At 46.5% G+C, this 57,389-nt stretch carries 50 protein-coding genes, 1 other RNA gene and 3 pseudogenes (1 of these 54 running past the window's edge); 36 read left to right on the top strand and 18 right to left on the bottom strand.

Annotation, left to right across the window (positions count from 1 at the left end; genetic code table 11):
* On the top strand, positions 1-1,212 hold the 3' portion of the coding sequence (locus tag ACIQZ3_RS01940; protein ID WP_397389896.1) for a hypothetical protein. It extends 24 nt beyond the left edge of the window; only the last 1,212 of its 1,236 coding nucleotides appear in the window; its start codon lies beyond the left edge, outside the window; the stop codon is at positions 1,210-1,212.
* Here the strand turns inward: ACIQZ3_RS01940 and queF are convergent, their stop codons facing one another.
* From queF to ilvA, 3 genes are read right to left on the bottom strand one after another with little or no spacing between them, the layout of a single operon-like run.
* Positions 1,213-2,040, bottom strand: a complete 828-nt coding sequence (gene queF, locus ACIQZ3_RS01935; RefSeq protein ID WP_397389895.1) for an NADPH-dependent 7-cyano-7-deazaguanine reductase QueF — start codon at positions 2,038-2,040, stop codon at positions 1,213-1,215.
* The gene (locus ACIQZ3_RS01930) at positions 2,040-2,948 is read right to left on the bottom strand and encodes a 5'-nucleotidase (RefSeq protein WP_215333972.1); all 909 of its coding nucleotides are present in this window, start codon (positions 2,946-2,948) and stop codon (positions 2,040-2,042) included. The genes queF and ACIQZ3_RS01930 overlap by 1 nt, the downstream gene beginning before the upstream one ends.
* A gap of 13 nt (positions 2,949-2,961) precedes the next feature.
* On the bottom strand, positions 2,962-4,482 hold the full coding sequence (gene ilvA / locus ACIQZ3_RS01925) for a threonine ammonia-lyase, biosynthetic (protein ID WP_397389894.1): 1,521 nt from the start codon (positions 4,480-4,482) through the stop codon (positions 2,962-2,964).
* Between the two features lie 135 nt (positions 4,483-4,617).
* On the opposite strand from ilvA, the gene ACIQZ3_RS01920 reads away from it, so the two are divergent.
* The 13 genes from ACIQZ3_RS01920 to rnpB all read left to right on the top strand — a co-directional run bounded on the left by ACIQZ3_RS01920 (position 4,618) and on the right by rnpB (position 20,461).
* On the top strand, positions 4,618-8,457 hold the full coding sequence (locus ACIQZ3_RS01920; RefSeq protein ID WP_397389893.1) for a DUF3683 domain-containing protein: 3,840 nt from the start codon (positions 4,618-4,620) through the stop codon (positions 8,455-8,457).
* Positions 8,457-8,846: a gamma-butyrobetaine hydroxylase-like domain-containing protein gene (locus tag ACIQZ3_RS01915; protein ID WP_397389892.1), complete on the top strand. Its 390-nt coding sequence runs from the start codon at positions 8,457-8,459 to the stop codon at positions 8,844-8,846. The genes ACIQZ3_RS01920 and ACIQZ3_RS01915 overlap by 1 nt, the downstream gene beginning before the upstream one ends.
* Before the next feature lie 26 nt (positions 8,847-8,872).
* Entirely contained in the window at positions 8,873-9,616 is a 744-nt protein-coding gene (gene ubiE, locus ACIQZ3_RS01910) for a bifunctional demethylmenaquinone methyltransferase/2-methoxy-6-polyprenyl-1,4-benzoquinol methylase UbiE (protein WP_397389891.1), read from the top strand.
* Positions 9,617-9,672: 56 nt separating this feature from the next.
* Positions 9,673-10,584 carry a Tim44 domain-containing protein gene (locus ACIQZ3_RS01905; RefSeq protein ID WP_397389890.1) on the top strand — a complete coding sequence of 304 codons (912 nt, stop codon included), beginning with the start codon at positions 9,673-9,675 and terminating at the stop codon, positions 10,582-10,584.
* 52 nt (positions 10,585-10,636) lie between these two features.
* Positions 10,637-11,254, top strand: a complete 618-nt coding sequence (locus ACIQZ3_RS01900) for an SCP2 domain-containing protein (RefSeq protein WP_397389889.1) — start codon at positions 10,637-10,639, stop codon at positions 11,252-11,254.
* Positions 11,255-11,260: 6 nt separating this feature from the next.
* The gene (gene ubiB, locus ACIQZ3_RS01895; RefSeq protein WP_397389888.1) at positions 11,261-12,847 is read left to right on the top strand and encodes a ubiquinone biosynthesis regulatory protein kinase UbiB; all 1,587 of its coding nucleotides are present in this window, start codon (positions 11,261-11,263) and stop codon (positions 12,845-12,847) included.
* Between the two features lie 64 nt (positions 12,848-12,911).
* The gene (locus ACIQZ3_RS01890) at positions 12,912-13,565 is read left to right on the top strand and encodes a DUF502 domain-containing protein (RefSeq protein WP_397389887.1); all 654 of its coding nucleotides are present in this window, start codon (positions 12,912-12,914) and stop codon (positions 13,563-13,565) included.
* A gap of 16 nt (positions 13,566-13,581) precedes the next feature.
* Complete coding sequence (gene aspS, locus ACIQZ3_RS01885) at positions 13,582-15,381, top strand: aspartate--tRNA ligase (RefSeq protein WP_397389886.1); 1,800 nt, start codon at positions 13,582-13,584, stop codon at positions 15,379-15,381.
* A 21-nt stretch (positions 15,382-15,402) separates the two neighbouring features.
* The gene (gene nudB / locus ACIQZ3_RS01880; RefSeq protein WP_397389885.1) at positions 15,403-15,846 is read left to right on the top strand and encodes a dihydroneopterin triphosphate diphosphatase; all 444 of its coding nucleotides are present in this window, start codon (positions 15,403-15,405) and stop codon (positions 15,844-15,846) included.
* A 24-nt stretch (positions 15,847-15,870) separates the two neighbouring features.
* On the top strand, positions 15,871-17,694 hold the full coding sequence (locus ACIQZ3_RS01875; RefSeq protein WP_397389884.1) for an ABCB family ABC transporter ATP-binding protein/permease: 1,824 nt from the start codon (positions 15,871-15,873) through the stop codon (positions 17,692-17,694).
* Between the two features lie 9 nt (positions 17,695-17,703).
* Positions 17,704-19,026, top strand: a complete 1,323-nt coding sequence (locus ACIQZ3_RS01870) for a glycerate kinase (RefSeq protein WP_397389883.1) — start codon at positions 17,704-17,706, stop codon at positions 19,024-19,026.
* Positions 19,027-19,028: 2 nt separating this feature from the next.
* Positions 19,029-20,087, top strand: coding sequence for a dihydroorotase (pyrC, locus tag ACIQZ3_RS01865; protein ID WP_397389882.1), 1,059 nt, complete (start codon positions 19,029-19,031; stop codon positions 20,085-20,087).
* Positions 20,088-20,154: 67 nt separating this feature from the next.
* An RNA gene (gene rnpB / locus ACIQZ3_RS01860) (RNase P RNA component class A) lies at positions 20,155-20,461 on the top strand.
* A gap of 11 nt (positions 20,462-20,472) precedes the next feature.
* Here rnpB and ACIQZ3_RS01855 read toward each other — a convergent pair.
* Positions 20,473-20,898 (bottom strand): OsmC family protein, encoded by a 426-nt coding sequence (locus tag ACIQZ3_RS01855; protein WP_397389881.1) that lies wholly within the window; start codon positions 20,896-20,898, stop codon positions 20,473-20,475.
* Positions 20,899-21,316: 418 nt separating this feature from the next.
* Here ACIQZ3_RS01855 and rplM point away from each other — a divergent pair, with 418 nt between their 5' ends.
* The 4 genes from rplM to erpA all read left to right on the top strand — a co-directional run bounded on the left by rplM (position 21,317) and on the right by erpA (position 23,798).
* A complete protein-coding gene (gene rplM, locus ACIQZ3_RS01850; RefSeq protein ID WP_216174225.1) occupies positions 21,317-21,745 on the top strand; it encodes a 50S ribosomal protein L13 in 429 nt (142 codons plus the stop codon).
* Between the two features lie 9 nt (positions 21,746-21,754).
* The gene (gene rpsI, locus ACIQZ3_RS01845) at positions 21,755-22,156 is read left to right on the top strand and encodes a 30S ribosomal protein S9 (RefSeq protein WP_173961023.1); all 402 of its coding nucleotides are present in this window, start codon (positions 21,755-21,757) and stop codon (positions 22,154-22,156) included.
* Between the two features lie 113 nt (positions 22,157-22,269).
* The gene (argC, locus tag ACIQZ3_RS01840) at positions 22,270-23,328 is read left to right on the top strand and encodes an N-acetyl-gamma-glutamyl-phosphate reductase (RefSeq protein ID WP_397389880.1); all 1,059 of its coding nucleotides are present in this window, start codon (positions 22,270-22,272) and stop codon (positions 23,326-23,328) included.
* A gap of 83 nt (positions 23,329-23,411) precedes the next feature.
* Positions 23,412-23,798, top strand: a complete 387-nt coding sequence (gene erpA / locus ACIQZ3_RS01835; protein WP_397389879.1) for an iron-sulfur cluster insertion protein ErpA — start codon at positions 23,412-23,414, stop codon at positions 23,796-23,798.
* 18 nt (positions 23,799-23,816) lie between these two features.
* Here erpA and ACIQZ3_RS01830 read toward each other — a convergent pair whose 3' ends face one another.
* Positions 23,817-24,947: an anhydro-N-acetylmuramic acid kinase gene (locus tag ACIQZ3_RS01830; protein WP_397389878.1), complete on the bottom strand. Its 1,131-nt coding sequence runs from the start codon at positions 24,945-24,947 to the stop codon at positions 23,817-23,819.
* Positions 24,948-25,036: 89 nt separating this feature from the next.
* On the opposite strand from ACIQZ3_RS01830, the gene tyrS reads away from it, so the two are divergent.
* Positions 25,037-26,269: a tyrosine--tRNA ligase gene (tyrS, locus tag ACIQZ3_RS01825; protein WP_397389877.1), complete on the top strand. Its 1,233-nt coding sequence runs from the start codon at positions 25,037-25,039 to the stop codon at positions 26,267-26,269.
* A gap of 91 nt (positions 26,270-26,360) precedes the next feature.
* Here tyrS and ACIQZ3_RS01820 read toward each other — a convergent pair.
* A pseudogene (locus ACIQZ3_RS01820) lies at positions 26,361-27,582 on the bottom strand (IS3 family transposase).
* A 121-nt stretch (positions 27,583-27,703) separates the two neighbouring features.
* Between ACIQZ3_RS01820 and argJ the strand changes: the two are divergent.
* The 3 genes from argJ to ACIQZ3_RS01805 are packed head-to-tail and all read left to right on the top strand — an operon-like array spanning position 27,704 to position 30,241.
* The gene (gene argJ / locus ACIQZ3_RS01815) at positions 27,704-28,939 is read left to right on the top strand and encodes a bifunctional glutamate N-acetyltransferase/amino-acid acetyltransferase ArgJ (RefSeq protein WP_397389876.1); all 1,236 of its coding nucleotides are present in this window, start codon (positions 27,704-27,706) and stop codon (positions 28,937-28,939) included.
* 11 nt (positions 28,940-28,950) lie between these two features.
* The gene (locus ACIQZ3_RS01810) at positions 28,951-29,811 is read left to right on the top strand and encodes an ATP-binding protein (protein WP_397389875.1); all 861 of its coding nucleotides are present in this window, start codon (positions 28,951-28,953) and stop codon (positions 29,809-29,811) included.
* Between the two features lie 13 nt (positions 29,812-29,824).
* Positions 29,825-30,241 (top strand): NUDIX domain-containing protein, encoded by a 417-nt coding sequence (locus ACIQZ3_RS01805; protein ID WP_397389874.1) that lies wholly within the window; start codon positions 29,825-29,827, stop codon positions 30,239-30,241.
* Here the strand turns inward: ACIQZ3_RS01805 and zapD are convergent.
* From zapD to ACIQZ3_RS01775, 6 genes are read right to left on the bottom strand one after another with little or no spacing between them, the layout of a single operon-like run.
* Positions 30,238-30,990 (bottom strand): cell division protein ZapD, encoded by a 753-nt coding sequence (zapD, locus tag ACIQZ3_RS01800; RefSeq protein ID WP_397389873.1) that lies wholly within the window; start codon positions 30,988-30,990, stop codon positions 30,238-30,240. The genes ACIQZ3_RS01805 and zapD overlap by 4 nt on opposite strands.
* A gap of 11 nt (positions 30,991-31,001) precedes the next feature.
* Positions 31,002-31,688 carry a dephospho-CoA kinase gene (coaE, locus tag ACIQZ3_RS01795; RefSeq protein WP_397389872.1) on the bottom strand — a complete coding sequence of 229 codons (687 nt, stop codon included), beginning with the start codon at positions 31,686-31,688 and terminating at the stop codon, positions 31,002-31,004.
* Positions 31,643-32,143, bottom strand: coding sequence for a prepilin peptidase (locus ACIQZ3_RS01790; RefSeq protein ID WP_397389871.1), 501 nt, complete (start codon positions 32,141-32,143; stop codon positions 31,643-31,645). Before ACIQZ3_RS01790 ends, coaE begins: the two co-directional genes overlap by 46 nt.
* Positions 32,143-33,147: a type II secretion system F family protein gene (locus ACIQZ3_RS01785; protein WP_397389870.1), complete on the bottom strand. Its 1,005-nt coding sequence runs from the start codon at positions 33,145-33,147 to the stop codon at positions 32,143-32,145. Before ACIQZ3_RS01785 ends, ACIQZ3_RS01790 begins: the two co-directional genes overlap by 1 nt.
* A gap of 59 nt (positions 33,148-33,206) precedes the next feature.
* Positions 33,207-34,277 carry a GspE/PulE family protein gene (locus ACIQZ3_RS01780; RefSeq protein WP_397389869.1) on the bottom strand — a complete coding sequence of 357 codons (1,071 nt, stop codon included), beginning with the start codon at positions 34,275-34,277 and terminating at the stop codon, positions 33,207-33,209.
* Complete coding sequence (locus ACIQZ3_RS01775; RefSeq protein WP_397389868.1) at positions 34,274-35,563, bottom strand: HlyC/CorC family transporter; 1,290 nt, start codon at positions 35,561-35,563, stop codon at positions 34,274-34,276. The genes ACIQZ3_RS01780 and ACIQZ3_RS01775 overlap by 4 nt, the downstream gene beginning before the upstream one ends.
* A 117-nt stretch (positions 35,564-35,680) precedes the next feature.
* Between ACIQZ3_RS01775 and ACIQZ3_RS01770 the strand changes: the two genes are divergently transcribed.
* A complete protein-coding gene (locus ACIQZ3_RS01770) occupies positions 35,681-36,175 on the top strand; it encodes a methylated-DNA--[protein]-cysteine S-methyltransferase (RefSeq protein WP_397389867.1) in 495 nt (164 codons plus the stop codon).
* Here ACIQZ3_RS01770 and ACIQZ3_RS01765 read toward each other — a convergent pair.
* The gene (locus ACIQZ3_RS01765) at positions 36,172-37,161 is read right to left on the bottom strand and encodes a squalene/phytoene synthase family protein (RefSeq protein WP_397389866.1); all 990 of its coding nucleotides are present in this window, start codon (positions 37,159-37,161) and stop codon (positions 36,172-36,174) included. The two genes, ACIQZ3_RS01770 and ACIQZ3_RS01765, sit on opposite strands and share 4 nt — an antisense overlap.
* Before the next feature lie 108 nt (positions 37,162-37,269).
* Between ACIQZ3_RS01765 and ACIQZ3_RS01760 the strand changes: the two genes are divergently transcribed.
* A complete protein-coding gene (locus tag ACIQZ3_RS01760; protein ID WP_397389865.1) occupies positions 37,270-38,685 on the top strand; it encodes a sodium:solute symporter family protein in 1,416 nt (471 codons plus the stop codon).
* A gap of 114 nt (positions 38,686-38,799) precedes the next feature.
* On the top strand, positions 38,800-39,819 hold the full coding sequence (locus ACIQZ3_RS01755) for a 2-dehydropantoate 2-reductase (protein WP_397389864.1): 1,020 nt from the start codon (positions 38,800-38,802) through the stop codon (positions 39,817-39,819).
* A 123-nt stretch (positions 39,820-39,942) separates the two neighbouring features.
* On the opposite strand, the gene ACIQZ3_RS01750 is transcribed toward ACIQZ3_RS01755, so the two are convergent.
* On the bottom strand, positions 39,943-40,710 hold the full coding sequence (locus ACIQZ3_RS01750; protein ID WP_397389863.1) for a fumarylacetoacetate hydrolase family protein: 768 nt from the start codon (positions 40,708-40,710) through the stop codon (positions 39,943-39,945).
* 166 nt (positions 40,711-40,876) lie between these two features.
* On the opposite strand from ACIQZ3_RS01750, the gene ACIQZ3_RS01745 reads away from it, so the two are divergent.
* Positions 40,877-41,491, top strand: a complete 615-nt coding sequence (locus ACIQZ3_RS01745; RefSeq protein WP_397389862.1) for a hypothetical protein — start codon at positions 40,877-40,879, stop codon at positions 41,489-41,491.
* 134 nt (positions 41,492-41,625) lie between these two features.
* Here ACIQZ3_RS01745 and ACIQZ3_RS01740 read toward each other — a convergent pair whose 3' ends face one another.
* Positions 41,626-42,630 carry a polyprenyl synthetase family protein gene (locus ACIQZ3_RS01740; protein ID WP_397389861.1) on the bottom strand — a complete coding sequence of 335 codons (1,005 nt, stop codon included), beginning with the start codon at positions 42,628-42,630 and terminating at the stop codon, positions 41,626-41,628.
* A gap of 75 nt (positions 42,631-42,705) precedes the next feature.
* Here ACIQZ3_RS01740 and rplU point away from each other — a divergent pair, with 75 nt between their 5' ends.
* The 4 genes and pseudogenes from rplU to proB all read left to right on the top strand — a co-directional run.
* A complete protein-coding gene (gene rplU / locus ACIQZ3_RS01735) occupies positions 42,706-43,017 on the top strand; it encodes a 50S ribosomal protein L21 (RefSeq protein WP_041484800.1) in 312 nt (103 codons plus the stop codon).
* 33 nt (positions 43,018-43,050) lie between these two features.
* The gene (gene rpmA / locus ACIQZ3_RS01730; protein ID WP_015420374.1) at positions 43,051-43,311 is read left to right on the top strand and encodes a 50S ribosomal protein L27; all 261 of its coding nucleotides are present in this window, start codon (positions 43,051-43,053) and stop codon (positions 43,309-43,311) included.
* A gap of 87 nt (positions 43,312-43,398) precedes the next feature.
* Complete coding sequence (gene obgE, locus ACIQZ3_RS01725) at positions 43,399-44,493, top strand: GTPase ObgE (protein WP_397389860.1); 1,095 nt, start codon at positions 43,399-43,401, stop codon at positions 44,491-44,493.
* 29 nt (positions 44,494-44,522) lie between these two features.
* Positions 44,523-45,299 (top strand): annotated as a pseudogene (gene proB / locus ACIQZ3_RS01720) (glutamate 5-kinase); the annotation flags it as partial.
* 32 nt (positions 45,300-45,331) lie between these two features.
* On the opposite strand, the gene ACIQZ3_RS01715 reads toward proB, so the two are convergent.
* Entirely contained in the window at positions 45,332-45,898 is a 567-nt protein-coding gene (locus ACIQZ3_RS01715; protein ID WP_397389859.1) for a CNP1-like family protein, read from the bottom strand.
* The gene (locus ACIQZ3_RS01710) at positions 45,898-46,494 is read right to left on the bottom strand and encodes an RNA pyrophosphohydrolase (protein WP_397389858.1); all 597 of its coding nucleotides are present in this window, start codon (positions 46,492-46,494) and stop codon (positions 45,898-45,900) included. Before ACIQZ3_RS01710 ends, ACIQZ3_RS01715 begins: the two co-directional genes overlap by 1 nt.
* Before the next feature lie 50 nt (positions 46,495-46,544).
* On the opposite strand from ACIQZ3_RS01710, the gene ACIQZ3_RS01705 reads away from it, so the two are divergent.
* The gene (locus ACIQZ3_RS01705) at positions 46,545-48,287 is read left to right on the top strand and encodes a proline--tRNA ligase (protein ID WP_397389857.1); all 1,743 of its coding nucleotides are present in this window, start codon (positions 46,545-46,547) and stop codon (positions 48,285-48,287) included.
* A 19-nt stretch (positions 48,288-48,306) separates the two neighbouring features.
* On the opposite strand, the gene ffh is transcribed toward ACIQZ3_RS01705, so the two are convergent.
* Entirely contained in the window at positions 48,307-49,689 is a 1,383-nt protein-coding gene (ffh, locus tag ACIQZ3_RS01700; RefSeq protein ID WP_397389856.1) for a signal recognition particle protein, read from the bottom strand.
* Positions 49,690-49,874: 185 nt separating this feature from the next.
* On the opposite strand from ffh, the gene ACIQZ3_RS01695 reads away from it, so the two are divergent.
* The 5 genes and pseudogenes from ACIQZ3_RS01695 to ACIQZ3_RS01675 all read left to right on the top strand — a co-directional run bounded on the left by ACIQZ3_RS01695 (position 49,875) and on the right by ACIQZ3_RS01675 (position 56,619).
* On the top strand, positions 49,875-50,558 hold the full coding sequence (locus tag ACIQZ3_RS01695; RefSeq protein WP_397389855.1) for an inner membrane protein YpjD: 684 nt from the start codon (positions 49,875-49,877) through the stop codon (positions 50,556-50,558).
* The gene (ampD, locus tag ACIQZ3_RS01690; protein ID WP_397389854.1) at positions 50,512-51,381 is read left to right on the top strand and encodes a 1,6-anhydro-N-acetylmuramyl-L-alanine amidase AmpD; all 870 of its coding nucleotides are present in this window, start codon (positions 50,512-50,514) and stop codon (positions 51,379-51,381) included. The genes ACIQZ3_RS01695 and ampD overlap by 47 nt, the downstream gene beginning before the upstream one ends.
* 273 nt (positions 51,382-51,654) lie before the next feature.
* On the top strand, positions 51,655-54,621 hold the full coding sequence (locus ACIQZ3_RS01685) for a ribonucleoside-diphosphate reductase subunit alpha (protein WP_397389853.1): 2,967 nt from the start codon (positions 51,655-51,657) through the stop codon (positions 54,619-54,621).
* Positions 54,622-54,667: 46 nt separating this feature from the next.
* Positions 54,668-55,852 carry a ribonucleotide-diphosphate reductase subunit beta gene (locus ACIQZ3_RS01680; protein WP_397389852.1) on the top strand — a complete coding sequence of 395 codons (1,185 nt, stop codon included), beginning with the start codon at positions 54,668-54,670 and terminating at the stop codon, positions 55,850-55,852.
* A 333-nt stretch (positions 55,853-56,185) separates the two neighbouring features.
* Positions 56,186-56,619, top strand: a pseudogene (locus tag ACIQZ3_RS01675) (histone).
* The last annotated feature ends 770 nt before the right edge of the window (positions 56,620-57,389 follow it).

Below are 57,389 nucleotides of genomic sequence, written 5' to 3'. Positions count from 1 at the left end.
TCTCCACTTTTGGCATGTATAGCCATTTGCATTGCAGCTTTGCCTCAATCGTCCTTTGCGGCGCCATTTTTCTTTCCAGATATGAACCCCTCTTTTGTCAAAGGGGACCCTCCTGATTGGTTGCATGATGGTCGAGGCAATGATGGATACCTCACGATTAGTTCGGAAGTGATTCCTGTGAGTAGTTGTACGCAAATGGCTAGCCGTAGTTTTTGGGGATCCGATAAAACGCAGCTCGTGTTGTCAGTTGTGACTCAGGGCTTCAAGGGTAAGCTGGATAAGTTAGAAATTCCCATTGCTACCTTTGATGGCAGAGAGGGTGGCTCTGAGTGCGCCTCATTGAGCACCACTCCTTTATCCATAGTACCCATGACGGTGCTGGGAACTTATTCCCTATTCAACCCAGGAGCACTCTCTTTGGTGCTGAATGTTCGAAGTTCGAGCGACTCTAATCAGGATTTCATTGGGTCAGCCAAATTGCTGTTGGGGGCTGCTGCAATTGTGGCGACTGGGGGTTCAGCAGCTGCGATTGGCGGGATTTCAGCAACAGTAGGAAATTCGGTAGTGGGTGAGACCCAAAAGAAAGCGAATAGTCTTTTGCAGGGAATGGTTGATGCTAAGGTCCCGGTGACCTTTAACTGGTCAGAATTACGCAAAGGGATTCAAGCAGTTGAAATGCTGGTTTACAAAGCCGATCAAAGTGTTGGCAATCTTACTGACAAGCAAATTCTGCAATTACAAAAAGACCCCAAATCAGAAAAGCAATTGCTATTTACTGTGAAGCTGGAATTTCAATTTTTCCGCAGCATGTTTTACCCGACAGTCTCCCACATCGAGGGATTGGCAAGTCGAGAAAATCTCTCATCTGAATATATTTTGAATTTCCAAATGCCTGGCTCGGGCCAAAATTTTATGCAGATCTTAAATAGTTCAGCCCCTAGTTTGCTGCAACGGATTTCCAAAGCAGAAGGCTCTGATTTGGCAAAAGCTTGTTCTTCGGGATTTACAAAACTGAAGACGGCTGGGCTTGATGATGTCGATAGCGCCATCGTGATGAAATCATTTGTTGATGAAGCCAAGGGCAGTGAAGCTTGGTATGCAAGCCCAGCATTAGTTAAAAGCTGTTTCTCGCAAGTGCCGAGTATTCAAAAAAATCTTGAGCTGATTTACGGTCCCAGCTTAGCACCATCAAAACAGGTGCTCGAGCCTTAGTTATTGCCTAGCGTGGCGGGTATTGTCTGGCCAAGGCGCATTGTGATCGGTGCGGAAAGGGTTAATGTCTAATCCACCGCGTCGTGTGTAACGCGCATAGACAGAAAGTTTCTCCGGTTTGCACTGCCGCTTGATATCGCAAAAGATAGTTTCAACGCAATGCTCATGAAACTCACCTTTTTGCCTGAATCCGATCAGGTAGCGGAGTAAACCTTCTTCCAAAATTGGACGACCCTGATAGCGAATCTGCACACTTGCCCAATCTGGTTGACCGGTCACCGGGCAATTCGATTTGAGTAGATGAGAAACCAAACATTGCTCGATCGGCCCAAAAGATTCATTTACCTCTAGCAGGCTAGGATCGGCAGACAGGCTCGGATCGATCTCAATATCCAGACGGTCCATGAGAACGCCACTCATCTCCTGCATTCCTTTTTTGGCAACCGCTTCAGTTGGATTAATGCGAGTTGTAATTTTGCCGCCTGCTACTGCGGATAAATCCGTAATCAATCTTTCGCGCACTTCGGCCTCATCTTCAAAGCGGGCGCTATTCAGACTATTGAGATAGAGCTTGAATGACTTGGATTCAATCATGTTGGGCGAGTCTGCTGGAATCTGAAACTCTGCCAAAGCGATCTGGGGTTTCCCTTTTTTATTGAGCCAGCCAAGCTCAAAGGCATTCCAAATATCAACGCCTACAAAAGGCAATGCTTGATTGGGTTTGATATCGAGTTTGAGACGATTCTCGGAACGCGGAATAGGAAAGAGCAGGCTCGGATCATATTGATCGGGATATTGTGTTGCCTGGCCAAGTGGAATGGTGGACATTAGCTTTTAGGTTTATTAGAGACGCCAGATACAACGTGACCAGTAGGTGCTACTGATGCAGCGGATTGGCAGTGACCTGTTTGGTCATCAAAGAAAAAGTCTGGTTCAAACTCGCGGAGGAATTCACTCTTGGAGAGTCCACCGAGGAACATGGCTTCATCTACGTCGATACCCCAGGCCATCAAGGTGCGAATGGCACGTTCATGTGCAGGTGCAGAGCGAGCGGTAACTAAGGCGGTACGAATACGCATACCTTTTTCGCTGGTACTACGTTGCAAGCGATGCAGCGCTTCTAGCAAAGGCTTGAATGGACCTGGCGGTAAAGGGATCGCAGCTTTCTTGCTTTCATGATCCACAAAGGCTACTAAGCCTTCGCTCTGAAATACTTGCTCCGCTTCATCGGAGAAAAGAACGGCATCTCCGTCAAATGCTATACGGATTTCATTCGGGTGAGACTCTGCGGTTTTGCTGGATTCTGGATAAACGCGCGCCGCAGGAAAGCCTGCATCAATCGTTGCACGTACATCATCTTCATTGGCCGAGAGAAACAAGTTGGCATGTAGCGAGCGCAGGTAGTGATAAGGCGGACGGCCTCTAGTAAATACGCCACGCTCTAAATGCAGGCCATGGTGCTCAGCAGAGCGGAATACGCGTAAGCCGCTAACTGGGTCATTGCGGGAGAGAATGACTACTTCAACGCGCTGTTCACCTTCTTCATTAAAAGCGAGCAACTTCTTTACCAATGGAAATGCAACGCCGGTTTGAGCTGCTTTAGATAAGCGCTCTAATTGCAGTTTCATGTAAGCGCTGTCATCAGTAGATTCAAAGATACGATTCTCTTCTTCGAAATCAAACAAAGCACGCGATGAAATCGCAACGACGAGTTTTCCGGTGAGTGTGTATGACATTACGTGTTACATCTCATTTAAGGAACAGACGATAGGCTGGGTTATCAGTTTCATTCCAGTGTGGATATCCAAGTGAGGCCAAGAAAGTTTGGAATTTCTTTTGCTCATTCTTGGGAACCTGAAGACCTACCAGGATGCGACCGTAGTCTGCGCCATGATTGCGGTAATGGAAAAGACTGATATTCCAATTAGGCGCCATGCTAGTAAGAAACTTCATCAGCGCACCTGGACGCTCTGGAAATTCAAAACGGTAGAGGAGTTCATCTTGAGCGAGCGTAGAGCGACCGCCCACCATATGGCGCAAGTGGGACTTCGCTAGCTCATCATGTGTCAGATCAATAGTTGCAAACTTTGCTTTACGAAAATGCTTTGCAATAGTAGTGCTGTCAGTCGCCTTTTGTGTGCCAATACCCACAAAAATATGCGCTTCACTTTGATCGGCGATGCGATAGTTAAATTCAGTGACATTGCGATTGCCAAGTAATTCGCAGAAGCGCTTGAAGGAGCCACGCTCCTCTGGAATAGTCACAGCAAAAACAGCTTCGCGGAATTCACCAACATCGGCACGCTCAGCGACAAAGCGAAGGCGACTGAAATTCATGTTGGCACCACAAGCAATCGCTACCAATGTTTTCTTTTTCAGGCGGTGCTTTTCGACGTACTTCTTCATGCCGGCAATGGCTAAAGCACCAGCGGGCTCCAGAATGCTGCGGGTATCTGTGAAGACATCGTTGATGGCGGCGCAGATCTCATCAGTATCGACAGTGATGATGTTATCTACTACGCGTTTACAGATCCGAAAAGTTTCTTTGCCGACCAGCTTTACGGCCGTGCCGTCGGAGAAGAGGCCGACATCCTTCATCTCAATGCGCTTGTTGGCTTCGAGCGAACGTCTCATTGCATCTGAGTCTACGGATTGAACACCAATTACTTTAGTTTTTGGGCTGACTGCTTTGACGTATTCGCCAATGCCAGCAATAAGTCCACCACCACCGATAGCGACAAAAATAGCATCGATAGGCTCTTGATACTGCTGAAAAATTTCTTGGGCAATCGTTCCCTGTCCTGCGATGACATCGGGGTCATCAAATGGATGAACAAAGGTTAAACCCCGTTTTTTCTCTAAAAGCTCAGAGTATTTGAAGGCATCGCTATAGGATTCGCCATGCAAAATCACTTCTACCCAAGAGCCGCCACGCGCCTTTACAGCATCAACTTTGACGCTGGGGGTGGTGAGGGGCATCACGATGACTGCTTTGCACTTCATTTTGGCTGCCGCTAGGGCTACGCCTTGGGCGTGATTGCCTGCTGAAGCTGCAATAACCCCCCGTTTTAGGGCTTCTGGGGGTAAATGGGCCATTTTGTTATAGGCGCCACGCAATTTAAAGGAGAAAACCGGCTGGTTATCCTCCCTTTTGAGCAAAACTTGGTTACCTAAGCGCTTGGTGAGTTCGGGGGCTACTTGGAGCTCTGTTTCCCTGGCCACATCGTAGACTCGGGCCGATAAAATTTTCTTTAAATAGTTCGTTGCCATGCGATGAGCGTACCATGAATGGGCTCTAAGCCCTTAGATTTGCAAGGGTTTATCGCCTTGGGCCAACATCTTTCTTGGATTCCTGCCAATATAAAGATCCCTCAACTAAAATGCATATTTATCAAATATGACGCTATGAACGCTCCATTAGCTTTGAACCAGTTTCTAGATGCGGAAGCGGGCTCACCCCGCCTTCGCGAAATCCCCTACAACTACACCTCCTTTTCCGATCGTGAAATCGTTATTCGCTTATTGGGCGAGGAGTCTTGGCGCGTTCTGAATGATTTGCGTGGAGTTCGCCGAACTGGCCGCTCAGCTCGCATGTTGTTTGAAGTCTTGGGCGATATCTGGGTGGTGCAGCGCAACCCTTTCTTGCAAGATGATTTATTGGATAACGCCAATCGCCGTCAATTATTGGTTGACGCTCTATGGCATCGCCTTGGCGAAGTAAAGAAAAGATCTAGTGGCGAATCCGCTGAGCAAGTTCAGATTTTGTTGAAAGCCGCACATCGTGCGGTTGAAAATTTTGAGCAGGGCTTTAAGGAAGTTATAGAGATTCGTAAACGTGCCCGCAAAGAGCTTGGTCGCATTACCGCTTCTGACAATATTTGTTTTGATGGTGTCTCACGTGCAGCGCACGTAACCGATGCAACGGACTGGCGTGTTGAGTTTCCGCTGGTAGTGTTGAAGCCGGACTATGAGTCTGAAATTCCTGGCCTAGTTAAAGCTTGCGTTGAATTAGGTTTAACCATCATTCCTCGTGGAGGTGGCACTGGTTACACCGGTGGCGCTATTCCTCTCTACGCTATGTCGGCAGTGATTAACACCGAGAAGCTTGAGCAAATTGATGCAGTTAAGCTCAAACGTTTGCCAGGCGTAGATCATGAAGTGTCTACGATCTTTACTGGAGCTGGTGTAGTCACTCGCAGAGTCTCAGATGCTGCAGAGCTCGCTGGGCTTGTGTTTGCGGTCGATCCGACTTCAGCTGATGCCAGTTGCATTGGTGGCAACGTTGCTATGAATGCCGGCGGTAAGAAGGCGGTCTTGTGGGGTACTGCACTTGATAACTTAGCCAGCTGGCGCATGGTGGATCCAGAGGGTAATTGGCTTGATGTCGAACGCCTTGAACATAATCTGGGAAAAATTCACGTTGCAGAAAAAGTACGCTTTCAGCTGACATGGTCTGATGGTTCGAGTGAGCCAGGTGAACGCATTCTAAAAACAGAAATTTTAGAAGTAGAAGGTAAGCGCTTCCGTAAAGAAGGTTTAGGTAAGGATGTGACGGATAAGTTTTTATCAGGTCTGCCTGGCGTTCAAAAGGAAGGTTGCGATGGACTCATTACCAGCGCTACCTGGATTTTGCATCGCATGCCGAAGTTCATGCGCACGGTTTGCTTGGAGTTTTTTGGTCAAGCGCAAGAGGCGATTCCTAGCATCGTAGAAATCAAAGCCTATCTTGATGGCTTGAGTAAGAATGGCGGACCAATCCTTGCTGGCTTAGAGCATTTAGATGATCGCTATTTGAGGGCGGTTGGTTACTCGACTAAATCCAAGCGCAATGCTTTACCTAAGATGGTATTGATTGGCGATATTGCTGGTGATGATGAAGAGGCTGTAGCGGCAGCAACAAGTGAAGTCGTGCGTATGGCCAACAACCGCGTGGGTGAAGGCTTTGTGGCGGTAAGTGCTGAAGCACGCAAGAAGTTTTGGTTGGATCGTGCGCGCACTGCTGCGATTGCCCGTCATACCAATGCCTTTAAGATCAATGAAGATGTGGTGATTCCATTGCCGCGCATGGGCGAATACACCAACGGTATTGAGCGCATCAATATCGAGCTCTCCCTTAAAAATAAATTACAAGTTTTAGATGGCCTAGAAGCTTTTCTGAAGAAGAGTCCCTTGCCGCTTGGCAAGAACGATGAAGACTATGAAATTCCTAGCGCTGAAATCTTGGGTGATCGTGTACAGCAAGCGCTAGAGTTGATTGGTAAAGTGCGGACAAATTGGTCTGTATGGCTCAAGGAGATGGATACCTACTTCCCAGGTTTGCAGGATTACGGCCTACGCGCCTCCTGGAAGACAGAAGTTCGTGCTGAGCTCCGAATTATTTTTGGCGGCTTAGCATTTGAGCCTATCCTCAATGAGCTAGAAGCGATTCATAAAAATGTTTTGCGCAAGCGCGTGTTTGTAGCATTGCACATGCATGCTGGTGACGGTAATGTTCATACCAACATTCCGGTGAATTCAGATGACTACGAGATGTTGCAAGATGCACACCGCGCTGTTGATCGAATTATGAAATTGGCTCGCTCACTAGATGGTGTGATTTCTGGTGAGCATGGTATTGGTATTACGAAGCTCGAGTATTTGACTGAAGAAGAGCTGAAGGATTTCCGCGCTTATAAAAATCGCGTCGATCCTGAGGGTCGCTTCAACAAAGGCAAGTTGATGCCGCATGCTGATCTCAGCATTGCCTATACTCCGAGCTTTGGTTTGATGGGGCATGAGTCCATCATCATGCAGCAGAGTGATATTGGTGCGATTGCTGATAGCGTGAAAGATTGTTTACGTTGCGGTAAGTGCAAGCCGGTCTGCTCTACACATGTACCGCGTGCTAATTTGCTGTACAGCCCACGTGACAAAATTTTGGCAACTTCTTTATTGATTGAAGCTTTCTTATATGAAGAGCAAACGCGTCGTGGCGTATCGATTCGTCATTGGGAGATGTTTGATGACGTGGCGGCACATTGCACTGTATGTCATAAGTGTTTGACACCATGTCCAGTCAATATTGATTTTGGCGATGTGACAATGAATATGCGTAACTTGTTGCGCAAGATGGGTCAGCAGCGCTTTAATCCTGGGACAGCAGCATCCATGCTCTTCTTGAATGCTACTGATCCAGACACAATCAAGATGGTCCGTAAAACCATGATTGGGTGGGGTTACAAGCTTCAGCGTTTGGGCAATGATGTTTTCCGTAAATTGGCGCGTAAGCAAACTGCGCATCCGCCTGCGACGGTCACAAAGCCAAACATAAAAGAGCAGGTCATTTTCTTTGTGAATAAGAAGATGCCTGGTAACTTACCTAAGAAAACAGCTCGTGCGCTCTTGGATATTGAGGATGCGAACTACGTTCCGATTATTCGTGATCCAAAAACAACTTCTGCAGATACAGAAGCCGTGTTTTATTTTCCGGGCTGTGGTTCTGAGCGTTTGTTCTCTCAGGTAGGCTTAGCTACACAAGCCATGTTGTGGAATGTCGGTGTGCAGACTGTGTTGCCTCCGGGTTACCTCTGTTGCGGCTATCCACAGCGTGGCAATGGCGACTTTGATAAAGCGGAGAAGATGATTACGGACAATCGTGTTCTCTTCCATCGCGTAGCTAATACCCTAAATTACTTGGATATCAAGACAGTTGTGGTTTCATGCGGCACTTGTTATGACCAGTTGGCGGGCTATCAGTTTGAGCAAATCTTCCCAGGTTGCCGCATTATTGATATCCATGAGTACTTGCTTGAAAAGGGTGTCAAACTTTCGAATGTGACTGGCGTGAAGTATATGTATCACGATCCATGCCACTCGCCGATGAAATTGCAAGATCCATTGAAGACGGTGAATGAGTTGATTCAGTCAGAAGATGGCAAGGCGATTCAGAAGAATGATCGCTGTTGTGGTGAATCTGGAACGCTTGCAGTAACACGTCCCGATATTTCAACTCAAGTACGTTTCCGTAAGCAGATTGAAATGGAGAAGGGCGCCAATGAATTGCGCAAAGATGATTTCACTGGTGATGTCAAAGTGCTGACTAGCTGCCCATCTTGCCTGCAAGGCCTCACTCGCTTTGATGCAGATAGTGGTACGACAGCTGACTACATCGTCGTTGAAATGGCGCAAAAATTATTAGGCCCTGATTGGATGCAGGATTATGTTTCCAAGGTAAACCAAGGTGGTATCGAGAGGGTATTGGTTTAATGATTCCAACTAATGTTGTAGTGCATCAGCAGTCAAAAGTACTAGAGCTCAGTTATGACAATGGCAATACATATCGTCTTCCATTTGAATTCTTGAGGGTGGTATCTCCTTCAGCCGAGGTGCAGGGTCACGGCCCAGGGCAAGAAACTTTGCAAACTGGTAAGCGTGAGGTGCTCATCGCCAATATTGAGCCGGTAGGCCATTACGCTCTGAAGCCTTCATTTTCTGATGGGCATGATTCTGGTTTATATACCTGGGATTTCTTGCAATTTTTATGTGAGAACCATGAGGCACTTTGGAAAGAGCATTTGGATAAGTTAGCCGCTGCTGGTCTGGACCGCGACACTCCAATGAGTATTGCCGGTGGTAAGTCTTGCGGTAGTCATTGAGCATTTAAATAAATAGAGCGAAGAATATGAGTAAGACCCACTTTGGATACCAAAGCGTCGATGAAGCTGAAAAAGCGGGTAAGGTCGCAGAGGTATTTCATTCTGTAGCTAGCAAATACGATGTTATGAATGACTTGATGTCATTTGGCCTTCATCGCTTGTGGAAGAAGGTCACGATTGCTCGTGCTCAAGTGCGTCCCGGTCAAAAGATATTGGACATTGCAGGTGGCACTGGTGACTTGGCCGCTGCCTTTGCGCGTGCGGCAGGCTGGGGTCATAACCCAGAAGCGCAAGTGTGGTTAAGCGACATTAATGCTTCTATGTTGGGTGTTGGTCGCGATCGTCTAATAGACAAAGGTTTGGTTTTGCCTTGCGTTCAGTTTGACGCAGAGAAAATCCCTTTTCCAACTGCTCACTTTGATGTGGTGACTGTAGCCTTTGGTTTACGCAATATGACTCATAAAGATGTTGCTTTAAAAGAGATGTTGCGCGTAATTAAGCCGGGTGGCCGTGTATTGGTGCTCGAGTTTTCTAAGCCAGATGCTTTTTTGCAGCCGGTTTACGACACTTATTCGTTCAAGGTATTGCCTTGGTTGGGTGAAAAAATTGCCCAGGATTCTGAGAGCTATCGTTATTTAGCTGAATCCATTCGCATGCATCCGGATGCTGAAGCCCTTAAAGACATCATGCTGGGGGTCGGTTTTGATGAAGTTGATACCCATAGAATGACTGGGGGTATCGTTGCGCTGCATATTGGTATTAAATACTAGTGAATTTGTAGTTTTTAGCAGTCAAGAATTAAAGTAGTTTTATAGGGGATAAAAATATGAATAAGCATTTTTTCAAGGCAGTTCTATTAAGCGTCAGCTTAATATTGGCTACCGTTGGTCATGCTGATGCTGCCCGTTTAGGTGGCGGAAGAAGTATTGGTAAGGCGCCAAGTGCACCAATGCAAAAGCAAGCAGCTCCTGTGCAAAAACCAGCTCAACAAGCTCAACCAGCGGCACCAGCTGCAACCCCTCAGGCGCCAGCACCAAGCCGCTTTGGCGGTATGGGTGGAATCCTGGGCGGTCTTGCCGCAGGCCTTGGCATTGGATATCTCTTGTCTCATTTTGGTATGGGTGAGGCTGCATCTTCATTGATTACTGGATTGTTAATTGCTGTTCTAGCAGGCTTTGCCATCATGTTTGTGATGAGAAGAATGTTGCCCGCCTTATCTGGCGCAAACAAGAGTCCCCAAGTTACCTCTCAGGGGATGCAGCGCGCAAATATGGATCAAGCCCCTAGGCAAGAGCCTGCATTTACTCCCGCTGCAAATGCATTTGGTAGTGTTGCCGCCGAGCCAGCACCATTCCAATCCACCTTGCCTCCAGGATTTGATGAATACGCATTTTTAGATAATGCGAAGCAATATTTTTCAGGCTTGCAAAAGGCATGGGATCAGGGCGATCTTGCTGCCTTGCGTGAGTACACCACCCCAGAGATGTTCGCCACAATTGAGCAGGACCTAGCGGGTCGTGCTGATAGCGCCAATCAAACCGATGTCGTGACGCTCAATGCACAGCTCATCGGAATTGAGACAACCGACAATACCTATTACTGTAGCGTGCAGTTCACAGGCATGATTCGTGAGCAAGTCGGCGCACAGGCGAATAATTTTTCTGAAATTTGGAATTTAAGTAAGCCAGTAAACGGCCCTGGAGGCTGGGTACTAGCGGGTATTTCTCAGTTGGTTTAAGCTTGAGGTACTTTCCATTGAAAGCCCGCACTTGTGCGGGTTTTTTACACTTATGACCACCGCATCTCCCGCTACCCACCATATCGCAGCTTCTGCCGCTTGCCGAGGGATCAATCATGTCCTGAAGGCTGAGCCATGGGCTATGGCAGAGTTAGCGCGGCATGCTGGCAAAGTGATTTTGTTGAGTCTGCCAATTGGTAAGCTCTGTATTGAATTGACGCCCGAGGGTTTTCTAGCCCCTTTAACGAATATTGATGGCGCCTCTCTTGAATTAGAAGTCTCTCCTGAAGCGCTGAGCGCTCTGGCCGGTGGACCTGGTAATTTACGAGAACAGGCAATGAAGTCAGTCAAGATTACTGGTGATGCTGACTTAGCCCAACTATTGGGTCGCTTAGCAGGCCAAATTCGGTGGGAGTATGAGGAGGATCTAGCGCATTTCATTGGAGATGCTCCCGCTAACTTTGCTGTTCGTCAAGGTAAGAAATTCATTTCTGCCGGGAAGTCCGCTGCGACTGATCTACTTGAAAATGTAGTGGAGTACGTCAGCGAAGAAAGAAAAGTACTTTTGAATAAACGAGATTTTATGATTCGCAAGAATGAGTTAAACGCATTGCGTGATGCGGTTGATCGAGTAGAAAAGCGCATCCAACTTTTAGAGCGAAAAGGTTAATTCATTGTGCGTCGTTTAGCTCGCCTTTCTTTCATTTTCTTCACTGCATGGCGTTATGGCTTATTGCCATTGCTACGCGATATTCTGAAGCCAGGTATTCGTCGTGGCTTATTAACTATTCTTTGCTGGACTTCGCCGGGTCAGTCTCTTCCAAGAGGTGAGCGCATTCGTTTGACTTTAGAAGCGCTAGGTCCAATCTTCGTGAAGTTTGGGCAGGTGCTCTCTACTCGACGTGATTTATTGCCGGAAGATATTTCTAATGAATTGGCAAAGTTGCAAGATCAAGTCCCACCGTTTTCTAATGCTGAATCTTGTCGCTTGATTGAGCAGGCGATGGGGCAATCCATCGAAGAAGTATTTATTAGTTTTGATGCAACCCCCGTAGCTAGCGCCTCTGTAGCCCAAGTACACTTTGGCTTACTACGCGGTACCGAGAAGCATCCGGAGTGGGAAGGTCGTGCGGTAGCCGTTAAGGTTCTTCGCCCAGGTATTCTGCCAATCATTGATGGCGATCTTGCTTTGCTCTATGACTTAGCAAAAATCATTGAAAGGCTTTCTGACGATGGTCGTCGTCTAAAGCCACGCGAGAATGTTGCAGAGTTTGATACCTATTTGCATGATGAATTAGATCTCATGCGTGAGGCGGCAAATGCAAGTCAATTACGTCGCTATTTTGTTGACTCTAAAAAGTTAATGATTCCAGAGATGTATTGGGATTTATGTCATACCAATGTCATCGTGATGGAAAAGATGGATGGCATCTCGATTGGACGAACAGCAGAGTTGCGCGCTGCTAGTGTTGACTTCAAAAAACTTGCCGCTGATGGCGTAGAAATATTTTTCACGCAAGTATTTGAGCATGGTTTCTTTCATGCGGACATGCATCCTGGCAACATCATGATCAGTCTTGAGCCAGAAACATTTGGTCGATTTATTTCTCTAGATTTCGGGATTGTTGGCGCACTGAGTCAGTCTGACAAGAGTTATCTGGCATTAAATTTCTTAGCCTTCTTTAATCGCGATTACCGCCGTGTTGCTGAATTACATATTGAGTCTGGCTGGGTTCCTGCTAATACACGCGTTGAAGAGCTTGAAGGTGCAATACGCTCCGTTTGCGAACCTTACTTTGATCGCCCTTTAAAGGAAATCTCCCTAGGGATCGTGCTGATGCGTTTATTCCAGACCTCCCGCCGCTTCAAGGTAGAAATTCAGCCGCAGCTCACTTTGCTCCAGAAGACTTTGCTCAATGTTGAAGGTCTTGCTCGCCAGCTTGATCCAGATATGGACCTTTGGAAGACTGCCAAGCCAATTTTGGAAAAATGGGTCAGTCAGCAGTTGGGTTGGAGGGCTTTGGTGGATGGCATTAAGGCCGAGGCGCCTAGTTGGGCCCAAATTTTGCCAACCTTGCCACGCCTGATTGCCGAAAGTTTGGGGCAAGCGCGAATCCCTCGAAAAGATCAAAACACTGAATTAGAGGTCTTAAAAGGCCTTTTAATGCAGGAAAGACGTACTCATCGCCTCTTGGTAGGTGCTTTGCTGTTTGCGGGCGGCTTTTTGGCTGGGATTCTGATAATCGGTCTTGGTCTTTACTAGACTGTCCCCAGCCGTCGCTTAAACCGCTAAAATGCCAGGTTAGGCAAGGCGTAAGCATAGGCAAATGAAAAAATACTTTATTGCAGGCATTTTGGTGTGGGCACCGATGTCAATCACCATCTGGGTGATTGCATGGGGTCTAGGCCTGCTCGACGGTGTTTTTGGCTCTGTAATGCATGCCATTATTGCCGTATTCCCTAGTCAGTTTGCCGCTGATTTGCAGCATTTCCGTGAGTTGCCGGGCGTTGGTATTTTGATTGTTGTTTCAGTCATCATGATTACTGGATTGCTCGCCATCAGCTTTGCGGGGCAGTGGTGGATGAAGGTGTGGAATCGGTTTATGAACCGTATTCCGATCGTTAGATCCATTTATTCCAGCGTTCAACAAGTTTCTTCTACGTTATTTTCTGGCAGTGGCCAAGCTTTTAGTAAAGCATTATTAATTCGTTATCCGCATGCAGATTCTTGGGCGATTGCGTTCCAGACTGGCATGCCAGCAAAAGAAGTTGCCGCAAAGTTGGGCGAGGATTACGTCAACGTATTTCTGCCAACTACGCCAAATCCAACCTCTGGTTTTTTTATGATCGTCCCACGTGCGCACACCATTGAATTAGAGATGAGCGTCGAAGAGGCGCTCAAACATATTGTTTCAATGGGATCCGTTCCCCCCACCAGTTCATCTGGTTTGACCGCAATTGGGTCAAGCCATCATCTTTGATTTATAGGAAATTGTTATGTCGATGCGAAGCCATACCTGCGGTCAGGTAACTGAATCACTCATTGGTCAAGAAATTATTCTCTCTGGTTGGGTGAATCGTCGCCGTGACCATGGCGGCGTGATCTTTATTGATCTACGTGATCACCAAGGTTTTGTTCAGGTAGTCTGCGATCCAGATCGCCCAGAGATGTTTGCATTGGCTGAGCAGGTTCGTAATGAGTTTTGTATTCAGATCAAAGGCTTGGTACGTGCGCGTCCTGCTGGCACTGAGAATAATGATTTAGTGAGTGGAAAGATTGAAGTGCTTTGCCATAGCTTGGTCATTCTTAATGCGTCTATTACTCCTCCATTCCAATTGGAAGATGAGAATTTATCTGAGACAACTCGTTTAACCCATCGTGTACTTGATTTGCGTCGCCCGCAAATGCAGAAGAATTTGCGTTTGCGTTACAACGTTGCCATGGAATGCCGTCGCTACTTAGATGCTGCTGGTTTCATTGATATTGAAACACCGATGTTGACAAAGAGCACTCCTGAAGGTGCGCGCGATTATTTAGTTCCTTCACGTGTCCATGATGGCCAGTTCTTTGCACTGCCACAGTCTCCTCAGTTATTTAAACAATTATTGATGGTGGCTGGATTTGATCGTTACTACCAAATTACAAAATGTTTCCGTGACGAAGATTTGCGTGCTGATCGTCAGCCTGAATTTACTCAGATCGACTGTGAAACAGCCTTCTTGGATGAATTAGAAATCCGTGAGCTATTTGAAAACATGATTCGTCATATTTTCAAAACCACTATGAATGTGGAGTTGCCTAATCCATTCCCAACGATGCCTTATTCAGAAGGTATGGCGCGCTTCGGTTCAGATAAGCCAGATCTGCGTGTGAATTTTGAATTCACAGAATTGACTGACTTGATGAAAGATGTGGATTTCAAGGTCTTCTCTGGCGCAGCAAACCAAGAGGGTGGTCGCGTAGTTGGTTTGTGCGTACCTGGCGGCGCTGAAATTAGCCGTAGTGAAATTGATGACTACACTCAATTTGTAGCAATCTATGGCGCCAAAGGCTTGGCGTGGATCAAGGTGAACTCTGTTGCTGAAGGTCGAAATGGTTTGCAATCACCAATCGTGAAGAACTTGCATGATGCTGCTATTGAAGGCATCTTGAAGCGCACTGGCGCTAAAGATGGCGACATTATTTTCTTCGGTGCTGATAAAGAAAAAGTAGTCAATGACGCTATCGGTGGCTTGCGTTTGAAGATTGGTCACTCTGCTTGGGGTAAAGAGCATGGACTGTCTACTGAAGGTTGGAAACCATTGTGGGTGGTTGATTTCCCAATGTTTGAATATGATGACGACAATGCCCGCTGGGTTGCATGTCACCATCCATTCACAAGTCCTAAAGATGAGCACATGCAGTACCTCGAATCAAATCCAGGTAAGTGCTTGGCTAAAGCCTATGACATGGTTCTGAACGGCAGTGAGATTGGTGGCGGATCAGTCCGTATTCACCAAGAGGTAGTTCAAAGTCAGGTATTCCGTGCCTTGAAGATTGGTGCTGAAGAAGCGCAGGCTAAGTTTGGATTCTTGTTAGATGCCTTGCAATATGGCGCGCCTCCACATGGTGGTATTGCGTTTGGTCTGGATCGTATCGTCACTATGATGACTGGTGCTGAGTCTATTCGTGATGTGATCGCCTTCCCTAAAACGCAACGTGCCCAGTGCTTATTGACACAGGCTCCTAGCCCAGTGGATGAGCGTCAGTTAAAAGAATTGCATATTCGTTTGCGTCAAGCTACTCCGGCTGCTTAAGCAAGAAAGTCTTAAGGTATCTTGAAAATCCCCATTTCGGTTTTAGTAGTTATTTACAAATCGAATGGGGAGGTCTTGCTAATAGAGCGGGCCGATAAAGCCAATTTCTGGCAATCTGTGACTGGCAGTATCGATTCCCTCGATGAGGATCTCCGGATTGCTGCTGCACGCGAAGTGCTTGAAGAGACGGGAATTGATGTTGATGCTCTTCCGGTAGGCTCCTTGCAAGATATGCATCATCAGATCGAGTATGAGATCTACCCGCAGTGGCGTCACCGCTACGCCCCTGGGGTTACTAGAAACACTGAGCATTGGTTTTCATTGTTAGTGCCAGATGACACTCAAGTTCAATTGGCCCCTAGAGAACATGTAGCTTATCAGTGGCTAGCTTCTACAGATGCTGCTAGTAAATGTTTTTCGCGAAGTAATGGCGAAGCAATTTTGCAGCTATTCTCTGCGCGCTAGAGTGGAAGTGACTAAGATAGAGCGATGAGACATTCATCAGGGCATCACCACTCAGCAGGAAATCAAAAGCCATCATCGGGAAACGACTGGAAAGTCATCCGTGATTTACTTCCCTACTTATTGGAATACAAGTTTAGGGTTGCAATTGCACTGACTTGTTTAGTGGCGGCTAAGGTTACCAACCTTGGTATTCCGATTTTGATGAAGCAATTGATTGATGAGCTCAATATTAAAGCGGGCTCTCCCCAAGCTTTATTGGTAGTACCAGCAGGATTGATTTTGGCCTATGGTCTCTTGAGGGTTTCTGCATCTTTATTTACCGAGCTACGTGAATCCCTCTTTGCTCGCGTTACTCAAAATGCAGTTCGAAAAGTAGCTCTTCAAGTCTTTGAGCATTTGCATTCCTTGGCACTGAGTTTTCATCTAGCTCGTCAGACCGGTGGAGTCAGTCGAGATATTGAGCGGGGTACTCGCGGTATTCAGTCGCTGATTTCTTATTCGCTTTACAGCATCCTACCGACCTTGATTGAGTTTTGCTTGGTGCTGGGCTACTTAGCTTACGCGTACGATATTTGGTTTGCTGTTATCACCTTGGTTGCATTGGTGCTCTATATTGCCTTTACGGTAGTTGTTACTGAGTGGCGTACGCATTTCCGTCGCACTATGAATGACATGGATTCCAAAGCGAATCAGAAGGCAATTGATTCATTATTGAATTTTGAGACCGTGAAGTATTTTGGTAACGAAGCCTTTGAGGCCAGCCGTTATGACCAAAATCTCATCCGCTACCAAACAGCTGCTGTGAAGTCCCAAAAATCCTTAGCCGTACTCAATCTTGGACAGCAAGCAATTATTGCCATTGGATTAGTCCTCATTTTGTGGCGAGCAACGCAGGGTGTGATTGACGGGTCTATGACCTTGGGTGATTTAGTCTTGGTTAACACCTTGATGATTCAGTTGTACATTCCATTGAATTTCTTAGGGGTGATCTATCGCGAGATCAAGCAGGCTTTGACTGATATGGATCGTATGTTCTCCCTTCTTAATACAGAGAAAGAGATTGCAGATGTACCTAATGCGCAGGCTTTGCATATTAATAATCAAGGCCGTGGCCCGGATGTTCGTTTTGAGAATGTCTCTTTTCATTACGATGCCAAGCGTGAAATTCTGAAGGATGTGAGTTTTAATATTCCAGCGGGAACCATTACTGCCGTTGTAGGTCAGAGCGGTGCGGGTAAGAGTACTCTGGCTCGCTTACTGTTTCGTTTTTATGACGCTCAGTCCGGCAAGATCCTGATCGATGATCAAAATATTGTGGATGTTACTCAATCTAGCTTGCGCAAAGCGATTGGTATCGTTCCGCAAGATACCGTTTTATTTAATGACACTATTGGTTACAACATCGCCTATGGCAATCCCAATGCGTCGATTGAAGAGGTTCATGAGGCTGCCAGAGCTGCGCAGATAGATCGTTTTATTAAGCATCTTCCTGATGGTTATGACACTCAAGTAGGTGAGCGTGGCCTGAAGTTGTCTGGTGGTGAGAAGCAGCGTGTTGCGATTGCCCGCACTTTACTTAAAAAGCCGGCGATGCTTATTTTTGATGAGGCAACATCGGCCTTAGATTCCAAGACGGAGAGAGCATTTCAGGAAGAGTTGCTTGGTTTGGCTAAAAATCGTACGACTTTGATCATTGCCCACAGACTCTCTACGATTGTTCATGCTGATCAAATACTGGTAATGGATCATGGCCAGATTGTGGAGCGTGGAACGCATGCTGAGCTTTTGGCTGCCAATCGTCGATATGCTGAGATGTGGCAAATGCAAGAGCGCACTGCGCTTGATTAGAATATCTGCATGCGCCAGCAAGAAACTATTCTCAAAAATGCCTTTGCAGCAGCCTTAGCAGTTGCTGACCCCAAGAAAATCGTCCCCGAATATCTTGGGCAGATCTTCGCTCCAGGTTCGGAGCCCAAGGGAAGATGTTTGGTAGTTGGTGCAGGTAAGGCAAGTGCATCTATGGCAACGGCCCTAGAGTCTCATGCGAAGAATCATTGGCCCAATGCAATTCTTGAGGGCGTAGTGTTAACCAGATACGGGCACCACTCTCCAACTAGCCATATCCAAATTATTGAAGCAGGTCACCCTGTACCCGATCAGGCTGGCATGGATGGCGCTAAAGAAATCTACCGCCTAGTAAGCGAGTTGAATCAAGGCGATATTCTGATTGCCTTAATCTCTGGCGGCGGGTCTAGTTTGCTCACCTTGCCTCAAGCCGGTATCAGCATTGAAGATATGCGCAAAACAACGGAAGCGTTATTACGTTCTGGTGCACCTATTGAAGAAATGAACGTCGTTCGTAAACACTTGTCAGCGATTCAAGGTGGCAATTTAGCAAGACTGGCGATTGCGCGAGGCGCTCGAGTCGAGGCTTTGCTGATTTCTGATGTTACGGGAGATGCGCCTGCAGATATTGCAAGCGGACCGTGTGCTCCAGATTATTCGACCTATCAAGATGCTCTCAATATTTTGACTAAACATCACTTGGATTCAGACTCGATTCCGGAATCTGTTTTATCTCACTTGCAGCGCGGTGTTGCTGGTGAAGTGCCGGAGACCTTAAAAGAGGCTGACCTAAAAAATACTTCAGTAAGTAACCATGTGATTGCCACTGCTTATAAGAGTCTTGAGGCTGCTGCTGAGTATGTCCGAATACAAGGTTATGAGCCAGTGATTTTGGGTGACACTATTACTGGTGAGGCGCAGGATGTGGGCATAGAGCAAGCTAGCTTGGCACGTCAGCATTTGCTTGCCAAGACTAATGCGCCAATCGCCCTTATCTCGGGTGGCGAGTGCACGGTGACTATTCCCAATGGAATAAAAGGTCGCGGTGGTCGCTGTAGCGAATATTTACTCTCACTTTTTGCAGCCTCCCCGGATATGCCTAATATTTCTGCTCTAGCTGCTGATACTGATGGTATCGATGGCAGTGAGAAGAATGCCGGTGCGTGGTTTACCCCTGAGATTTGCCAGGCTGCTAATAAGCAAGACTTGATCCCTTCACAGTATCTGGATCAGCACGATTGCTATGGTTTTTTTGCGCAATTAGATGCTTTGGTGGAAACTGGCCCTACACTAACAAATGTGAATGATTTCCGCATCATCTTGCTAGATAAATAATTATGACCAATACCTCAACCCAAATTCAATTGACTCAGCCTGATGATTGGCATTTACATATTCGTGATGGCGAAGTCATGAAAGATGTTTTGGCGGATACTGCGCGCCAGTTTGCGCGTGCCATCATCATGCCGAACTTAAAGCCACCGGTGACTACGGTTGATTTAGCAAATGCCTATCGTGGTCGAATTGAAGCAAGTCTTCAATCATTGGGTGTGACGAACTTTACTCCATTAATGACCTTGTATCTCACTGATAACACTTCGGCGGATGAAGTGCGCAAGGCAAAAGCTGCTGGCATTGTTGGATTTAAGTTATACCCCGCTGGAGCCACAACCAATAGTGATGCGGGCGTTAGTGATATCAAGCGTTGCTATGCTGCACTTGAAGCGATGCAGGCTGTTGGTATGCCTTTGTTGGTGCACGGTGAGGTGACTAGCGCTGAGATTGATATCTTTGATCGCGAGGCAGTATTTATTGATCAAGTGCTCGAGCCTTTGCGCAAAGATTTTCCGGAGCTCAAGATCGTGTTTGAACACATCACCACCAAGCAGGCTGCACACTATGTCCGTGATGCGCAAACTGATGGAAAAAATAGCTTAGCTGCCACCATCACGCCACAACATTTATTAATGAATCGCAATGCAATTTTTGCTGGCGGCATTCGTCCACACAATTATTGCTTGCCAGTACTCAAGCGTGAAGAGCACCGCATTGCCTTGCTTGAAGCCGCAACGAGTGGCAGCCCCAGATTTTTCTTGGGCACTGATAGTGCGCCACACGCCAAGGGCGCTAAAGAAGCCGCTTGTGGTTGTGCTGGTTGTTACAGCGCTTTTAATGCCTTGGGTTTATATGCTGAGGCATTTGAGGGTGTTGGTAAGCTGGATAAGCTTGAGGGCTTCGCTAGTTTCTTTGGCTCTGACTTTTATTCATTACCCCGCAATACCAAGAAAATTACTTTGGTGAAGCAGGCGCAAAATATTCCAGCAGAACTTCCTTTGGGTGACTCCACCATAGTGCCGCTACGTGCTGGCGAGACTATCGCCTGGACTTTGGCTTAAGCCGCCCCATCTCCTCACAATTTATTTTTTAGGTTAAATTTCTGCGACTGCGTTAGACTGCAGGCGCAGAGTCAATTGGGCAATCGCCGCCTCTTTATTGAGGGGGAGGAAAGTCCGGACTCCATAGGGAAGGGTGATGGCTAACGGCCATCCACGGTGACGTGAGGAATAGGGCCACAGAGACGAGCGTATTTAGTTACGGTGAAACGCGGTAACCTCCACCTGGAGCAATCCCAAGTAAGCAGGCGATGAGGCTTCCCGCTGAGTCTGCGGGTAGGGAGCTTGAGCCGTCAGGTAACTGCCGGCCTAGAGGAATGATTGCCCCTAGATGCAAATCTAGGCGACAGAATCCGGCTTATCGATTGACTCTGCACCTTCCAGATGCTTATTCATCGTTCTGGATTTCAATCGAATACGTGATTTCTGCTGTTTTAGCGAGCATGGTTGTAGCTGAGCAGTATTTTTCATGGGATAGCTTCACTGCACGTTCAACCTTGGCTAAATCTAGGTTTTTACCTTTAACCGTGAAATGCAGGTTAATTTTTGTAAATATCTTGGGTTCAGTCTCTGCGCGCTCGGCTGTTAATTGGACATCGCAGGCGCTAATCTCTTGACGAGCGCGTTGTAGGATGAGAACCACATCAAAGGCAGAGCAGCCGCCTGTTCCTGCCAAAATCAGCTCCATAGGCCTTGGGGCGCTATTTTTACCCCCAGATTCAGGCGGACCATCCATAGTGACTTGGTGACCGCTACCGGTTTCTGCTGAAAAGGCCATTCCGCCATTACCCAACCAAGTTACTCGACATTCCATGCTAGTGACCCCTAAATTCAAAAATTAATCAATAATATCAATAGTTTACCAATAATGGCGAACTTCAGTTGCTGGTTCAATTTTGCAAAAAAGCATCAAAAAATTGATTTTGGTCAATTTTCTTGCGTTGCACCATATATCTTGTGTAGAATAACCATATTGGTAGTCAGTCTTATACAAGACTGCGACTTACCTCCCAGTGTCTCCTCCACTTAAACATAGGTGGATTCCAACCCAGGACTCGTTCCTGGGTTTTTTTGGGTTACAATTCAAGGCTTTACTGAATTACCGAACCAGTCAGCGGTAATTGTTGTACCAAGTGAATTACAGAATCTGCGAGCTTGCAAACATAAGCAGGGCCAAGGTGGACGTAATTTGATTGGAGTAATTTTTTTTGACTATAACAATTTGAGAAATCATGAAAACTTTTTCTGCAAAATCCCATGAGGTAGTGCATGAATGGTTCGTGATTGACGCTACGGACAAAGTCCTCGGTCGTGTCGCCAGTGAAGTGGCACACCGTCTACGCGGCAAGCACAAGCCTGAATACACCCCACACGTTGATACCGGCGACTTCATTGTTGTCATCAACTCTTCTAAGCTTCGTGTCACAGGCACAAAAGGCTTGAACAAAATTTATTACCGTCACAGCGGATACCCAGGTGGTATTAGCTCGACTAACTTCGACAAGATGCAAGATCGTTTCCCAGGTCGCGCTTTGGAGAAGGCTGTGAAAGGTATGTTGCCAAAAGGCCCACTAGGTTATGCCATGATTAAGAAATTAAAAGTCTACGGCGACGCCAGTCATCCGCATGCGGCTCAACAGCCAAAAGCGTTAGAGATTTAAGGAAACCAAATGGCTATTAATTACGGAAATTGGAATTACGGCACAGGACGTCGCAAGAGCTCTGTAGCACGTGTATTCATTAAATCTGGCAAAGGTGAGATTATCGTTAACGGTAAACCTATCGATGCTTACTTTGCTCGCGAAACATCACGCATGATCGCTCGTCAGCCTTTGGCTCTCACGGCTCACCTAACAACCTTTGATATCAAAGTAAACGTTAGTGGTGGCGGTGAAACTGGCCAAGCTGGTGCAGTTCGTCACGGTGTAACTCGTGCATTGATGGACTACGACATCACTTTGAAGCCAGCCCTGTCTAAAGCAGGTTTGGTAACTCGCGATGCTCGTGAAGTTGAGCGTAAAAAAGTTGGTCTGCATGGCGCGCGTCGTCGTAAGCAGTTCAGCAAGCGCTAATTTCTTTCAGTCGCTTTAGTTTTATCGAAAGGGTCGCGCAAGCGGCCCTTTTTGTTTCTACAATCTAGGTATTAAAGAAATAAAATTCATCAGTCGGTATTTTGGAGAATGGCATGATTAAAGTTGGCATCGTAGGCGGCACTGGATATACCGGAGTGGAATTACTGCGTTTATTGGCGCAACACCCCGAAGTCAAAATTCAGGCAATTACTTCTCGTACAGAGGCTGGCATGCCTGTAGCTGAGATGTTTCCCTCTTTACGTGGCCGCATTGATCTCAAATTCACGACACCAGATGAAGCCAAATTAAATGAATGCGACGTGGTGTTCTTTGCAACACCCCATGGCGTAGCAATGGCGCAAGCCAAAGAGTTGCTTGCTAATAATGTGAAGATCTTGGATCTCGCTGCTGACTTCCGCCTGAAGGATGTCAAAGAATTTGCTAAGTGGTATGGCATGGAGCATGGCTGCCCAGAAATTTTGGCTGAAGCAGTTTATGGTTTGGCAGAAATCAATCGTGAAGAAATTAAAAAAGCCCGTGTAGTTGGTTTAGCTGGCTGTTACCCAACTTCTGTGCAGCTTGGGCTTGCTCCATTGCTTTCGCTAAAGTCTACAGGTGGCAAGCAACTGATTGATGGCACGCATATTATTTCTGACTCAAAGTCAGGCACATCTGGTGCTGGACGTAAGGCGGAGATTGGAACCTTGTTGTCAGAGTCTAGTGATAACTTCAAGGCTTACGGCGTCAAAGGCCATCGTCATCTTCCTGAAATCGTTCAGGGCTTAAAGGCAATCGCTGGTCATGATCAGATTGGTCTAACATTTGTGCCGCATTTGACGCCAATGATTAGAGGGATTCATTCAACCTTGTATGTCCGCTTGACTGAGGCTGGCATGAAGGTGGATTTCCAAAAGCTGTATGAGGATTTCTATAATGGTGAGCCTTTTGTAGATGTGATGCCTGCTGGTAGTCACCCAGAAACACGCTCTGTACGGGGTAGTAATGGCTTACGGATCGCCATTCATCGTCCCGGTGACGGCGATACTTTAGTCATTTTGGTAGTTGAGGATAACTTGGTGAAGGGTGCCTCAGGCCAGGGCGTTCAGTGTATGAACCTGATGTTTGGCTTGCCTGAGACCACTGGATTAACGCAGATTGCTGTTTCACCATAATCAGGCGTGCTGGAAAGACCCTTCAGCACACTTGGAATTAAAAGCCTAAAATAAGTCATTGCCTTTTGAATTAGGAGTAAATCATGACCCAATTAGCTACGCAAGAAACTGTGCAACCTGCACGAGATTTAGCTGAACCACCAACCCCATTGGTGTTTACGGATAGCGCTGCTGCAAAAGTGGCTGACTTGATTGCTGAAGAAGGCAATCCTGAATTAAAACTGCGCGTGTTTGTTCAAGGCGGTGGTTGCTCAGGATTTCAGTATGGCTTCACATTTGATGATGCTGTTAATGAAGATGACACACTCTTTGAAAAGAATGGCGTAACTTTATTGGTAGATTCAATGAGCTTCCAATATTTAGTTGGCGCTGAGATTGATTACAAAGAAGATATTAATGGTTCACAGTTCGTAATCAAAAATCCAAATGCCCAAACTACTTGTGGTTGCGGATCTTCTTTCTCTGCTTAAAGAGAGAGGTTAATTTAATTACGCAGGATAGCAAGCACCTAGAATTCTAGGACCCTTCGCTCCCGTAACGGCTGGCAAATTTGCTGGCCGTTTTTCTTTGTGGGCCCAGGCAAGCCATGCGAATGCGAGGCCTTCTACGAGTTGTGGATCAATGCCAAGCGCATCACTGGTCACAATCTCCAGTGAGTTTTTAAATAAGTCTTCAGCTCTGGCATTAAATAAATCCAATAAGGCAATATTGCGCGCACCTCCACCACAGACAACTAGCGTCTGGGTTTGCGGGGCATAGCCCTCTAGGGCTTGCAATGATGAGTCCGCAGTTAATTGCAGTAGTGTGGCTTGCACATCTTCTGCATTAATGTTGTCTGAGCCAATTTGCTTATGCAACCACTCCAGATGAAAGTCATCACGCCCCGTGCTTTTGGGCGGAGCTTTTGAAAAAAATGAATCTGTCAGCATTCTTGATAACAGTGCTTGATTGACTTTGCCTTGTGATGCCCAAGTACCGTTCTCATCAAAGGCATGACCTTGCTGATCTGCAATCCAAGCGTCCATCAACATATTGCCAGGGCCGCAATCAAAGCCCTTCACTTCACCATCTTTAGGTAATAGCGTCAGGTTGGCAATCCCACCAAGGTTGAGCACAGCAATATTTTTATCTGTAGCAAATTGTTGCGCATGAAAGGCTGGGACTAGAGGTGCGCCATGACCACCAGCCGCTAAGTCACGACTTCTAAAGTCAGCAATGACATCAATCCCAGTTAATTCAGCCAGAAGCGCTGGGTTGAGGGTTTGGTGTGTATAGGCCAGATGATGGGCAAGATCGGCTTGGTGACGAATAGTCTGACCATGGGCACCAATCGCACTGATATCTGCTGGAGAAAGCTTGGCCTGAGTAAGCAATTGTTTTACTGCATCCGCATAAGCTACGGCTAAGGCGTTACCGGTCTGGTTTTCCCGATGAATCTCGTTTGGCCCAGGACTTTGTAGGTCAACAAGGGCTTTGCGTAACTCCGGACCAAAGGGGGCGCTTACGGAGTCCAAAAGGCATGACTCCCCGGAAGCTTCAATCTTTGCGAGCACGGCATCTATCCCGTCTAGGCTGGTGCCAGACATCAGGCCAATATAGAGGGATTGAGGTTTATTCATGCGGTATCAGGACTTTATTCTCAGGAATGCGACAATTATGCTTTAGCAATCCAAATACTAATTTAACCGAATCAGTTACCCAATTTCGCATGACGGCTAAACCAGAACAAAAATACCCACTAACTCCTGAAGTTTTTGCAGCCCTTGAAGTCACTAAGAGGGGTTGTGACGAGTTATTGGTCGAGACGGATTGGATTCAAAAGCTAGCTAAGAGTCAAGCTACTGGTACGCCTTTGCGTATTAAGTTGGGTTTAGATCCAACGGCGCCTGATATTCATTTGGGCCATACGGTTGTTTTGAACAAGTTACGTCAGTTGCAAGATTTGGGTCACACTGTCATTTTCTTGATTGGTGACTTCACCAGCATGATTGGTGATCCTTCAGGACGCAATGCAACACGTCCCCCACTGACTGCTGAAGAAATCGCTGTCAATGCACAGACCTACTATCGTCAAGCTAGCATGGTGCTTGATCCTGCTAAAACGGAAGTCCGTTACAACAGCGAGTGGTGCGACCCTCTAGGTGCACGCGGCATGATTCAGTTGGCGGCGCGATATACCGTTGCGCAAATGTTAGAGCGCGATGACTTTACCAAGCGCTACCGTAGTGGCGTACCGATCTCTGTGCATGAGTTTTTATATCCATTGATGCAGGGCTACGATTCTGTTGCCTTGAAGAGTGACTTAGAGCTCGGCGGTACTGATCAGAAATTTAATCTCTTAGTTGGGCGCGAACTCCAACGTGAGTATGGCCAAGAGCCACAATGTATTTTGACTATGCCTCTCCTCGTTGGTTTGGATGGCGTAGATAAGATGAGTAAGTCCAAAGGGAATTACATTGGCATCAGCGAGCCCGCTGGCGAAATGTTTGGCAAACTCTTGAGTATCTCTGATGAATTGATGTGGGATTACTTCACATTGCTGTCGTTCCGCCCTATCGCTGAAATTGATTTAATGAAGCAAGAAGTTGCTGCTGGCAGAAATCCTAAAGATTGCAAAGTGCTGCTCGCACAAGAAATCGTTGCACGCTTTCATTCGCAAGCTGCTGCAGAAAAAGGGTTAGAAGACTTTAATCATCGCGCCAGAGGTGGAATCCCAGATGACATCCCTGAAGTAACTCTCTCTGGCGCCCCCATGGGCATTGCTAGTCTTCTGAAGGCTGTAGGCCTTGCCCCATCAACATCGGAAGCCATGCGCAATATTGAGCAGAACGGCGTGAAGATTGATGGCGCAACAGTTGCTGACAAACAAGTAAAGGTCGAGGCTGGTACTTATGTAGTGCAAGTAGGCAAACGTAAATTTGCTAAGGTAACGCTAGCCTAATTTTCGTTTTTGCTTGCTGGTTAGCGCGGGGGGATTATTAACTGTGACTCGTCCTAATATAGGTTGACAGTTAAAAATCTATTTTATGATCCTAAAACGCCTGGTGCACCGCATCAGGCGTTTTGTATTCTAAGCTTAGATGCGGCCTCTTTTGGTTGTAGAGACGGATCGACTCTTTCACCATTTGTTTAGCCTGCTTTAGGTCATACGGCTTATTTAACAAAAATTCTGTTTTCAATATGCCATTCACCCGCTCTGCAAGCGCATTTTGATAACAGTCGTAGCCATCCGTCATTGAGCAGGTGAGGCCATGTTTCCGGTGCAAGTTCTGATAATAATTAGCACAATATTGCAGCCCTCGGTCTGAGTGATGGATTAATGGCAAGTCTGTTTTACGGGCTTTGAGAGCCATCTTCAAAGCTTGTGCCACTTCCTCGGTTTGTAAAGTCGGATGGACGTGGTATCCCACAATCTTCCTAGAGTAGGCATCTGTCACTAAGCTTAAGTACGCCACCTTCTGCTGTGTTGCAAATACGTGATATCAGCCACCCAAACCTCCTCTGGTCTTTTCGGCACCACTTTGGCTACTCCATTGAACAAGTTGGGGTGTTTACGGAACCGATGATGACTGTTGGTGGTCTTGTGATAAGCCCGAGCCCGTGGCACCAAGAGCTGGGCCTGACGAAGCACGGTAAACAAAGCGTCACGACCAAGCTTAATACCCTGATTGGCTAAGGGCTTATGAAGGATCGAATGTAACTTGCGCGTGCCAATCCTTGGCTGATCCATTCGCTCTTTACGCACGAGCACCTTCACGGACTCTGCTTGCTGGGCTAAGCATGACTCTCTAGACTCTCGCTTGTAATACGCTTGACGACTAATTCCGACAAAGCGGCACGCCTGAGTGATGCTTACTCCAATAACCTCTTTTTCCTTGAGGGCGCGCTTAAAGGCTTTTTTGGCAGAGTTACCCCATATTCATTTTTAATGATGTCGAGCATCGCCCCAAAGAGTTGGGCTTTTAAGTTTGCCTCTTTGAACTTCATCTCCAGCTCTTTAATTCGCTGGTCTGGGCTCTGAGGCAGTGGATTTTTGTTCATCGCACCCCCGCGTTTTATATCTGACGGTGTGAGCTTACGCCAATCGAGTTGGCCATGCTTATGGAGCCACTTTAAAACGGTGGATCTACCTTGGATACCATAGCGGTCCTGAGCCTCCCGATAGGTCATCTCCCCATGTTCGACCTGTGCTACCAGAGCCAACTTAAAGGCCATGGTGTAATCTGTTTGTGTTCGCTTAATCCCAATACCCATCTGACACTTCCCTTCTGATTAGAAAAAGTGTCAACTTATTTTAGGACGGGTCATAGATCGAGTAGGCTGAGGGAGTAATCCCTCAGCCTACTCGATAAGCCTCATCTACAATTGCCAGATCATGACAGTTAACTTACCACTCCCCCAAAAAGACCAACTACAGCCTGTTAAAGGTTTTCAGATGGGCATCGCCGAAGCTGGAATTAAAAAAGCTGATCGCAAAGATTTATTGGTGATGACTTTGGTTCCTGGATCACAAGTTGCCGGTGTTTTTACTTTAAATCGCTTCTGCGCTGCGCCGGTTCAGGTTTGCCGCGAGCATTTGGCTTTGGATGGTGCTAAGGGTGAGATTCGTGCTTTGGTAGTTAATACTGGTAATGCCAATGCAGGGACTGGTAAGCGAGGCATGCAAGATGCCTTGGCAACCTGTGCTGAGTTAGCTAAGGAGCTCAAGCTCAATCCAGAACAAATTCTGCCTTTTTCAACTGGCGTGATTCTAGAGCCGCTGCCAATTGATAAATTGATTTCTGCTTTGCCGAAAGCCGTAGCTAACTTAGGCGAGGATCATTGGTTCGATGCTGCAGAAGCCATCATGACTACGGATACGCAGCCTAAAGCGACGTCCATGACGGTAGGGACTCCAGCCGGCCCCGTGACCATTACGGGTATTTGTAAGGGCGCAGGCATGATTCATCCGAATATGGCGACCATGTTGGGATTCATTGCAACCGATGCTGGTTTTGCACCGGGCTTGCTCTCTACATTAACTCAAGAAATTGCTGACCAGTCATTTAACGCTATTACGATTGATGGCGATACCTCGACAAACGATTCATTCATCATTATGGCGACTGGTCAGTCAGCGTTGCAGATTCAATCTACTAGTGATACTAGTTATGGCCTCATTCGGACCGCATTAATTGATCTCGCGCGCAAGCTTGCGCAAATGATTGTGCGGGACGGTGAGGGGGCAACAAAATTTATTACGATTGATGTTCAAGGCGGCAAGACTGAGGAGGAGTGCCGCTTGGTTGCAGAGGCAATCGCCCATTCGCCTTTAGTAAAAACTGCTTTCTTTGCTAGCGACCCCAACTTAGGCCGCATCCTAGCTGCGATTGGCTATGCTGGCATTACCGATCTTGATGTTAATCAAGTGCAAATGTGGCTTGGGGACGTGTGGGTTGCTAAGAATGGTGGCCGCAACCCTGATTACCAAGAGGCTGATGGTCAAAGAGTGATGCAGGCTCCAGAAATTACTGTCAAGATTGATTTGGGCCGGGGATCAGCGCAGCAGACGATGTGGACTTGCGATTTATCGCATGACTACGTTTCCATTAATGCTGATTACCGCTCATAGGAACTCGTTACATGAATGAAAAATTAGAGCAGCTCTTAAGCCATCTTGAAACTTTTTTACCAAAGCAGCTAACTGAGGAGCAGTGGCAATTCTCGACTGCTTTTAGATGGCGTCGTCGCGATAGCATCTTTGGAAGTATTGGTTTTTTACAACCAGTCAAACATGTTGCAGATATTACTTTTGAAGATCTAAAGAATATTGATCGTCAACGCGATGCTATTCGTGACAATACAAAAAACTTCATCCAGAAAAAGCCTGCTAATAATATTTTATTAACTGGCGCACGTGGCACAGGAAAGTCATCACTCATTAAAGCGAGTTTGCATGAGTTTGCTGGTCAGGGCTTGCGTTTAGTTGAGGTCGAAAAAGAGCATTTGGCCGACTTGGCTGACATTACAGATTTATTAGCCGACCGTCCGGAGCGCTTTATTGTTTTTTGTGATGACCTCTCATTTGAGGATGGTGAGTCTGGCTATAAAGCGATGAAGTCTGCATTGGACGGCTCTGTATCTGCTCAAGTCGACAATATCTTGATTTACGCTACTTCCAATCGACGCCATCTCTTGCCTGAATATATGAAAGATAACGAGAGTTATGTCCACGGTGATGATGGAGAAATTCATCCGGGAGAAGTGGTTGAGGAAAAAATTTCCCTCTCAGAGCGTTTCGGTTTATGGCTTTCTTTCTACCCGCCAAAGCAAGATGAGTATCTAGAAATTGTTGCCCATTGGTTGCGTCATTTTGGTTTAAGTGATGCGCAGATTGAGGGTGCCAGAGCTGAAGCATTGGTTTGGGCCTTAGAGCGTGGCTCACGTTCTGGTCGTGTAGCCTGGCAGTTTGCTAAGCACTGGGCTGGTTCGCATACTGCTTAATCATTGACGACTCATGAGTAACTCTAGTCGACCTGTTACGGAAGTTGCCGCCGGAATCCTATTGGATGCTGAGGGGCGTTATCTTCTAGGTCAGCGTCCAGAAGGCAAGCCTTATGCAGGCTACTGGGAAGTACCTGGCGGAAAAATTGAAGCCGGTGAATCGGTTTTCATGGCGCTGAAACGCGAATTGCAAGAGGAGCTTGGAATTGATATTGAGTCTAGTGAAGAGTTGGTTATTTTAGAGCATGACTATCCACATGCTTACGTCCGATTGCATGTGAGCATTATTCGAAAATGGACTGGAATACCTAAGGGGTGTGAGGGTCAAGCGCTATCTTGGCAGCTGCTCAGTAATACGCTTCCAACAGTAGAGCCTTTATTGCCAGCTGCATGGCCCATGCTGGAAAAACTGAAGCTACTAAAGGCTTAGAGTTGGCAGAGGGTGAGTCTAAACGGCACATTCTCATTCATGACTTGAGGTTTTTTATCGCCATCTGCCGTTAAAAAACGAATCGACAGTAAATATTTATTGGCACTAATTTCCGAGAAGAGGGAGTCATCTTCTACAGTAATGCGCATTAATTGATAGACCTTACCAGATGGTGCTTGTTGATAAGAGCCTTGATGCGCAACAACATCTTTTGCTTCACCAGACTGACGCAACAATCTCAAGAAAATTTGGCAAGCCTCATGCCATGGCAAAAGTGGTGCAACGTATTTTTCTAATAATTCTCTGCGTTGAGTCGAGGGAGTGTTTTTCCAAGCATGGTAGCTCGGCAAATCAATCGGACTAGTTCCGCCAGGAATATTCAGTCGCGTACGAATGGCATTGAGCCATTCACTCTCAGTAATCGCAGCGTTTGGCTTGCCCATAGACTGATTAATATTCAGCGCTGCTTTATCAATTTCAGCGAGCGTCTGTATCAGCGCTTCTTGATCTACTTTCTGGGAAGACTTTAGGCCGTTCAAAGCATATTTTTGGCGCTCAAATTCTTTGAGTAATAGAGACTTGATGTCGCCTCGAGAACCAACGTCACCCAAGTCAAACAACATCGCAATCGCATTGTGGTGAAGTTCGGGGTCATCAGACCGAAGGAAGTGATTAAAGCGGGCGAACAAGTACTCCAGTCGAAGCATGCTTCGAACTAATTCATTAAAGGGGTATTCGTAGACAATCACAAGCCTATATTCTATGACGAACTTAATGGTTCTTCTAAAATTTTGAGTAATTTTTCGTGCAGGTTTAGGACCTCTAATTTGAGCTCATCCATGCTGCCCTGATTTTCAATAACAGCGTTAGCGGCTGCTAGACGGGCATCGCGGCTAGTTTGCGCTTTCAGAACATTTTCCACGTCTGAGCGGGTCATATTGTTGCGGTGCATCACCCTTTGGATTTGGGTTTCCTCTGAGCAGTCCACCACTACAAGATAGTCAATTAATTTTACCCAAGAGCCAGATTCAATGAGCAGGGGGACCACAAAAACAAGATAAGGCACGCCAGACTTGGCCAATTCAAATGCTTGCTTGGCGGTTTCTTCTTGAATTAGGGGATGGGTGATTTGCTCCAGAACTTTGCGGGCGTTGGGATCTTCGAAGACTAGGGTCCGCATTTTGGGGCGAATAAGAGCGCCTTGGGGATCAATAAAGTTAGCACCAAATGCCTTTGCAATCAATGGGATGGCTTTTCCACCGGGGCCGGTGATCTGATGAGAGATCAGGTCTGTGTCAATAATCCCAGCTCCAAGCTTATCCAGCAGGTCGCTGACTGCAGTTTTGCCAGATCCAATGCCGCCAGTTAAGCCAATTAAAGGAATTTCTCCCTTTAAGGCTTTTAAACCAGCTTTGGCAGAATCAAGGTTGGAATGAGTTGAGGCCATAACAATTCAATAATGCCAGCAATCACCAAAAAGGGGCCAAAAGGAAAGGCCTGTTGCAGTTGATGGCCTCGCCATTTAAGCCAGATAATTCCACCCGCTATTCCTGTAGCCGAGGCTATCAAGAGAATGCTGGGTAAAGAGCTCCACCCCAACCAGGCGCCCAGCGCTGCCAAGAGCTTGGCATCACCCATGCCAATGCCATTTCGGTTTTGTAGAAGGCGATAGCCGGCATTTAATGCCCACAGTGATACATATCCTAGGAGCGCCCCAAGAAGTGCTGAGCTTGGATCGGCTAAGCGCAGGTCCGAGATCCAATTAAAAGTAATACCGAAAATAATCAAGGGAAATGTAATGGCATTCGGAAGTCGGAGGGTGCGCCAATCAATATAGGCTAAATAAACCAAAGCTAGTATCAGCAGAGATTTAATAATCCAGATACTTGTTTTGGGATCCACTAAACGATTTGTCCTAAATTAAAGATGGGTAGATATAGGATTATGACTAAGCTACCAATAATGGCGCCAACAAAGAGAATTAGTGCGGGCTCCAAATTTTGGCTGAGTGCATTAAGTTGACCGCATAACTGCGAGCCTAGCGTAGTAGCGCGCTTATTTAACATTTCAGCCAATGCACCACTTTCGGCGCCAATATGCAGTAGTAACAATGTTTCCACATCAAGAATTCTTGACTTAGGATCTGCTCGCTTGAGTGATTCACCCAATGGCCAACCACGAGTGAGGTATTTAAATATCTCCGCGCTAAAGTCGTGACTCACCCAGTGATTGGATGATTGCGCAGTTACCCTCAGCGCATCTGGGAGAGGTAAGCCAGTCTCAAGAAGATGGCCTAAAGTTCGACACCAATGACTCAGTGTTGCTAGCCTAAATAGATTGCCAAAAAACGGAATGCGTAACAAGAGGGCATCACAGTATTTTTGGAGTGCGCTAGATTTGAGCCAGGTGTATACAAAGCTTGCGGCTATCACGAGCATGCCAAGTGCTATTTCTAGATAGTAGCTTTGGACACCGGTGGAAATGGAGATGAGGATTCTAGTTGGCGCCGGAAGTTCCGCGTTAAAGTGTCCAAAGACCTCTTTGAATACAGGTACAACCCAAACCATCATTACCAGCACGAGTAGAAAAGAGGTGACTAAAGTGATTGCGGGATAGGTTAGTGATTGCTGCACTTTTCTTCGTAGCTCAATCTGAGCCTCCAGCTGCTGTGAGATTGTCTTCAGCGCTAAGCTGAGGTCACCTGTTCTCTCGCTCACTCTGATGAGGTTAGAAAACTCTGGGGAAAATTTTCCGCCTTGTGCGCTGAGGCAAAAAGAAAAGCTATTGCCCTTTTGAAGCTGATTACGAATATCTTCCAGCCAAATTTTCCAGGATATTGGTGCGGACTGGATTAATAGCTGAATAGCGTTGAGCAAGGGAAGTCCAGCCTGAAGGAGAGCGAGCATCTGTTGTGCAAAATGCAGTTGCTCAGACTTGCTAAGTTTTCTCTTTATAAGCATTTAGGCTAATGCCAAGTGCCAAGCTCAGAATCTAGTGATATCTGATCTATGAAGCCGGACTTCAGTAATTGCATACCCGCTGATTGGATATTTAGTACTTGAGCTGACTCAAACAACTGTTTACCCCCCAAAACTTCATGAACGCCAATGCGACCAAAGTAGCCAGCTCCTTTGCAATGCTCGCAAAGTTTTTTACTTAAAACTGGGTGGCAATATTGACAGCGCTTTCGAATTAACCTTTGAGAGCTGACGCAACGAAGACAGGATTCAATAGACTCTTGATCTATACCTAGGCTTTTAAGTCGACTTAAGGCGCCAATGGCATTGCGTGTGTGAAGGGTGCTTAGTACTAAGTGCCCGGTTTGTGCAGCCTGGATAGCAAGCTGTGCGCTTGCGCAATCGCGTATTTCGCCAATCATGATGACATCCGGATCTTGGCGAAGAAGGGCGCGAATAATGGCTGGAAAGTCCAACCCCGCCTTTGGGTGATAAGCCACTTGATTGATTCCAGGAAGTCGGATTTCAATGGGATCTTCGACTGAACAAATATTGCGTTGCACTTGGTTTAGTGCGCTCAAGCAGCTATACAAGGTCCGTGTCTTGCCGCTGCCAGTCGGTCCCGTTACCAGAATCAAGCCATTAGTTTGGCTAATAGCCTCTTTGATTATTTTTAATTGGTCTGGTAACAGACCAAGCTGATCTAAAGCTAGCTCTTCGAGGCGGCTTGGCAAAATACGGATAACTGCTTTTTCACCATGCAAAGTAGGAAGAATCGATACCCGACAATCAATATTGGGATGGCTAAAGTCATGGCCAATAGCAAGACGCCCATCTTGGGGTAAACGTTTTTCTGCAATATCGAGACGAGCCAATATTTTGATGCGCGTGATTAATCGTTCATGCAGATCAATGGGATATTGGCTTTGTAATGTAAGTCGCCCATCTATCCTTGTGCGTACTATTGTTTCTTGAGATCTTGCCTCAATATGAATATCCGTAGACCGAGTATTTAATGCATTAACAGCGATCTCATGCCAGGTCCGAATAATGTGAGAGTCATGTAACAGCTCGCTCAATCTTGATTTGCTTGAGTGAGAGGTCGGTATAGCTTCACTGTTTTTACGCCATGCTCATCAAACTGAACAATTTCCATAACAACACCAGCAATTCGCATGCTGACATCGTAATCAGGAATTGCTTCGAGCTTTTCTAAAATAAGACCATTCAAGGTGCGCGGACCGTCGAGCGGAAGATCCAACTTCAGCAGGCGATTTAAGTCTCGTAAGGAGGCGGTGCCGCTGGCAAGGTAAGTGCCATCAGCAAGCCAATGAGGATTATTAGAAAGATTCGAGAATGAGGTAGTGAACTCCCCAATTAGTTCCTCAACAATATCTTCAAAGGTCACCAGGCCAAGCACTTCACCATACTCATTCACAACCAGGCTTAAACGTTGTTGGTTATCTTGGAAAAATTGCATCTGCTGTAGAACGGGTGTTCCACTCGGAATGAAATAGGGCTCATTTAATAAGGACCTAAAGTCCTCGTGATGAAGCTCTGCATTACCTAGTAAAGAGAGTGCTTTTTTAACAGACAAAATGCCAATAATGCGCTCAGAGTCGCCATCGCATACTGGCAGCTTGTTGTGGTAACAAGTTTCTAATTGCTCAACCACCTCATGAATGGGTCTTGAGAGATCCAGCACTTCGATTTTGGAACGGGGTGTCATTACATCGTCTACCAAAATATTTTCGAGATTGAAAAGATTGAGCAAGATATTGCGATGATGGGCGGAAACAAATCGGTTGGATTCCAGAACTAAGCTACGCAATTCCTCTTTGCTCATCACTCTGTTATCGGTTGAGGCTTGCAGTCCAGAGACTTTCATTAAGCCCGAAACAAAGCTGTTAATCAACCAAAGTAGCGGCTTGAGAATGAAGGTAAGAGGAAGAATGAACCAGCCAACATTACTGGCAATTTTTTCAGGAAAAGCTGCGCCAATAACCTTCGGGGTGATCTCGCTAAAAATAATGATGAGTAGTGCAACGACTAAAGTGGCAATCGACAGCACCAGCCCGCTATCGCCAAAAATATGTAAGGCAATGCCGGTAACTAGGATCGGTAAGATTGTATTAATGAGGTTGTTAGAAATTAGGAGCACTGAAAGTAGTGAATCAATGCGTTTCAATAGTCTTTCGGCAAGTGCAGCTCCAGCGTTCCCGCCATTAGCCATTGCATGCAGGCGATGGCGATTGGAAGAGAGCATGCTGGTTTCGGCCATGGAAAAGAAGCCGGATAGTGCGAGTAAAAATAGGACTAAAGCGACTTGGATAATAAAGGGCCAATCATCAAAAAAGGTGTCCATCAGCTATGCCTGCAAAGAATAAGGAGCAACCAATATAGCAAAGTGCCATTTCACTAGCTATAGCCATCTCGGAATCCTGTCTGAATTTATCCCTCAATATGTGTCAGAATCTTCTTCATGCCCACTCCAACATCAACTGAGTATTGCGTGATATCCGCCCCTTTTGGGTGCCTAGGCGTGCAAACGGAGTTAGTCGATGGTAGTTTGATGATTTCAAAAATCGATTACCTCCCCTCAGGTGCCGCCTTAATTCCTCCAAGGAATGCATTGGCAAAAGCTTTCTTAAAACAATGCAATCAATACTTTAATGACGCTTTATCGGTATTTGATCTTCCGCTGAAGCCTGCAGGAACCGTCCATCAACAAAAGGTATGGAATGCCACTCAAGGTATTGGGGTAGGGAAGACAAGTACCTATGGTGAGATCGCAAAAATCATTAAAAGTGGCCCGCGTGCAGTTGGTACCGCTTGCGGCGCAAACCCATACCCTTTGGTAACCCCGTGCCATCGGATTATTTCAGCACAAGGTCTTGGGGGTTTTATGAAAGAAGATGCTCCCGGTTTTTATCGCCAGATCAAAATTTGGCTCTTGAAGCATGAGGGTGCGCTTTAAAAATTCTTTGCCGACAGTTTTCTGAGTTGCTTAGATGTTGCGTAAAAGAATGCTTTCATCAGGGATGGATTGCTAGTTGCAATTTTTGTAAAGGCATAGAACACCCAAACGGTATTTCTAGAAAGCTTCACCTCAGATTTATTGCTAAATTCTTTTCTAGCGGCAATTTTTTCAAGCGTCATGACTGCAAGACCAAAAGCAAGAAAGCAGAATCGTCTAATGCCTATTTCATTTTCTGGAATCAGAAGAATGTAGCTCATAGAGTCTTTTAGTTTTTGGTAAGCAATCTTGAGTAGCTCGCTTTGACTCATTGATGCTGGTTTCCAGGAGACCCCGCGTGCATGATCTTCTGGCGAGTCTTTCAGAATATTGGTCATTTGTAGAGTCTGACCAAAGGCGATGGCTAACTCCTCATGCCCTTTAATCTGCTTTGCAAACTGAATGGAGTAGTTGCTAAAGACGCTGGTGAGTAGTTCACCAACTACCCCAGCCACCACATAGCAATACTGCTCAAATTCTGAGAGGTCTTTTAGTCCTGCTTGCGTTTGTCTTCCATGGAAATGGGACATGCCATCGGACATGATTGAAACGCAACGACTAATTGCTGTCTGATCTTTATCGGGGAAGGTATGCAGAATACGAAGAACGGTGGGGGTATGCGCAATTAAATCGAGCTCATCGACATTGGAGTAACCCTTTAGCGCATCTAGGCAGGGACTCACAAAATCCTTTACCGGAATCATGCCTAGAACCGCCTCTAAAAATAGTTTAGATAGATTTTGCTTCTCTGTTGCACTGAGTTCGGCCGCATCTTCGATGGTGTCGACAATTCGACACAGTAAATAGGTATTGCCAACCACGACCTCAATTGCTGGGGGTAGGAGGGGGATGGTGAGTGCAAAAGTACGCGATACCGAACCCAAAATCGCCTTTTGATAGGCTAGATCGCTATTGATGTTCTCTTTTGGATGTATGGTGGAATTCACCCATGAATTATGTCAGACCAGCCCGCCCACATTTGGCTCTTATTGATTAAATGCCATAAGTAACAAGGCCATATAATTTGACCAAATTCCTGAAGGAGAAATTAGGCGATGTTGATTTGGTTTGTCATCATCTATTGGGTGGCATCTGTAGGTATTGGTCTTTGGGCTGCGCTACGGGTCAAAAACACTGCTGACTTTGCCGCAGCAGGCCATAGCCTTCCTTTGCCTATCGTTACCGCTACAGTCTTTGCTACCTGGTTTGGCTCTGAAACCGTTTTAGGCATCCCGGCTACTTTCTTAAAAGAAGGGCTTGGCGGAATCGTATCCGACCCTTTTGGATCTTCCATGTGCCTGATTCTGGTTGGACTCTTTTTTGCTCGCCATCTCTACAACCGCCGGATGCTGACGATTGGCGATTTCTTTAGAGAAAAATATGGTCGTACTGTTGAGGTTTTGGTGACCCTTTGCATTGTGGTTTCCTATTTGGGGTGGGTGGCTGCTCAGATCAAAGCCTTGGGTCTCGTTTTCAACGTCGTGTCTGAAGGCAGCATTTCTCAAACGGGCGGTATGTTAATTGGTGCTGGTAGCGTGTTGATTTACACACTCTTTGGCGGCATGTGGTCTGTAGCTATTACCGATTTCATTCAGATGATCATCATTGTGGTGGGCATGCTTTACATTGGTGGCGAGATGACGGTTCAGACTGGCGGCGTTGGCGTTGTCTTAGAGCATGCCGCCGCCGCTGGACAGTTCTCCAACTTCTGGCCAGATCTGAATCTCGCCTCTATCTTGGGCTTCGTGGCTGCCTTATGCACCATGATGCTGGGCTCTATTCCACAGCAAGATGTATTTCAGCGGATTACTTCATCTAAGAACGTCAACATTGCAGTGCAAGCAGCGTTATTGGGTGGCGTGCTGTATTTCATATTTGCATTTGTTCCGCTATATCTGGCCTATTCAGCGACCATTATTAGCCCCGATTTAGTGAAATGGTATCTTGATACAGACCCGCAAATGATTTTGCCCAAGCTGATTCTCAATCATGCGCCACTGATTGCACAGGTGATGTTCTTTGGTGCTTTGCTATCGGCGATTAAGAGTTGTGCCAGCGCTACTTTGCTCGCCCCTTCAGTCACCTTCGCTGAAAATATTGTGAGAGGCTTCTTTAAGCATCTTTCCGACAGGGACCTATTAAAAGTAATGCGCATCACCGTACTTTGTTTTGCGGTAGTGATTACTTTCTTTGCGATTAACTCCCATTTATCTATCTTTAAGATGGTTGAGAATGCCTACAAAGTGACCTTAGTTGCCGCTTTCGTACCGCTGGCTTTTGGGGTGTATTGGTCAAAAGCCAATTCCCTTGGCGGCTTATTGGCAGTACTAAGTGGGCTTGCCGTTTGGATTGGCTGCGAAACTCTGGCACCCACCTCCATTCTTCCGCCGCAATTGGCTGGGCTTTTAGCCAGTATCGTGGGCATGCTTTTGGGTGGATTGATTCCTAGAGCTCAGTTAAGAGCGAACTGACACCAAGTAGTTCAATAAGCGCCTAAAAACTAAGCATTAATATTTTGTTGCACCGCAAAATATTCTCCTCTAATATGACACTAATACAAAATTTTTTATCTTGATGGAGTTCTTATGAAAATCTGCGTGATCGGTGGAGGGGGCGCTATTGGCGGTTACCTTGCTGTCATGTTGGCGCGAGCTGGCAATGACGTTACGGTAGTTGCTCGTGGTGCCACATTAGCTGCGATTAACGAGCGTGGCCTCGCATTAATTATGGATGACCAGCCTGAGCCTTTAGTGGCACAGGTAAAAGCAGTTGAAAAAATTCGGGATGCGGAAACACCAAATGTGGTGATCTTGGCTGTGAAGGCGCATCAGGTTGAGCCGATCATTGAAGATCTCGCAGCAATCATGGGCCCAGAAACTATTTTGATTCCGATGCAAAACGGAATTCCTTGGTGGTACTTCCAGAAGTTAGGTGGTGACTATCAAGATCACTCCGTTGAAACAGTCGACGCTGGTGGTGTTGCTAAGAAGGCAATTAATCCAAACAACATCATTGGTTGCGTAGTGTATCCAGCAACATTTACTCAAGCTCCCGGTGTGATTCGTCACGTTGAAGGTAATCGTTTCCCATTGGGTGAATTGGATGGTAAGCAGACTGACCGTATTCAGAAGATCTCTGAAATGATGTCGGCTGCTGGATTTAAGTCGCCAATCCTTGAAGATATTCGCTCTGAGATTTGGTTGAAGTTGTGGGGCAACATGACCTTTAATCCAATCAGTTCTTTGACTCACGGAACCTTGGAGGGTATTTGCCAATATCCACTCACTAAAGAGTTAGCTCGCAACATGATGGCTGAAGCGCAAACGATTGCCGAGAAATTGGGCGTGACTTTCCGTGTGGATATTGAGCGTCGTATTGCTGGCGCTGAAAAAGTAGGTAAACACAAAACATCGATGTTGCAAGACTTAGAAGCAGGACGTAGCTTAGAGATTGATGCCCTATTGGGTTCTGTGATTGAGCTTGGCAAGATTACAGAAACACCGACGCCTTGCCTCAACACGGTCTTTGCGTTGACGAAATACCTTGATGAAAATGTTCAGGCCTCCAAAGGAAGTTTGGCTTTGCCATCTGTTTCTGGTTACTAAGAATCTAAAGAAGTATTGAGATTCACTATTTAAAGTAATTAAGCATTAAAAAACCCCCACCACTAATCATGGTGAGGGTTTTTGCTTTTTTGGTCTTAGTTTTAGATCAGAGAGTTAGATTGCTTATTCAAAACGATTATCTAAGCGTCCAACACCCTCAATAATGATGCTGACATTGCTGCCGGGTTTCATTGAGCCAACGCCAACAGAGGTACCGCAAGCGATGATGTCGCCAGCTTGTAGTGGAACATCTTGAGATATCAGGCTGACCAATTTTGCTGGCGGGAAAATCATATCAGTGATGGGATAGTTTTGACGCTCTTGCTCATTCAAAATGGTTTTAATTGTTAACTTGCTTGGATCTATATCAGTAGTAATGTAGGGACCAAAGACGCCAAAGGTATTAAAGCTCTTAGAGCGTGTCCACTGTGCATATCCAGGATCGCGATTCAAAATCTCAATTGCAGTGACATCGTTAATGCAGGTGTAACCAAAAATTGCAGCAGCTGCTTGTGCCTCGTCTACCTCATGGCATGCTTTACCAATAACGATTCCGAGCTCACCTTCATAAACAACTTTTCCAGAGTAGGACTTTGGTGTGCGAATTATTTGATTGGCTGCCAAGAAAGAATTATTGCCCTTCAGAAAATACAAAGGCTCAGCTGGTACCGCATGCTCAAGCTTAGTGACAAGAGCATGAAAGTTATCAACCATGGCAACCATTTTCGAAGGGGTGCATGGGATATCGATCGTGACATCAGATAGCTTTAATGTCTCACCAGTTGCTTGGGGATTATTAAAAAGGTCGCCGGTGTACACGGCAATGTGATTGCCCTGGACTTGCCCCAAACCAGATTTGCCTTGATGTTGAAACCTGAGCCATTGAGCCATAATGAATTCTCCAGATAGTTAATATTTGATAAGCAATATCTTACAGGGATGGATTGATGACCAAGAATTCTGAATTGCTATTTGCACCTGAATTGGATCAGCCAGTTCGCTATATTGAGCGCACTCGTAATTACTATCTTGGATTGGGGTATCAGACGCCGTATGTTTGGTTGCGGTACCTTTTGACATCAACAAAGGTCCTCAAGGACCTGGTGCGCCATACAACGTAGCCGCTAAGTTTTATGACCCCTATAGTCGATCAATTAACGAAGATGCTGACTTGCGTATTGCGCATGTTGGTATTGATAGGCGCAATGCCAACATGCTGGACAGCAATTGCTGGTTTCCATTGGATGCGGCGAAACGGGCCGTTGCAAGTGGGCGTATTCAATCTCTCTCTAAACATTTTTACGGGCTGCCAACTAATCGCAGTCAACGTCATACTCTGGAGATTGATGCGGGGTTGATCCTCAGCAAGATGCGCGCGGATCAGGTTGACCTTGCTGTATTGATCCCGAATTGCCCCATCTGTCACCAAAGCCAAAGTTTGTTAGCGCGTTATTTGGAGGCTGCTGGCATCCCAACAGTCATCATGGGTGCGGCAAAAGATATTGTGGAGTATTGCGGTGCCCCACGTTTACTCTTTAGTGACTTTCCGCTGGGTAATGCCGCAGCGCTTCCTAGCAACATTGAAGCGCAAGACTCCAATTTTGAATTGGCTCTGCGTTTACTTGAAAGTGCGCCAGGTCCTCGAACAACCGTGCAGCCCCCTTTGGTTTGAGCCCCCGATCCTTCTTGGAAGCTAGATTATTCCAATCTTGAACGATTTACTGCTGAGGAAATTGTGCGCTTGCGTGAAGAGGCGGAAAAAGCGCGCATCACTGCGCGCGATATCAGGGTAAAGAGTGTTGGTACTTAGGCCTGTCTAGACAAAGAGTACTTGCACAAGGCATGTAACGCTAAGGTGGCCTCGTTTGCAGGGAAGTCTTTGAGACATTCGAGCGCTAAATCAACTTCTCTTTTCGCGGCAGCTTGGGTGTAATCCAAAGCGCCAGAATTTTGAACTGCGCTCAGAATCTGCTGGAATACATCATCCGGTAAATCTTGATTTTGTTCGATTGCGGCACGAACCAGTAAGCGTTCTTCAGTACTGCCATTTTCAAGCAGGTAAATGAGCGGCAATGTGGGCTTACCCTCCCTTAAATCATCGCCAGCATTTTTCCCCATTTGGGAGGCATCGGCGGTGTAATCGAGAAGATCATCCATTAATTGGAAGGCGGTGCCAATATGGCGCCCAAATGCTGCGGACTGCTCTCTTTGTCTGGCATCAGTGCCGGCCAAAATTGCTCCAAGTTCTGTAGATGCTTCAAATAACTTAGCGGTTTTATAGCGAATCACCCGCAGATAGCTTTCTTCGTCTACTTCGGGGTCGTTCATATTGAGGAGCTGTAAAACCTCTCCCTCGGCAATCGTATTGGTTGCATCGGATAGGATTTCCATTACCCGCAGGTCATTGGGTCCCACCATCATCTGAAAGGCTCTGGAGTAAAGAAAATCGCCTACCAGCACGCTTGCAGCATTACCAAAAGCGGCGTTGGCCGTCTCACGACCCCTTCTCAGTGTCGATTCATCTACAACATCATCATGTAGCAGGGTGGCTGTATGAATAAATTCCACAACGGCCGCCAGTTCTAGGGCATGGGGAGTTTCTTGACCGTTGGCTAAGGCCTTGCTTACCAAGAGCAAAAGAGCTGGTCGAACCCGTTTTCCGCCTGCCTGGATTATGTAAGTGGAGATTTGGTCAATTAAAGCGACTTTTGAGGCTAATCGTAGGCGAATAACTTCATCTAAGGCCTTGAAATCTAAGGCAATTGGGGCCAATATTTGGCTTAATTCATTGATTTTGACAGTGCTCGTCATGCAAGATATAATAATCGGCTTAGCTCATCCAGGGTGGATTAGCTTAAATGTAGATATTAATTGAGGTTTCAAACCATGTACGCGGTCATAAAAACCGGTGGCAAACAGTATAAAGTTGCTGCAGGCGAAAAATTGAAAATAGAACAGATACCAGCGGAAATCGGCAGCGAAATCACTCTTGACCAAGTCTTAGCCGTAGGCGAAGGCGCTTCACTCAAATTGGGTGATCCATTGGTTAATGGTGCAGCTGTGATGGCCACTGTCGTCTCCCAGGGACGTCACGATAAAGTGACAATCTTTAAGATGCGCCGTCGCAAGCATTATCAAAAGCACCAAGGCCATCGTCAGAATTACACAGAAATTCTGATTAACACGATTAAAGCCTAATTTAGGCTAACGGCTAAATAGCAGGAGAAAGATATGGCACAGAAAAAAGGCGGCGGCTCGACACGAAATGGCCGCGACTCAGAATCGAAACGCTTAGGCGTTAAAGTTTTCGGCGGCGAGCAAATCAACGCTGGCAGCATCATCATTCGTCAACGTGGTACACGAGTACATCCGGGTATGAACGTTGGTATTGGTAAAGATCACACTTTGTTTGCCTTAGTTGACGGACAAGTGGAATTTGGCGTCAAGGGTGCTTTGAAGAAGGCCCAGGTTTCAGTTCTCCCGCGTTCATAAGACGCCTGACTGAGACACGTTTGATTCAGATTTATTCCGAATTTAACTCTTAGGAACAGGCCTCGCTAAGCGAGGCCTTTTTTATTCATGAAATTTATAGACGAAGCTCGTATTGAAGTCATAGCTGGCCAAGGTGGCGCCGGGAGTGCCTCCATGCGCCGCGAAAAGTTTATCGAATTCGGTGGTCCTGACGGTGGCGATGGTGGCAAAGGCGGAAGCGTCTGGGCTACTGCTGATCGCAATATCAACACCTTGATTGACTATCGCTACGCTAAAACGCACACTGCAAAAAATGGTGAGCCTGGTCGCGGTGCTGATTGTTATGGTCGCGCAGGCGACGATATTGAGTTGCGTATGCCAGTTGGCACCATTATTTCTGATTATGAAACTGGTGAACCAATTGCTGACTTAACTACCCACGGCGAACGTCTTTGTTTGGCGCAAGGTGGTGTTGGTGGTTGGGGAAATATTCACTTTAAGAGTAGTACGAACCGCGCTCCTCGCCAAAAGACGAATGGTAAAGAAGGCGAGCGTCGTAAGCTCAAGCTCGAATTAAAAGTATTGGCTGACGTTGGTTTGCTGGGTATGCCTAATGCCGGTAAATCGACTTTGATTACCGCGGTATCTAACGCGCGTCCAAAGATTGCAGATTATCCGTTTACAACCTTGCACCCAAATTTAGGTGTGGTGCGTGTAGGTGCTGAGCGTAGCTTTGTGATTGCCGATATTCCAGGATTGATTGAAGGTGCTGCAGAAGGTGCTGGACTAGGTCATCGTTTCTTAAGGCACTTGCAGCGTACCGGTGTGCTGTTGCATTTAGTTGACATCGCTCCATTTGATGACAATATTGATCCGGTAGCAGATGCTGTTGCTATTGTGAATGAGTTACGTAAGTACGATGAAGCTCTGGTTGAAAAGCCACGTTGGTTGGTGTTGAACAAAGTCGACATGATTCCCGAGGAAGATCGCAAGAAAGTAGTTGCGGACTTTATTAAACGGTTTAAGTGGAAGGGTCCTGTTTTTGAGATTTCCGCTTTAACAGGTTTGGGTTGCGATAAGCTGTGCTACTCATTGCAGGATTATTTAGACTCTATTCGTAAAGATAGGGATGATGAAGATGAGCGTGCTGCTGATCCACGTTATCAAGAGCAAGCTCAGCCAGAAGATAAAACTCCAGATTAAGCAGCAGTCATTTGAGATCCGCATTTGATATGAATACTCAGAAAGCTAAAAGAATCGTAGTGAAGGTGGGTTCAAGTCTAGTCACCAATAATGGCGAAGGCTTGGATCGTGCTGCAATCGGCATGTGGGCAGAGCAAATGGCTGCCTTGTTAGCTGCTGGCCATGAGGTATTGATGGTGAGTTCTGGTGCGATTGCTGAGGGCATGCAACGTCTTGGGTGGAGTAAGCGTCCTACAGAAATTCATCAACTGCAAGCTGCAGCTGCAGTTGGCCAGATGGGATTAGTGCAGGTTTATGAAAGTTGTTTTGCGCGCTTTAATTTACGCAGCGCCCAAGTGCTATTAACTAATGCAGACTTAGCGCATGCTGAGCGTAATGCTAACGCCAAGGCAACTTTAGATACGTTGCTAAAGCTCGGTGTTGTTCCAATCATCAATGAAAACGATACCGTAGTTACTGATGAAATTAAATTTGGCGATAACGACAGCTTGGCCGCTTTAGTAACGAATCTAATCCATGCAGATTTATTAGTAATTCTGACTGATCAAGGTGGATTGTTTACTGCCGATCCGCGTCAAGATACTTCCGCCACTCTTTTGAGTGATGCGATTGCTGGCGATCCCGCTTTGGAAAAAATGGCTGGCGGTGCCGCTAGTGAACTCAGTAAGGGCGGCATGCTGACTAAAGTCTTGGCTGCTAAAGTTGCTGCGCAAACGGGTGCTGCGACTGTCATTGCCTCTGGGTGCGAGCCTCAGGTTCTCACTCGCTTGATGGGTGGCGAGAAAATTGGTACTTGCCTGACCGCTGCTTAAGCGTCAAAACTTAATCAATACTTACTCTAGTTAACTACGCCAAATGAATTAGTTGGTTTTGTCTGCCCAGTAAATCCATTTGGATTGAGCGAATTAATAACGGTCTTAATATTCTTTTCTTGAGAGCTAAAGTTACAAAAAGCACCTTGAGCTAAAGCGGCTTGATAGCGATTGGGTACATTGCTTTGGATGGCGCGCCAAGTAGACAATGGATTTTCTTGCCATGCACCATTTTCAAAAGTGCCATAGAGGCGCCATTGGAAAGAGTCGCAGCGGATACCTTCGTACTGAACCTGGCTGTTGCCATTTGGGCTAGTCAGAATCACGGTATATCTCGTGATGCCATCGTTGCCAATCAAAATCGAGTCTGTATCTACCGCAAACTTAAAGATAGTGTGTTGGGATACGTAAAAAGGCTGAATAGTTGCTTTATTAGGAGGATTTAACGGCATTGCTGTCGCTCCCTCTTTGAAAACCATTGGTGCAAAAGGATCAACTCCACTTTCTAAAGAGTCGCCGGCGCATCCTGCTAAGGCCAAGCCCAAAGCCAGGGCGAGGATGGAAAGTCGAAGACTGCAAATAGAGAGTTTCATCATGGCTTATTAGTAGGCTTTGCTTCTTTGGTCTCATCTTCCTCGCTCCCATAAAGGGATTGAAATAGATCGAGCGGAGATCCCCAGGCAAGTTGTTGTATACCCATGCCGCGGGACAGGTAGCGTGCAAGTTCGGAAAGAGCTAATTGATAGACTTCGCGCTTGAAATCAATAACGGAGTCTAGTTGAATCCAAAAAGAAACCCAGCGCCAGGCGTCAAATTCTGGATGTTCAGTGGCACGTAAGTGAATATCGCTATCTAGACCCACCAAACGCAGTAAAAACCAGATTTGCTTTTGACCGCGATAACTTGCGCGATGATTTTTGGAGGTATGTTGGCGACGCAAGAACTCCTCAGGGACGTCGTAACGAAGCCAGTCCCTGGTTCGTCCAATAATTTGGACATGTTCCGGTAGCAAGCCAACTTCCTCATGCAATTCGCGGTACATGGCCTGCTCTGGGCTCTCACCATGCTGAATCCCGCCCTGCGGGAACTGCCACGAATGCTGCCCAACGCGTTTTCCCCAGAAAACCTCGTTATGGCTGTTGAGGAGGACTATGCCGACATTGGGTCGATACCCTTCACGGTCAAGCATGAGATCGTGCCTCAAATCCTTTAAAATCAATGATTTGATTATATCCATACATGAAAGCTTCACAGTCATTTCTCGCCACGCTAAAAGAAGCCCCCTCCGACGCTGAGGTGGTTTCGCACAAACTTATGGTGCGTGCCGGTTTAATTCGCAAGCTCAGTGCTGGCATCTACAACTATTTACCTTTGGGATTGAAGTCCATTCGTAAGGTGGAAAACATCATCCGCGAAGAAATGAATCGCGCTGGCGCCATTGAGTTGCTCATGCCAATGATTCAACCGGCGGAGTTATGGCAAGAGACCGGTCGCTGGGAAAAGATGGGGCCAGAGTTACTCAGAATTAAAGATCGCCATGACCGTGACTTTTTAATTCAGCCGACCTCTGAAGAAGTGGTGACCGATTTAGCGCGTAACGAAATCAAGAGTTACAAACAGCTCCCAGTGAATTTCTATCAAATTCAGACGAAGTTCCGAGATGAGCGTCGTCCACGTTTTGGAATTATGCGTGGGCGCGAGTTCAGCATGAAAGATGCTTATTCATTTGATCGCGATACCGAAGGATTAAGGAAGTCTTACCAAATTATGTTCGATGCGTACACCCGAATTTTCAAACGTATGGGTTTGAAGTTCCGCGCAGTAGCGGCAGATAACGGCGCTATTGGTGGATCAGGTAGTCAAGAGTTTCATGTGATTGCTGATACCGGTGAAGACGCAATTGTGTATTGCCCGAACTCGGATTACGCTGCCAATCTAGAGGCTGCTGAATCAGTCTCATTAATTGGCGCACGTGTTGCTGCAACTCAAGCAATGACAAAGGTCGCAACACCAGATCAAGCAAACTGTGCTGACGTGGCAAAGTTTTTCAACTTATCACTAGAGCAGACTGTGAAGTCATTACTGTTCGCTGCCGATCAAGAGGATGGTCCTGCTAAATTATTTATGGTGCTGGTTCGTGGTGACCATGAGCTCAATGAAATTAAGGCAAGCAAGATTCCTGGTATGACGGAATCCCGCTTTGCAAGTGAGTCTGAGATCAAACAGGCCTGTAATGCACCAGCGGGCTACTTGGGCCCTGTCGGAGTTAGTGCTGATGTAACCATAGTTGCAGATCGTACAGTTGCCAATATGGCTGACTTTGTATGCGGTGCTAATGATGCTGGCCATCACTTAACTGGTGTGAACTGGGGCCGCGATTTGCCAGAGCCTTTAGTAATGGATTTGCGTAATGCTGTAATCGGTGATCCCTCTCCTGATGGTAAAGGTGTCGTCGATATCTGTCGTGGTATTGAGGTGGGCCATGTATTTCAATTAGGTACGCGTTACTCCGAAGCAATGGGCTGCACTTACTTAGATCAACAGGGCAAAGCGCAACCGATGGTAATGGGTTGCTATGGTATTGGCGTGACGCGTTTGCTAGGTGCTGCAATTGAGCAGGGTAATGATGAGCGCGGAATTATTTGGCCGATTTCAATGGCGCCATTTGAGGTGGTGATCTGTCCAATGGGCTACGACAAATCAGGGACAGTAAAAGCTGCTGCTGATCAATTGCATGATGAATTACAGGCTGCTGGAGTGGATGTGGTGCTCGATGATCGTGGAGAAAGGCCGGGTGCGATGTTTGCTGACTGGGAATTAATTGGCGTTCCATTTCGCGTGGTGATTGGCGATCGTGGTCTCGCAGATGCGCAAGTGGAATTTAAAGGCCGTACTGATGCTGAATCAGAAAATATTCCGTTGGCAGAGATTAAAGCAAAGGTGATTGCTGCGGTTGATGCTGCTAAGAAACTCGTTTCTTAAACCAATCCTTTTTTAACTATTATTTTTTAAAGAGGCCGCCAATACCTTTGGCGGCTCCCTTGGCGGCCATGGATGCCATGGTGCGCGCCATCTTGCCGCCCTTGAACTGTTTCATCATGGTTTGCATTTGTTCAAACTGCGCCAATAGGCGATTCACTTCCTGAACCTCGACGCCTGCACCAGCAGCAATGCGACGTTTGCGAGTGGCCTTCAGTAATTCAGGTTTCGCACGCTCCTTTGGCGTCATGCTGTCGATGATGCCGCGCATACGCCGGGTTTGTTTATCAGCAGCACTTAAATTGGTTTTGGAGGCTGCTTGTGCCATGTGGTTCGGTAACTTATCCATCAAGCTGGCCATGCCGCCCATCTGTTGCATCTGCGCCAGTTGATCGCGGAAGTCACCTAGATCAAACCCACCTTTAGAAATCTTGCTAGCTAATTTTTCTGCTTTAGCGGCATCGACGTTTTGCTGCGCTTGTTCGACCAAGGCAAGAATATCGCCCATACCCAAAATACGGTTTGCCATGCGGTCGGCATCGAATGCTTCGAGGCCATCCATCTTTTCGGCAACACCAATAAATTTGAGTGGTACACCGGTAACTTGACGCACGGAGAGTGCGGCACCGCCGCGTGAATCACCATCCAGCTTGGTGAGGATTACACCGGTCAGTGGAAGTGCTTCATGGAAAGCTTTGGCTGTATTGACGGCATCTTGACCCAGCATGGCATCAACTACAAACAAAGTTTCAATTGGATTGAGATTAGCGTGCAAGGTTTTGATTTCTTGCATAAGCGCTTCATCAATACCGAGACGACCTGCTGTATCCACTAAGAGCACATCAAAATAATGACGACGCGCCCAATCTAAGGCGGCAGCGGCAATTTCACTGGGTTTTTGATTAATATTGCTTGGGAAGAATTCAGCACCTACTTGTTTGCTGACGGTTTCTAGCTGCTCGATAGCCGCAGGACGATAGACGTCACAAGAAACGGTGAGGACTTTCTTTTTCTTCTTCTCTTGCAAAAACTTGGCCAACTTACCAACTGAAGTGGTTTTACCTGCACCCTGCAAGCCAGCCATCAGAATTACCGCTGGTGGTTGGGTAGCTAGGTTGAGTTCACCACTTTGGGAGGTATCGCCACGCATGACTTGAGTAAGCTCACGCTGTACAACGCCTACTAGCGCTTGGCCGGGGCTGAGGCTACCAACCACTTCTTCGCCAAGGGCTTTAAATTTAATTTGTTCTAGTAAAGATTTAACGACAGGAAGCGCAACGTCAGCCTCCAGTAAGGCCAGACGGATCTCCCGCAGCATTTCTGCGGTGTTTGCTTCAGTGAGGCGAGCTTGCCCCCGCATTGTTTTAACAACACGAGATAGGCGGTCGGTGAGATTCTCTAGCATTTATCGATTAGACTTTCCAGATGGATATTTTAGGTTACTCAGGCTCGGGATGGCTCCCATCCGCACTTTATTTGTTTCTTTTGGTCTTTTTAAGTTCACGGCCGAAGGGAAAAATCGAATCCCCGGCTTTTGCAGGCCTGGTTCAGGCATTGATCCTGTTGATTTTGCTGGTACATGGAATTCAGTTGCACGACTCAGTCTTTACGCCAGAGGGATTCGTTTTTGGTTTTGCCCAGGATCTGTCGCTGATCGCTTGGGTTGGCCTCGCTTTTTATTGGTTTCAGTCTTGGTTTTTACCAATCTCCAGCTTGCGCTGGTTGGTTTTGTGTTTTGCGCTGATCTGTTCCGCATTGCCCGCCATTTTCTCTGGCACCCTGATTTCTCCAAAAGCTGTCTCTGATCCTTGGTTTAAGGGGCACTTTATTGTTGCCACTATTTCAGTTGGACTGTTGAGCTTGGCTGCGATGCATGCCATGTTGATGAGTATTCAGGATCGAGCGCTGCATCGTCAGCTGGCCATCATCCCTAATAGTCGGATAGCGCATTGGCTAGAGGATTTGCCACCCTTAATGACAATGGAAAGCTTACTTTTTAATCTGCTCTATGTGGGTGTTGCACTTCTGACCTTGACTGTATTTTCCGGATTGCTCTTTTCGCAAACATTGTTTGGTAAGCCACTTGTTTTTGATCACAAGACCATCTTTGCGTTGATCTCCTGGATCTTATTTTCTGGCCTCCTAATAGCGCGTTGGAGCGTCGGCTTGCGTGGGCGCGTAGCTGTTCGTTGGGTCTTGAGTGCATATACTGCCTTGCTCCTAGCCTATGTTGGCAGTAGATTTGTTTTGGAAGTCATTCTTCAGAGAGCATGACGTTTTGATTAAATGGCTTCTCCTCTTTGCTGGAGCGGGTGTTTTGTACCTTTGGATAAAAGGGAAAAAACAGGCAAAGCTCAATACGGAGCAGGCTGCCAAGATCAAGGCTGAACACAGCAGGGTTGCTGAGCCTGAAGTGATTGTCCAGTGCCAACAGTGTTCGGTTCACATTCCAAAATCTGAGGCAATCAAACAAGAGGATCGCTTTTACTGTTCTCAAGAGCACCTGAATAGTTTGGATGCTCAGGGTTGGATAGGTTCTGCAGCTTGGCGAGGCTCACCCAATCAAGATCTTCGACCAGAAGGTATTGCAGCACCGGATTTGGTGGTGATTCATCACATCAGCTTGCCACCTGGCGGTTTTGTAGATCGCAGTTCCACCCAATTTATTGTGGATTTTTTTCAAAACAAGCTGGATTCATTGCTGCATCCCTATTTTGAAGAAATCGCTGATCAAAAGGTATCCAGCCATTTCTTGATTTCACGTAAGGGTGAGGTTTTTCAATTTGTCTCCACCCAAAACAAAGCCTGGCATGCTGGTGTTTCATCCTTCATGGGTCGCGAAAAGTGCAATGATTTCTCGATCGGCATTGAGTTAGAGGGTGATAGTGACCATCCTTTTGAGGATATTCAGTATTCGGCTCTTGCCAAATTAACTTCCCAATTAAGCGCTGTTTACCCCAATCTTCAATTTGCTGGGCACAGCGATATTGCCCCTGGCAGAAAAACAGATCCCGGAATTCAATTTAATTGGCAAAAGTTCCAAACTAAAAGCAACACTCCGGCCAAAAAACTACCCTTTGGTTCAAACCCCCGCTAGGGCTCCAAAGTAGTATGTGAGCATACGCTCACTTTCTTGCCCTTTGCCTAAAAAGGGCGGCAAATTTCGCACCAAAATAGCTCCTAAATTATTGGAATACCTAGGAAAAATACTTATAAATATTCGTCAGAAATATCTTACCAAATTCAGAATATTTCCCTATACTTAGTACAAAATGCGCTTCGAGACACTAGATGTAGTGTTTGAATACAGCAATACCCCATTGTTTTTTAACGATTTTTGCCAAAATAACTATATATAAGCAGGAGAAATATGACATATGCCAACCCCCAGGCAGCAGGACAGACTGCCGGCACAAATAACCCAGGAATGACCCCCTCTGAAGCCATGAACCAAGCCCCATCTGCTGGCTTTGTAGCTGGTGGAGTAGGTGGTGGTCAGGCTACCCAGTTATCTGACTACAAAATCATTCGCCGAAATGGATCGGTAGTGGCATTTGAGCCATCCAAAATTGCCATTGCAGTGACAAAAGCATTTTTAGCGGTTAACGGTGGTCAGGGCGCAGCTTCTGCAAGCGTTCGCGAACAAGTAGAGCAATTGACTCACGCAGTAGTACGTGCCTTGTTGCGTAGCCGCCCAAATGGTGGCACTTTCCATATTGAAGATATTCAAGACCAGGTTGAGTTGGCATTGATGCGTAGCGGTGAGCACAACGTTGCTCGTGCCTACGTTCTTTATCGTGAAAAACGTAATCAAGAGCGCGCAACGCAACAAGGTATTACTCAAGAAACTCAAGCCGCAATTCAAGCTGGTGAGTCTGGCATCAAGGTAACTGACAACGGTGTAGAGAAGTGGTTGGATATGGTTGCCTTGCGCACCATTATTGAGGCGGCATGTGAAGGTCTCGGCAACAACATTGATGCAACTCCGATCATCACAGAAACCATCAAGAATTTGTATGATGGCGTGCCGATGGCCCAAGTGTATGACTCTGCAATTTTGGCATCACGCACATTGATTGAAAAAGATCCTGCGTACAGTCAAGTAACAGCACGCATCTTGATGCACGTGATTCGTAAAGAAATTCTGGGTCGCGAAGTATTGCAGGGGGATATGCAAGCTGAGTACAGCACTTACTTCGCTACGTACATTAACGAGGGTATTTCTGCTGAGTTGTTAGATCCACGTATGCGTGAGTTTGACCTGCCAAGATTGGCTGCAGCATTGAATGCTAGCCGTGACTTGCAGTTCAACTACCTCGGTTTGCAAACTTTGTATGACCGCTATTTCTTGCATATTGAAGATCGCCGCATTGAAATGCCACAGGCTTTCTTTATGCGCGTTGCAATGGGCTTATCTTTGAATGAGTTGGATCGCGAGCGTCGTGCGATTGAGTTCTATGAAATTCTGTCTACATTTGATTTCATGTCCAGCACACCAACCTTGTTTAACTCAGCAACAACACGTCCACAGTTATCAAGCTGCTACTTAACAACGGTGGATGATGACCTTGACGGCATCTACGAAGCGTTAAAAGAGAATGCACTCTTGTCTAAGTTTGCCGGTGGTTTAGGTAACGACTGGACTAACGTTCGTGCTTTGGGAAGTCATATCAAAGGTACTAACGGTAAGTCACAGGGTGTTGTACCTTTCTTAAAAGTAGTGAACGATACAGCTGTTGCCGTAAACCAAGGCGGTAAGCGTAAAGGTGCAGTTTGTGCGTACCTAGAGACATGGCATTTGGATATTGAAGAGTTCCTCGAACTGCGTAAAAACACGGGTGATGATCGTCGCCGTACGCACGACATGAATACTTCTAACTGGATTCCAGATTTGTTTATGAAGCGTGTGATGGAAGGTGGTGAGTGGACATTATTCTCACCTTCAAATACGCCTGACTTGCATGACAAATTCGGAAAGGCTTTTGAAGAGGCATATGTTGCCTATGAGAAAAAAGCAGATGCTGGTGAATTAAAACCATTCCGTCGCATTCCTGCGCAACAATTGTGGCGCAAGATGTTGGGTATGTTGTTTGAAACTGGCCATCCATGGATCACATTTAAAGATCCTTGCAACATTCGTAGCCCACAACAGCACATCGGTGTAGTTCACTCTTCTAACTTGTGTACTGAGATTACTCTGAACACAAATGAAAGTGAAATCGCAGTATGTAACTTAGGTTCCGTGAACTTGACAGCGCATATGACTACAGATGCATCTGGCAAGATGATTTTGGATCACGAGAAGCTCCAGAAAACCATTCGCACTGCAATGCGTATGCTGGACAACGTGATTGATATCAACTACTACGCTGTTGCTAAAGCGCGTAACTCCAACTTGAAGCATCGTCCAGTCGGTATGGGCATCATGGGCTTCCAAGATTGCTTGCATATGCAACGTATCCCTTACGCTAGCGATGAGGCAGTGAAGTTTGCAGATTCATCTATGGAAGCAGTGTGCTACTACGCTTATCAAGCGTCTAATGAGCTGGCTGAAGAGCGCGGCGTTTACAGTACATACAAAGGTTCATTGTGGGATCGCGGCATTCTTCCACAAGACTCAGTAGCCTTGTTGGCAGCAGAGCGCGGTGGTTACCTTGAGGTAGATAGCTCTTCCACAATGAATTGGGATGGTTTGCGTGCCCGCATCAAGCAGAACGGTATGCGCAACTCCAACTGTGTGGCGATTGCACCGACTGCAACGATTTCTAATATTATTGGTGTATCAGCCTGTATCGAGCCGACATTCCAGAACTTGTTCGTGAAATCTAACCTTTCAGGTGAGTTCACTGTAGTAAACGAGTACTTGGTACGTGATTTGAAGGATCGTGGCCTCTGGGATGAAGTCATGATTGCGGACTTAAAGTACTTTGACGGTACTCTGTCCAAAATTGATCGTGTTCCACAGGATTTACGCGATTTGTACGCTACTGCATTTGAAGTGGAGCCAAGCTGGTTAGTTGAGGCTGCTTCACGTCGTCAGAAGTGGATTGACCAAGCGCAGTCACTCAATATCTACATGGGTGGTGCATCTGGTAAGAAATTGGACGACACATACAAGTTGGCTTGGTTACGCGGTCTGAAAACTACGTACTACCTCCGCACAATGGCTGCAACGCACGTTGAGAAATCAACTGTTGCCAGCGGACAGCTGAATTCTGTATCCAGTGGCGGTGGTGTGAATGGTACGGATGCTGCAGCAGCGCAAGAATTAGACGGCCCTGCTTGCACAATGCGCCCTGGTGATGCTGGATTTGAAGAATGTGAAGCTTGTCAGTAAGAATTTGATTGCTGATTTATAAAAGAAAAGAATTTAGGAGATTGTTATGTTGAATTGGGAAGAAGAAGTTGCGCCGGCACTAGCGAAAGCGGGTCTCGCGCAGCAACCAGTTGTGGCAGAGCCACAGCGCCCACGAGCAGATGAGGTCGCAATTGCCCCTCAAGTTACGGCACCTGCAGCAACTGCGAGTGCGGCTTTATCTGGTGGCGCAGCTTTGCGCGTCAACGCTGCTGATAAGCGTGTAATTAATGCTAAGACTGACGTGAATCAGTTGGTCCCATTTAAATATAAGTGGGCTTGGGAGAAGTATTTAGCTGGTTGTGCAAACCATTGGATGCCACAAGAGATCAATATGAATCGCGATATCGCGCTTTGGAAAGATCCAAATGGCTTAACTGAAGATGAGCGCCGCATCATTAAGCGTAATCTGGGTTTCTTCACAACTGCGGATTCTTTGGCGGCTAACAACATCGTTTTAGGTACTTATCGCCACATTACTGCTCCAGAATGCCGTCAATATCTATTGCGCCAGGCGTTTGAAGAGGCAATTCATACTCATGCCTATCAATATATTGTCGAATCTTTGGGCTTAGACCAGAGCGAAATCTTTAACGCGTACAACGAAATTGAGTCTATTCGCGCCAAAGATCAGTTCTTAATTCCCTTTATTGATGTTTTAACTGACCCTAATTTCAAAACTGGAACATTAGAAACTGATCAAATGTTGCTCCGTTCACTCATCGTTTTCGCTTGCGTGATGGAAGGTTTGTTCTTTTATGTTGGTTTTACGCAAATACTTGCAATGGGTCGTCAAAACAAAATGACGGGTGCTGCTGAGCAGTATCAATACATCCTGCGCGATGAGTCTATGCACTGCAATTTTGGTATTGATTTAATTAATCAAATTAAGCTGGAGAACCCGCAGTTATGGACTTCTGCGTTCAAAGATGAGATCAAAGCGATCTTCGAAAAAGCAGTGGAATTAGAGTACCGTTATGCAGAGGATACGATGCCTCGTGGAGTGCTCGGATTGAACGCGCCGATGTTCAAGGGGTACCTAAGATACATCTGTAATCGCAGATGTTTGCAAATAGGACTTGACGCGATGTTCCCAAATGAAGAGAATCCATTCCCATGGATGTCAGAAATGATTGATCTGAAAAAAGAGAGAAACTTTTTTGAGACACGCGTTATTGAGTATCAAACTGGCGGTGCGCTAAGTTGGGAATAAGTAGTTAGGTAAAAGCGCATGGCCGGCTAAATAGGAGATTAGACGGTTGGATAGTTTTAAAAGTCAGCAAAACCAGACTCAAATCCGAAAACCCTTGTCCAAGGGTGTCTGGGCTACTCTCTCTATTTTTTCCAGCAAATTTAAGAAGCCGTTGTCCTTTGGGGCCACGGCTTTTTTCCAGGATTCATTAGCGTGCAGCACTTAGTATCAAGCCGCGCGCCGATGAATGGCTCGCTCGTCGGCTCCAAATGGTTGCAAAACCAGGTGGAAATGAATAGGTCGGGTCTTCTTAATCGGTAGTTTGTATTAATCCTCACGTGAAGGAGCATTACTATGGCAATCGCCAAGAAAAAAGTTGCTGCAAAGAAACCGGCTGCAAAGAAAAAAGTAGCCGCTAAGAAGCCTGCTGCTAAAAAAGTAGCCGCTAAGAAGCCTGCTGCTAAGAAAGTAGCTAAAAAAGTAGCCGCTAAGAAGCCTGCTGCTAAGAAAGTAGCTAAAAAAGCTGTTGCTAAGAAGCCTGCTGCTAAGAAAGTAGCTAAAAAAGCTGTTGCTAAGAAGCCTGCTGCTAAAAAAGTAGCTAAAAAAGCTGTTGCTAAGAAGCCTGCTGCTAAAAAAGTAGCTCGTAAAGTAGCAAAAAAAAAGTAAGTAAACCTGCTGCGAAGAAAGCGGGCAAGGCTGTAAAAAAGCCCGTGGCTAAAAAAGTTGCTGCTTCAACAACGTTGAATCCTGCTGCTGCTTGGCCCTTCCCAACTGGCACACGCCCATAAGCCCTGCTTTTAGACGTGTGAAGTTCAAAGGGATCTCTCACGAGATCCCTTTTTTATTGGTGCGCCCGGCAGGGCGCACTTACTTGGAGGTAAAAGTCCTCTACACACCCGGTAAGGGGAAGTGTTAGCTAATGGCAAGGGCTTTGTGGGCGACTGCAAGTCTGAAGGAAGCCAAAGGCAAAGCGCTGGTCTGACGTACAGCAAGCGGATGTGAGGCGTTGTATTGGGATGAGGCGTCCTAAATCATCAAAGTCCAATACTTACACGGAAACGATATGACGTAGATCCGACAGACATCAGTGAAGGTGGGTGCGTAATACCCGGGGAGATCTGGCATGGTGCCCGCAAGGGCTACAGACATCGAGAGGTGTCTGGATGCTATGCCAGAAGTCAGCAAAAGCTCTTGCAAGAAAGACCAGCGGCGAAGAAACCGGACGGTATCCGGGGATGGCGCTTGCTGGTGCGGAAATAGATGCAGCGACAGTCGGGCAAACGAAATCGGAGAACCACGCGCTTATTGAGCGTGTGGTGGCACGCAGCAACATGCAAAGAGCGTATCAACAGGTTATGAGAAACCACGGCGCACCAGGAGTTGATGGCATGCGTACGGAAGATCTCAAGCCCTGGTTGATCGCACACTGGCGCAGTGTGAAGCAAGCCTTACTGGATCTTAGGGGATAGCGTAATGCGCAATCAACAGACCAAAATCCGTATTGCCCCCGAAAGCCTCAAACGTCTTAAAAGCAAAGTGAAAGTGCTTTGCCGTCAAG

The sequence above is a fragment of the Polynucleobacter sp. genome, from assembly GCF_044342855.1.
In the GTDB taxonomy this organism is placed as follows: domain Bacteria; phylum Pseudomonadota; class Gammaproteobacteria; order Burkholderiales; family Burkholderiaceae; genus Polynucleobacter.
This window is presented reverse-complemented; position numbering and strand designations above follow the sequence as displayed.

Excerpts from the sequence above, each read along its gene's own strand:
- queF (WP_397389895.1), bottom strand. The coding sequence starts at position 2,040 with ATGTCCACCATTCCACTTGGCCAGGCAACACAATATCCCGATCAATAT.
- ACIQZ3_RS01930 (WP_215333972.1), bottom strand. The coding sequence starts at position 2,948 with ATGTCATACACACTCACCGGAAAACTCGTCGTTGCGATTTCATCGCGT.
- ilvA (WP_397389894.1), bottom strand. The coding sequence starts at position 4,482 with ATGGCAACGAACTATTTAAAGAAAATTTTATCGGCCCGAGTCTACGAT.
- ACIQZ3_RS01920 (WP_397389893.1), top strand. The coding sequence starts at position 4,618 with ATGAACGCTCCATTAGCTTTGAACCAGTTTCTAGATGCGGAAGCGGGC.
- ACIQZ3_RS01915 (WP_397389892.1), top strand. The coding sequence starts at position 8,457 with ATGATTCCAACTAATGTTGTAGTGCATCAGCAGTCAAAAGTACTAGAG.
- ubiE (WP_397389891.1), top strand. The coding sequence starts at position 8,873 with ATGAGTAAGACCCACTTTGGATACCAAAGCGTCGATGAAGCTGAAAAA.
- ACIQZ3_RS01905 (WP_397389890.1), top strand. The coding sequence starts at position 9,673 with ATGAATAAGCATTTTTTCAAGGCAGTTCTATTAAGCGTCAGCTTAATA.
- ACIQZ3_RS01900 (WP_397389889.1), top strand. The coding sequence starts at position 10,637 with ATGACCACCGCATCTCCCGCTACCCACCATATCGCAGCTTCTGCCGCT.
- ACIQZ3_RS01890 (WP_397389887.1), top strand. The coding sequence starts at position 12,912 with ATGAAAAAATACTTTATTGCAGGCATTTTGGTGTGGGCACCGATGTCA.
- aspS (WP_397389886.1), top strand. The coding sequence starts at position 13,582 with ATGTCGATGCGAAGCCATACCTGCGGTCAGGTAACTGAATCACTCATT.
- ACIQZ3_RS01875 (WP_397389884.1), top strand. The coding sequence starts at position 15,871 with ATGAGACATTCATCAGGGCATCACCACTCAGCAGGAAATCAAAAGCCA.
- ACIQZ3_RS01870 (WP_397389883.1), top strand. The coding sequence starts at position 17,704 with ATGCGCCAGCAAGAAACTATTCTCAAAAATGCCTTTGCAGCAGCCTTA.
- pyrC (WP_397389882.1), top strand. The coding sequence starts at position 19,029 with ATGACCAATACCTCAACCCAAATTCAATTGACTCAGCCTGATGATTGG.
- ACIQZ3_RS01855 (WP_397389881.1), bottom strand. The coding sequence starts at position 20,898 with ATGGAATGTCGAGTAACTTGGTTGGGTAATGGCGGAATGGCCTTTTCA.
- rplM (WP_216174225.1), top strand. The coding sequence starts at position 21,317 with ATGAAAACTTTTTCTGCAAAATCCCATGAGGTAGTGCATGAATGGTTC.
- rpsI (WP_173961023.1), top strand. The coding sequence starts at position 21,755 with ATGGCTATTAATTACGGAAATTGGAATTACGGCACAGGACGTCGCAAG.
- argC (WP_397389880.1), top strand. The coding sequence starts at position 22,270 with ATGATTAAAGTTGGCATCGTAGGCGGCACTGGATATACCGGAGTGGAA.
- erpA (WP_397389879.1), top strand. The coding sequence starts at position 23,412 with ATGACCCAATTAGCTACGCAAGAAACTGTGCAACCTGCACGAGATTTA.
- ACIQZ3_RS01830 (WP_397389878.1), bottom strand. The coding sequence starts at position 24,947 with ATGAATAAACCTCAATCCCTCTATATTGGCCTGATGTCTGGCACCAGC.
- tyrS (WP_397389877.1), top strand. The coding sequence starts at position 25,037 with ATGACGGCTAAACCAGAACAAAAATACCCACTAACTCCTGAAGTTTTT.
- argJ (WP_397389876.1), top strand. The coding sequence starts at position 27,704 with ATGACAGTTAACTTACCACTCCCCCAAAAAGACCAACTACAGCCTGTT.
- ACIQZ3_RS01810 (WP_397389875.1), top strand. The coding sequence starts at position 28,951 with ATGAATGAAAAATTAGAGCAGCTCTTAAGCCATCTTGAAACTTTTTTA.
- ACIQZ3_RS01805 (WP_397389874.1), top strand. The coding sequence starts at position 29,825 with ATGAGTAACTCTAGTCGACCTGTTACGGAAGTTGCCGCCGGAATCCTA.
- coaE (WP_397389872.1), bottom strand. The coding sequence starts at position 31,688 with ATGGCCTCAACTCATTCCAACCTTGATTCTGCCAAAGCTGGTTTAAAA.
- ACIQZ3_RS01785 (WP_397389870.1), bottom strand. The coding sequence starts at position 33,147 with ATGCTCGCTCTCCTTCAGGCTGGACTTCCCTTGCTCAACGCTATTCAG.
- ACIQZ3_RS01775 (WP_397389868.1), bottom strand. The coding sequence starts at position 35,563 with ATGGACACCTTTTTTGATGATTGGCCCTTTATTATCCAAGTCGCTTTA.
- ACIQZ3_RS01770 (WP_397389867.1), top strand. The coding sequence starts at position 35,681 with ATGCCCACTCCAACATCAACTGAGTATTGCGTGATATCCGCCCCTTTT.
- ACIQZ3_RS01760 (WP_397389865.1), top strand. The coding sequence starts at position 37,270 with ATGTTGATTTGGTTTGTCATCATCTATTGGGTGGCATCTGTAGGTATT.
- ACIQZ3_RS01755 (WP_397389864.1), top strand. The coding sequence starts at position 38,800 with ATGAAAATCTGCGTGATCGGTGGAGGGGGCGCTATTGGCGGTTACCTT.
- ACIQZ3_RS01750 (WP_397389863.1), bottom strand. The coding sequence starts at position 40,710 with ATGGCTCAATGGCTCAGGTTTCAACATCAAGGCAAATCTGGTTTGGGG.
- ACIQZ3_RS01740 (WP_397389861.1), bottom strand. The coding sequence starts at position 42,630 with ATGACGAGCACTGTCAAAATCAATGAATTAAGCCAAATATTGGCCCCA.
- rplU (WP_041484800.1), top strand. The coding sequence starts at position 42,706 with ATGTACGCGGTCATAAAAACCGGTGGCAAACAGTATAAAGTTGCTGCA.
- rpmA (WP_015420374.1), top strand. The coding sequence starts at position 43,051 with ATGGCACAGAAAAAAGGCGGCGGCTCGACACGAAATGGCCGCGACTCA.
- obgE (WP_397389860.1), top strand. The coding sequence starts at position 43,399 with ATGAAATTTATAGACGAAGCTCGTATTGAAGTCATAGCTGGCCAAGGT.
- ACIQZ3_RS01715 (WP_397389859.1), bottom strand. The coding sequence starts at position 45,898 with ATGAAACTCTCTATTTGCAGTCTTCGACTTTCCATCCTCGCCCTGGCT.
- ACIQZ3_RS01710 (WP_397389858.1), bottom strand. The coding sequence starts at position 46,494 with ATGCTTGACCGTGAAGGGTATCGACCCAATGTCGGCATAGTCCTCCTC.
- ACIQZ3_RS01705 (WP_397389857.1), top strand. The coding sequence starts at position 46,545 with ATGAAAGCTTCACAGTCATTTCTCGCCACGCTAAAAGAAGCCCCCTCC.
- ffh (WP_397389856.1), bottom strand. The coding sequence starts at position 49,689 with ATGCTAGAGAATCTCACCGACCGCCTATCTCGTGTTGTTAAAACAATG.
- ampD (WP_397389854.1), top strand. The coding sequence starts at position 50,512 with ATGTTGGCAGTAGATTTGTTTTGGAAGTCATTCTTCAGAGAGCATGAC.
- ACIQZ3_RS01685 (WP_397389853.1), top strand. The coding sequence starts at position 51,655 with ATGACATATGCCAACCCCCAGGCAGCAGGACAGACTGCCGGCACAAAT.
- ACIQZ3_RS01680 (WP_397389852.1), top strand. The coding sequence starts at position 54,668 with ATGTTGAATTGGGAAGAAGAAGTTGCGCCGGCACTAGCGAAAGCGGGT.